The following is a 55,143-nucleotide window of genomic DNA, read 5'->3' on the forward strand; positions in this document are numbered from 1 at the left end:
CGGAGAAGGAGGCGGCGGACGCCCGGCGCAGCCAGGTCCGCACCGTCGACCGCTCCGAGAAGATCCGTACGTACAACTTCCCGGAGAACCGCATCTCGGACCACCGCGTGGGCTTCAAGGCGTACAACTTGGACCAGGTGCTCGACGGCGATCTCGACGCGGTCATCCAGGCCTGCGTCGACGCGGACTCCGCCGCGAAGCTCGCCGCCGCGTAAGGCCCGCTCCCGTACGTATCCGCTCGCATCCGCTCTGAGCCCCGGAGGACCAGCGTGCAGCAACCCCTTGGGGGGCGACCCCCGAACCCCCGCAGCGTGCTGCTCGCGGAAGTGGCCCAGGCCACCCAGCGTCTCGCCGATGCCGGCGTGCCCTCGCCGCGCAACGACGCGGAGGAGCTCGCCGCCTTCGTGCACGGCGTGAAGCGGGGCGAGCTGCACACCGTCAAGGACGCGGACTTCGACGCCCGCTACTGGGAGACCATCGCGCGCCGCGAGGCCCGTGAGCCGCTCCAGCACATCACCGGCCGCGCCTTCTTCCGCTACCTGGAGCTCCAGGTAGGACCCGGCGTCTTCGTGCCCCGCCCCGAGACCGAGTCGGTCGTCGGCTGGGCCATAGACGCCGTCCGCGCGATGGACGTCGTCGAGCCGCTGATCGTCGACCTGTGCACCGGCTCCGGGGCCATCGCCCTCGCCATGGCGCAGGAGGTCCCGCGCTCGCGCGTGCACGCCGTGGAGCTGTCCTCGGACGCGCTGCCGTGGACCCGCAAGAACGTCGAGGGGTCCAGGGTCGACCTGCGCCAGGGCGACGCGCGCGAGGCGTTCCCCGACCTCGACGGCCAGGTCGACCTCGTCATCTCCAACCCCCCGTACATCCCGCTGACGGAATGGGAGTACGTTGCGCCGGAGGCCCGGGACTACGATCCCGAACTCGCCCTGTTCTCCGGCGAGGACGGCCTCGACCTGATCCGCGGCATCGAGCGCACCGCGCACCGGCTGCTGCGGCCCGGCGGGGTCGTCGTGGTGGAGCACGCGGACACCCAGGGCGGCCAAGTGCCGTGGATCTTCACGGAGGAGCGGGGCTGGGCGGACGCCGCCGACCACCCCGACCTGAACAACCGGCCGCGGTTCGCGACCGCCCGCAAGGCGCTGCCGTGACCACCGCGGCGACGAAGAAGACGATGCACGTGATGTACGCCGACGAGACGTACGTGTACGAGGAGGCCAGCTGATGGCACGGCGATACGACACCAACGACGCGACCGACCGTACGACCGGTCTGCGCGAGGCCGCGTCCGCCGTCCGCCGTGGCGAACTGGTCGTGCTGCCCACGGACACCGTGTACGGCATCGGCGCCGACGCCTTCAGCCCCGAGGCGGTCGCCGACCTCCTCGACGCCAAGGGCCGCGGCCGCACCATGCCCACGCCCGTCCTCATCGGCTCACCGAACACGCTGCACGGCCTCGTCACGGACTTCTCCGAGTCCGCCTGGGAGCTCGTCGACGCCTTCTGGCCGGGGGCCCTCACCCTCGTCGCCCGGCAGCAGCCCTCCCTGCAGTGGGACCTCGGCGACACCCGCGGCACCGTCGCCATCCGCATGCCCCTGCACCCCGTCGCCATCGAGCTGCTCACCGACGTCGGCCCGATGGCCGTGTCCTCCGCCAACCTCACCGGGCACCCGGCGCCGGAGGACTGCGACGCCGCCCAGGAGATGCTCGGCGACTCCGTCTCCGTCTACCTCGACGGCGGGCCCACGCCCGGCATCGTGCCCTCCTCCATCGTGGACGTGACCGGCAAGGTGCCCGTCCTGCTGCGGGCCGGTGCGCTCGACGCGGACGAGCTGCGCAAGGTCGTACCCGACCTCGAGGTGGCCAATTGAGGGCCCCTGAGCCGGGGCGTGGCATAGCGGGGCGCAGCGAGCCCACCGAGCACTCGGTGTCCTTCGGTTCCCTCGGGGCCGCGGGCACACCCGGCAGCTTCCGCATCCTCCACGTCAGCACCGGCAACGTCTGCCGCTCGCCCATCACCGAGCGGCTGACCCGGCATGCCCTCGCCGACCGGCTCGGTGACCCGCTCACCGGGGGGCTCGTCGTCGAGAGCGCCGGGACCTGGGGGCACGAGGGGGCGCCCATGGAGACCAACGCCGAGGCCGTCCTCGCGGACTTCGGCGCGGACGCCTCCGGGTTCGTGGGGCGTGAGCTCCTCGACGACCACGTCATCCGGGCCGACCTCGTCCTCACCGCCACCCGGGACCACCGGGCGCAGGTCATCTCCATGGGGCACTCCGCCGGGCTTCGCACCTTCACCCTGAAGGAGTTCACCCGGCTCGTGCGCGCCATAGATCCCGCCACGCTGCCCGACCCCGACGGCACCGACGGCATCGTCGAGCGCGCCCGCGCCCTCGTCCGCGCCGCCGCCGCCCTCCGCGGCTGGCTCCTCGCCCCCTCCGCCGAGGCCGACGAGGTCTACGACCCCTACGGCGCCCCCCTCCCCTTCTTCCGCTCCGTCGGTGGTGAGATCCAGCAGGCCCTGGAGCCGGTGGTGACGGCGCTGACGGGGGTGCCGGCGGCGCGGGCGTAGGTCCCTCGCGGGGGCGCCCCGGTCCCGCCCCTTCTCCGAAACCGGGGGCTGCCGCCCCCTGGACCCCCGCCGAATCGGCGCTCCGCGCCTCGTCCTCAAACGCCGGACGGGCTGGAAGATCCAGCCCCTCCGGCGTTTGAGGAGCGGGGTCTGGGGCGGAGCCCCAGTTTCGGGAAAGGGGCGGGCTTGGGGGCCCGCGGCAGCGCCCACCGAGCACCGCCCCCACCCCCGGCCTACATTGGAGAGATGACGACGGCCGACGCGGGACCCGCCGCCGCTGCGGCGGCGTACGCGGGGCTGCGGCGGCAGGATCCGGAGCTGGCCGACGTGCTGCTCGGCGAGCTGTCGAGGCAGTCGACGAGCCTGCAGCTGATCGCGGCGGAGAACTTCACGTCGGAGGCGGTCCTGACGGCCCTGGGCTCACCGCTGGCGAACAAGTACGCGGAGGGCTACCCGGGGGCCCGCCACCACGGCGGCTGCGAGCTGGTGGACGTGGCGGAGCGCATCGCCACGGACCGCGCGAAGGCCCTGTTCGGCGCCGACCACGCGAACGTACAGCCGCACTCGGGCTCCGCGGCCGTCCTTGCGGCCTACGCGGCCCTGCTGCGCCCGGGCGACACGGTCCTGGCGATGGGCCTGCCGTACGGCGGCCACCTCACGCACGGGTCGCCCGCGAACTTCTCGGGCCGCTGGTTCGACTTCGTGGGGTACGGCCTCGACCCGGAGACGGGCCTGATCGACTACGAGGAAGTGCGGACGCTGGCCCGTACGCACCGGCCGAAGGCCATCGTGTGCGGCTCGATCGCCTACCCGCGGCACATCGACTACGCGGCGTTCCGCGAGGTGGCGGACGACGTGGGTTCCTATTTGATCGCCGACGCGGCCCACCCCGTGGGGTTGGTGGCGGGCGGCGCGGCGCCGAACCCGGTGCCGTACGCGGACGTCGTGTGCGCGACGACGCACAAGGTCCTGCGCGGCCCGCGCGGCGGCATGATCCTGTGCCGGGGGGAGCTGGCGGAGCGGGTGGACCGGGCGGTGTTCCCGTTCACGCAGGGCGGCGCCCAGATGCACACGATCGCCGCCAAGGCGGTCGCGTTCGGCGAGGCGGCGACGCCGGCCTTCACGGCGTACGCGCATCAAGTCGTGGCGAACGCAAAGGTGTTGGCGCAGGCGCTCGCGGGGGAGGGGTTCGCCATCAGCACCGGCGGCACGGACACGCATCTGATCCTGGCGGACCCGGCCCCGCGGGGGGTGACGGCGGCGGTGGCCCGCGGCCGTCTCGCCGCGGCGGGCCTGGTCCTCGACACCTGCGCGCTGCCACGCGGCGGAGCCGCTGATGTCACGGTCGGCGACGGCAGGGGGCTGCGGCTCGGCACGGCGGCCGTCACCACGCAGGGCATGGGCGAGGGTGAAATGGCAAGAATCGCTGCCCTGTTCGCGGGCGCGGTCAACGAGGAGGCCAAAGTCAGGGACACGGTGCGGGAACTGGCGGGCCGATTTCCGCCGTATCCGAGTGCGGGGAGAGGGCGATCGGCACTCGCGTAGCGGACTTGTGCAACGATCGTCGCTACCCAGACGTCCCCAACCTTATGCGCGCGAAGCTAGGGTGTGGTGCTGAGATGGCCAGCGATACCTGTGGGGAAGCCCGTGCGTGAATATCTGCTGACGCTCTGCATCACGGCCGCGGTGACCTATCTGCTGACCGGCCCGGTGCGGAAGTTCGCGATCGTGGCCGGCGCCATGCCGGAGATCCGCGCGCGCGACGTGCACCGGGAACCAACACCCCGGCTCGGCGGAATCGCGATGTTCTTCGGGCTGTGTGCGGGGCTTCTGGTAGCCGACCACCTGCCGAACCTCAATGAGGTCTTCACGAAGTCGAACGAGCCGCGCGCGCTGCTCTCCGGCGCCGCGCTGATCTGGCTCATCGGCGTCCTCGACGACAAGTTCGAGATCGACGCGCTGATCAAGCTCGGCGGCCAGATGATCGCCGCGGGCGTCATGGTCATGCAGGGCCTGACGATCCTCTGGCTGCCCATCCCGGGCGCGGGGACGGTCTCCCTGACCCAGTGGCAGGGCACGCTCCTCACGGTCGCCCTGGTGGTCATCACGATCAACGCGGTGAACTTCGTGGACGGCCTGGACGGCCTGGCGGCGGGCATGGTGTGCATCGCGGCCGCGGCGTTCTTCATGTACGCGTACCGCATCTGGTACGGGTACGGGATCGAGGCCGCCGCCCCCGCCACGCTCTTCGCGGCCATCCTGATGGGCATGTGCCTGGGCTTCCTGCCGCACAACATGCATCCGGCCAGGATCTTCATGGGCGACTCGGGGTCGATGCTCATCGGCCTGGTCCTCGCCGCCGGTGCCATCTCCATCACCGGTCAGGTCGACCCGGACGCGATGAAGCTGAACCTGGGCGGCACCCGGGACGCCACCCACGCGATGCTCCCGGTCTTCATCCCGCTGCTGATGCCGCTGACGATCATCGCGATCCCGTTCGCGGACCTGGTGCTCGCCATCGTGCGCCGCACCTGGAAGGGCCAGTCGCCGTTCGCGGCCGACCGCGGCCATCTGCACCACCGGCTCCTCGAGGTCGGCCACTCGCACAGCCGTGCCGTCCTGATCATGTACTTCTGGTCGGCCCTCATCGCCTTCGGCACCGTCGCCTACTCGGTGCACTCCACGAGCATGTGGATCCTGCTCCTGATCGTCGCCCTCAGCGCGGTCGGCCTCGCCCTGCTCCTGCTGCCCCGCTTCACCCCGCACACCCCCGGCTGGGCGGAGAGCTTCGTGCCGCCGCGGTACCGGCGCAGGCGGGCGGCGCGGGCGGCGGCCGACGAGGCCGCGTACGGGGCGCGGGGCGCCGCTGTGGCCGCCGGTGCCGGTGGGGCCGCCGGGGCCGCGGAGACGGCCGGGGAGGGCGTCGGGGAGTCCACCGGGGCCGACGCGGCCGCGGGCGAGGACGGGGAGTCCCGTCGCCCGGTCGGCGCGGGCGTCAACGGCGCGACAGCGCTCGGCACCCGCCCGCGCTTCCTGGACCGGCGCAAGGCCGGTTCGTCGCGTTGACACGATCGACAAAGCGCCCCATTATCAGACAACTTGCCCGCCCGCGTGCACAGACGCGCGGATTACTTCTCATGTGTGACGGCGGGCACACCTGACAGGTAAAGACCTCATCAAATAGTTTGTGATACCGTTCACGAAACCCGGCGACAGAGCCGAAGGACCGTAGTGCGACGGTCTCTTGGCCCGAGGACCCCACTCGGACCGGGTCTACGCTCGTCCATGACGACACCCTGCCCCCATCTGTAAGCGGAGTTGCCGCCATGCCGTCTCAAGACACCCGGAATCTCCTGCAGTGCGCCGTGCCCACGGCTGCCGTCGGCGCGATCATCGCCGTCGTCAGCGGCGTGGTCTCGGGCGGCAAGGGAGCCATCGGCGCTGTCGTCGGCACCGCGGTCGTCGTCGCCTTCATGGGACTCGGTGTGTACGTCCTGCAGCGGACGGCAAAATCGCTTCCGCAGTTGTTCCAGGCGATGGGCATGATGCTCTACGTCGCCCAGTTGCTGCTGCTTCTCATCTTCATGGGTCTGTTCAAGGACACCACCCTGTTCAACCCGAAGGTCTTCGCGCTCGCGCTCGCCGTCTCGACCGTCGTGTGGATGGCGTCACAGGCCCGTGCGCACATGAAGGCCAAGATCTTCTACGTCGACCCGGAACCCGAACCTTCCTCCGCCAACTCTTCCGAGAAGAGCGAAAAGGCGGAGAAGTCGGGGTCCACGACGTGAGTGGTAGGGCCGGGATAAATGCCCGTTCGAGATGCTGCTATCGTCCGGTGCCAACTGCGGCACTGCAGGCGCGGGCATCTGAGCTGACGCCGGCACCATCGCGAGGCTCGATGCCTGTCCGCCGCTCACACTTCCGAAACACCAGTCCGGTGCCGACCCGCGGCTGCGCGCCGCGCCGACACGACAACGAGGTTGCCGTACCTATGCGTCACGCCGAAGGAGCCCGCGGTGAGTGCTGACCAAACTGAGCTCGCCTTCAACTGGAGCTGTCGGATCATGTCCGACAACGGCTGTGGCTTCCCGGCTCCGGGCCTGCACTCGTTCCTCTTCAAGCCGATCTTCGAGGTCGGTGGGTTCGAGTTCAACAAGGTGATGCTGCTCGCCCTGATCTCGACCGCGCTCGTGGTGACCTTCTTCTACGCCGCTTTCGGCAAGGCGAAGATGGTCCCCGGCAAGGTCCAGATGATCGGCGAGGCCGGCTACGACTTCGTACGCCGCGGGATCGTGTACGAGACCATGGGCAAGAAGGACGGCGAGAAGTACGTCCCCCTGATGGTCTCGCTGTTCTTCTTCATCTGGATCATGAACATCTGGTCGGTGATCCCGCTGGCCCAGTTCCCGGTGTCGTCGGTCATCGCCTACCCGTTCGTCCTCGCGGGCATCGTGTACTTCGTCTGGGTCCCCCTGACGTTCAAGCGGCACGGCTTCGTCGGCGGCTGGAAGAACATCACCGGCTACGACAACTCGCTTGGCCCGATCAAGTGGCTCGTCGCCTTCATCGAGTTCTTCTCGAACCTGCTGGTGCGCCCCTTCACGCACGCGGTGCGACTCTTCGCCAACATGTTCGCCGGTCACCTGATGCTGGTGATGTTCACCGTCGCCTCCTGGTACCTCCTGAACAGCTGGCTGATCCCGGCCGCCGGTGTCTCCTTCGTGATGACCATCGCGATGATCGGCTTCGAACTCTTCGTGCAGGCCGTCCAGGCGTACGTCTTCGTGCTCCTCGCCTGCTCCTACATCCAGGGCGCTCTCGCCGAGCACCACTGAGCACCCTCCCCGCAACCCCCTAAGCGCCCGGTGGCCAACCCCCACCGGTCCAAGAAAGAGAAGGAAGTAACGGCATGTCCGCGACTCTCGAGCTCGCCGCCCTCGAAGGCAACATCAAGGCCCTCGGCTCCATCGGCTACGGCCTCGCGGCCATCGGCCCCGGCATCGGTGTCGGCATCGTGTTCGGCAAGGGCACCGAGGCGCTCGCCCGTCAGCCCGAAGCCGCCGGTCTGATCCGTGCCAACCAGATCCTCGGTTTCGCCTTCTGTGAGGCGCTCGCCCTGATCGGCATCGTCATGCCGTTCGTCTACGGCTCCTGATCGCCGCAGACGAATAGTCCCGTTCGACGAAAGGCACTGATGTGATCGCCAACCTGGTTCAGCTGGCGGCCGAGGAAGAGCAGAACCCGCTCATTCCTCCGGGCCCCGAGCTGCTTGTCGGCGCCATCGCCTTCGCCATCGTTTTCTTCTTCTTCTGGAAGAAGCTCATCCCGAACATCAACAAGGTTCTGGACGAGCGCCGGGAGGCGATCGAAGGCGGTATTGAGAAGGCCGAGGCCGCTCAGACCGAGGCCCAGAGCGTCCTCGAGCAGTACAAGGCTCAGCTCGCCGAGGCCCGCCACGAGGCCGCGCGGCTGCGCCAGGAGGCGCAGGAGCAGGGCGCCCAGCTCATCGCCGAGATGCGGGCCGAGGGCCAGCGGCAGCGCGAGGAGATCGTCGCCGCCGGTCACACCCAGATCGCGGCCGACCGCAAGGCCGCCGCTCAGGCGCTGCGCCAGGACGTGGGCCAGCTGGCCACCGAACTGGCCGGCAAGCTCGTCGGTGAGTCCCTCGAGGAGCACGCCCGGCAGAGCCGCACCATCGACCGCTTCCTCGACGACCTCGACGCGAAGGCCGAGGCCACTCGATGACAGCGCACGGAGCCAGCCGCGAGGCCCTGGCCGCCGCGCGTGAGCGTCTCGACGCGCTGACCGACAACACCTCGGTCGACGCGAAGCAGCTCGCGGACGAGCTGGCCGCGGTCACCGCGATGCTCGACCGCGAGGTCTCGCTGCGCCGGGTCCTCACCGACCCCGCGCAGTCCGGAGAGGCCAAGGCGGAGCTGGCCGGACGCCTGCTCGGCGGCAAGGTCGGCGGCGAGACCGCCGACCTGGTGGCCGGCATGGTGCGCTCCCGCTGGTCGCAGTCGCGCGACCTGGTGGACGGCCTGGAAGAGCTGACCAACCTCGCCGACCTGACCGCCGCGCAGAAGTCGGGCGCGCTGGACAGCGTCGAGGACGAGCTCTTCCGGTTCGGCCGGATCGTCTCCTCCAGCACCGAGCTGCGGTCGGCGCTCACCGACCGGGCCGCGAACGCCACGGCCAAGAGCGGCCTGGTGCACGGCCTGCTCGACCGCCGGGCGGACGTCGTCACGGAGCGTCTGGTCGAGCGTCTTGTGACCGTGCCCCGTGGACGTAGCCTGGAAGAGGGCCTCGAGTCCCTCTCCAAGCTGGCCGCGGACCGCCGGCAGCGCATGGTCGCCGTCGTCACCTCCGCTGTTCCGCTGTCGGACCAGCAGAAGCAGCGGCTCGGCGCGGCGCTCGCGAAGATCTACGGGCGCCAGATGCACCTGAACCTCGACGTGGACCCGACGGTCCTCGGCGGGATCCGGGTGCAGGTGGGCGACGAGGTCATCAACGGCTCCATCGCGGACCGCATCGAGGACGCGCACCGCCGTATGGCGGGCCAGTAACTCAACAAGCAAGATCGACGGCCCTGGTTGGGCCGTGCACAGGATGCAAAGTTTCTGGGGGGAGCCCCCAGATCCCCCAAAGAAACTTCGGGCCCAACAAGGAGAGCAGGGAACCCAGATGGCGGAGCTCACGATCCGGCCGGAGGAGATCCGGGACGCGCTGGAGAACTTTGTCCAGGCGTACAAGCCGGACGCGGCCTCGCGCGAGGAGGTCGGTACGGTCACCCTGGCCGGCGATGGCATCGCGAAGGTCGAGGGCCTGCCCTCGGCCATGGCCAACGAACTGCTGAAGTTCGAGGACGGGACCCTTGGTCTCGCGCTGAACCTGGAAGAGCGCGAGATCGGTTCGATCATCCTCGGTGAGTTCAGCGGCATCGAGGAGGGTCAGTCGGTGCAGCGCACCGGCGAGGTCCTTTCGGTCGCGGTGGGCGAGGGCTACCTCGGCCGCGTCGTCGACCCGCTCGGCAACCCGATCGACGGCCTCGGCGAGATCGAGACGTCCGGCCGCCGCGCCCTTGAACTGCAGGCCCCCACGGTCATGCAGCGCAAGTCGGTGCACGAGCCGATGGAGACCGGCTACAAGGCCGTCGACGCGATGACCCCGATCGGCCGCGGTCAGCGTCAGCTGATCATCGGTGACCGCCAGACCGGCAAGACCGCCCTGGCCGTCGACACGATCATCAACCAGCGCGACAACTGGCGCTCCGGTGACGTGAACAAGCAGGTCCGCTGCATCTACGTCGCCATCGGTCAGAAGGGCTCCACCATCGCCTCCGTGCGCGGTGCCCTGGAAGAGGCCGGCGCCCTGGAGTACACGACTATCGTCGCCGCCCCGGCGTCCGACCCGGCCGGCTTCAAGTACCTGGCGCCGTACACCGGCTCGGCCATCGGCCAGCACTGGATGTACGAGGGCAAGCACGTCCTCATCGTCTTCGACGACCTGTCGAAGCAGGCCGACGCCTACCGCGCCGTGTCCCTGCTGCTCCGCCGCCCGCCGGGGCGCGAGGCCTACCCGGGTGACGTCTTCTACCTGCACTCCCGTCTGCTCGAGCGCTGCGCGAAGCTCTCGGACGAGATGGGCAAGGGCTCGATGACCGGTCTGCCGATCGTCGAGACCAAGGCGAACGACGTCTCGGCGTTCATCCCGACCAACGTCATCTCCATCACCGACGGCCAGTGCTTCCTGGAGTCGGACCTGTTCAACGCCGGTCAGCGTCCCGCGCTGAACGTCGGTATCTCCGTCTCCCGAGTCGGTGGTTCCGCGCAGCACAAGGCGATCCGTCAGGTCTCCGGCCGACTGCGTGTGGACCTCGCCCAGTTCCGTGAGCTGGAGGCGTTCGCCGCCTTCGGTTCCGACCTGGACGCCGCGTCCAAGGCGCAGCTGGAGCGTGGCCAGCGCATGGTCGAGCTGCTCAAGCAGCCGCAGTACCAGCCGATGGCCACCGAGGACCAGGTCATCTCCGTCTGGGCCGGCACCACCGGCAAGATGGACGACGTACCGGTCAATGACATCCGGCGCTTCGAGCGTGAGCTGCTCGACTACCTGCACCGCAAGGAGCAGGGCCTGATGACCTCCATCAAGGAGGGCGCCAAGATGTCGGACGACACGATCACGGCCATCGGTGACGCCGTCGCGGAGTTCAAGAAGCAGTTCGAGACCTCGGACGGGAAGCTTCTCGGCGAGGACGTTCCTGCCGCTGCCGGCAAGTGACGACGGAAGGGACCTGACTCATGGGAGCCCAGCTCCGGGTCTATAAGCGTCGCATCAAATCCGTCACCGCGACCAAGAAGATCACCAAGGCGATGGAGATGATCGCCGCCTCGCGCGTCGTCAAGGCGCAGCGCAAGGTGGCGGCCTCCACGCCGTACGCGACCGAGCTGACGCGCGCGGTCACGGCGGTGGGCACCGGCTCGAACACCAAGCACCCGCTGACGACCGAGCCGGAGACGTCGACGCGTGCCGCGGTGCTGCTCCTCACGAGCGACCGCGGTCTCGCCGGCGCCTTCAACTCCAACGCCATCAAGGCCGCGGAGCAGCTGACGGCACGCCTCGAGGCCGCGGGCAAGGAGGTCGACGTCTATGTCGTCGGCCGCCGCGGTGTGGCCCACTACAACTTCCGCGAGCGCAAGATCGCGAAGCAGTGGACGGGCTTCACCGACCAGCCCGAGTACGCCGACGCCAAGGCTGTCGCGGGCCCGCTGATCGAGGCCATCGAGACGGAGACGGCCGAGGGCGGCGTGGACGAGCTCCACATCGTCTACACCGAGTTCGTGTCGATGATGACGCAGACGGCGGTCGACGGCCGCCTGCTGCCCCTCAGTCTCGACGAGGTGGCCGAGGAGTCCACGGCGAAGGACGAGATCCTGCCGCTGTTCGACTTCGAGCCGTCGGCGGAGGACGTCCTCGACGCCCTGCTGCCGCGCTACGTCGAGAGCCGCATCTACAACGCGCTGCTGCAGTCGGCTGCCTCCAAGCACGCCGCCACGCGCCGCGCGATGAAGTCGGCCACCGATAACGCCGGAGACTTGATCAACAACCTCTCCCGGCTTGCCAACGCGGCCCGCCAGGCCGAAATCACCCAGGAAATCAGCGAGATCGTCGGCGGCACCGCAGCCCTGTCCGACGCGACCGCGGGGAGTGACAAGTAATGACGACCACTGTTGAGACGGCCGTTGCCACGGGCCGCGTCGCCCGGGTCATCGGCCCGGTCGTCGACGTGGAGTTCCCCGTCGACGCGATGCCGGAGATCTACAACGCCCTGCACGTCCAGGTCGACGACCCGTCGACCGAGGGCGCGAAGAAGACGCTGACCCTCGAGGTCGCCCAGCACCTGGGCGACGGCGTGGTCCGCGCGATCTCGATGCAGCCCACCGACGGCCTGGTCCGCCAGGCCCCGGTGACCGACACGGGCGCGGGCATCTCCGTCCCGGTCGGCGACGTGACCAAGGGCCGGGTGTTCAACACCCTCGGCGAGGTCCTGAACGACGACCCGTCCACGGTCGCCGAGGCCGAGCGCTGGACGATCCACCGCAAGGCCCCGGCCTTCGACCAGCTCGAGTCCAAGACCGAGATGTTCGAGACCGGCCTGAAGGTCGTCGACCTTCTCACCCCGTACGTCAAGGGTGGAAAGATCGGTCTGTTCGGTGGTGCCGGTGTCGGCAAGACCGTGCTGATCCAGGAAATGATCGTCCGTGTGGCCAAGCTGCACGACGGTGTCTCCGTCTTCGCCGGTGTCGGCGAGCGCACCCGTGAGGGCAACGACCTCATGGTCGAGATGGAGGAAGCCGGCGTTCTGGACAAGACCGCGCTGGTCTTCGGCCAGATGGACGAGCCGCCGGGCACGCGTCTGCGCGTGGCCCTGGCCGGTCTGACCATGGCGGAGTACTTCCGCGATGTGCAGAAGCAGGACGTGCTGTTCTTCATCGACAACATCTTCCGCTTCACCCAGGCCGGTTCCGAGGTCTCGACCTTGCTCGGCCGCATGCCCTCCGCGGTGGGCTACCAGCCGAACCTGGCCGACGAGATGGGTCTCCTCCAGGAGCGCATCACCTCGACCCGTGGTCACTCGATCACCTCGATGCAGGCGATCTACGTCCCCGCGGACGACCTGACCGACCCGGCCCCGGCCACCACCTTCGCCCACCTCGACGCGACGACGGTGCTCTCCCGTCCGATCTCCGAGAAGGGCATCTACCCGGCCGTGGACCCGCTGGACTCCACGTCCCGCATCCTGGACCCGCGCTACATCGCGCAGGACCACTACGACGCCGCCATGCGCGTCAAGGGAATCCTGCAGAAGTACAAGGACCTCCAGGACATCATCGCGATCCTCGGCATCGACGAGCTCGGCGAAGAGGACAAGCTCGTCGTGTCCCGCGCCCGTCGTGTGGAGCGCTTCCTGTCCCAGAACACCCACGCCGCCAAGCAGTTCACCGGCGTGGACGGTTCGGACGTGTCCCTCGACGAGTCGATCACGGCCTTCAACGCGATCTGCGACGGCGAGTACGACCACTTCCCGGAGCAGGCGTTCTTCATGTGCGGTGGTCTCGAGGACCTGAAGAAGAACGCCAAGGAGCTCGGCGTCTCCTGAGCCCAGTAGCTCATCGGGAGAGGGGCGGGTACACCCCGCGACACGGGGGCGTGTCCGCCCTTCTCCCTACGCCCACTAGAATTTGACCCAACACCCGGCTGAACCGCCGGGTGGTGACCCGAGGAGCCACCCTTGGCTGCTGAGCTGCATGTCGAGCTGGTCGCCGCGGACCGCAGTGTCTGGTCCGGCGAGGCCACCCTGGTCGTCGCGCGCACCACGTCCGGCGACATCGGCGTCATGCCCGGTCACCAGCCGCTGCTCGGTGTGCTGGAGTCGGGCCCGGTGACCATTCGTACGAGCGACGGCGGGACGGTCGTCGCCGCGGTGCACGGCGGATTCATCTCGTTCGCCGACAACAAGCTGTCGCTGCTCGCCGAGATCGCCGAGCTCTCCGACGAGATCGACGTCCAGCGTGCGGAGCGGGCGTTCGAGCGTGCCAAGTCGGAGGCCGACGCCTCCGCCGAGCGGCGCGCCGACGTTCGACTTCGTGCGGTGGCGGCGCGCTGACCCCCGGCGCGCGGCGTAACGTGACTCAGCCGCGGCCAGGACCGGAGCCTTCCGGACCTGGTCGCGGCTGAGGCGATGCGGGTGCGGTTCCGGGTGCGGTTGTTTGGTCCGTTTCGAGAAGTCGTGTTGAGGCGAGGAGGTCGGTGCCGATGATCCTCGTTCTGCTCGTGTGCGGACTTGTGTTGATCGCGCTGGTGTTGCTGGGGCTCTTCGTCTTCGGACTGCGCCGTCGGCTGATCCAGCGCTCCGGCGGCACCTTCGACTGCAGCCTGCGCTGGCACGCCCCCGATCCCGCGGAGGCGTCCGACACCTCCGGCAAGGGCTGGGGGTACGGGGTCGCCCGCTACAACGGAGACCGGGTCGAGTGGTTCCGCGTCTTCTCCTACGCGCCCCGGCCTCGGCGGATCCTTGAGCGGTCCTCGATCGAGGTCGTCGACCGGCGGGCGCCCGATGGGGAGGAGGAGCTCGCGCTTCTCTCCGATGCCGTCGTCCTTGGCTGTCTGCATCGCGGGGTGCGGTTGGAACTCGCCATGAGCGAGGACGCACTCACCGGGTTTCTCGCCTGGTTGGAGGCCGCGCCTCCCGGGCAGCGAGTGAACGTGGCGTAGCCGGGTGCCGGGGCGCGCTCAGAGCGTCGCCTTCACCAAGCCCGATTCGTATGCCGCTATGACCGCCTGGGCGCGGTCTCGCACGCCCAGTTTCGCGAAGACCGCTGTCACGTGGTTCTTGACCGTGGAGTGGCTGATCCCGAGGGCCTCGGCGATCTCTGTGTTGTCGTAGCCCTTGGCCATGAGGGTCCAGACGTCTGTCTCGCGGGTCGTAAGGTCCGGGCGGGTGCCCGGTGGGGCGCTGTGCGGGTGGGGCGTCGGGGCGGTGACGAAAGCCGAGATCAGGCGGGTCAGGAGGCGGGGCGCCACCGCTGCCTCGCCCGCGTTGACGGTGTGGACCGCCGCCACCAGTTCCTCCGGTGAGACGTCCTTGGGCAGGAAGCCCGCTGCGCCCGCGCGCAGCGCCCCGACCACGTACTCGTCCATGTCGAACGTGCTCAGCGCCAGGACCCTGCACTCGGGGAGTTCCCCGGTCAGGACGGCCGTCGCGCCGACGCCGTCCAGGCGGGGCATGCGGATGTCCATGAGGACCACGTCGGGGCGCAGTCGGCGGGCCAGCTCGATGGCTTCCTGGCCGTCGCCCGCCTCGCCCACCACCGTCACGCCGGGGTCGGCGTGGAAGATGAGCGCCAGGCCGCGCCGGACCAGGGGCTGGTCGTCGGCGATCAGGACGGTCAGCGGGGTGTGTGCGGTCGTCACCGGGCAGCGGCTTTCTCTTGGGGCGCGGGGGTGTGCTCGAAGGGCTGGGGCGCCTCGGCGGGCAGGGGCAGGGTCGCGAGGATTCTGAATCCGCCCGCGGGTCCGGCTCCCGCCTCCAGGGTGCCGCCGTGCAGGGCCACACGTTCCCGCATGCCCACCAGGCCGTGTCCTGGCCTGCCCTTGCGTGCCGTTCCGACCGTGCCGGAGGCGTCGTTGCGTACGTCGACGGTGAGCAGGCCGGGGGAGTAGGTGAGCGTTACGGTCGCCCGGGCGCCGCCCGCGTGTTTGCGGACGTTGGTCAGGGCCTCCTGGACGATCCGGAACACGGTGAGGCCCAGGGTGGGGGGCAGTTCACGGTTGCCGAGTTCGGGTTCGCCCTCGACGAGCAGTTCCGTTTCGACGCCCGCCCTGCAGGAGTCCGCGACCACCTGCGGCAGGTCGGCCACGCCCGGTTGGGGTGCGGTCGAGCCGCCCTCGGTGTCGTCGTCCGCGCGCAGGACGTCCAGGAGCTGGCGCATCTCGGCCAGTGCGAGCCGGCCGGAGTCCTCCAGGGACTTCAGCGCGTCCTGGGTCAGGTCCGTGTCGTGGTGCAGGACGCGTCGGGCGCCGCCCGCCATCAGTTGCATGGCGGTGATGTGGTGGGCGACGACGTCGTGCAGTTCGCGGGCGATGCGGCGGCGTTCGGCGGCGACCGCGTGGTCGGCGAGCAGCCTGCGGTGTTCGGCGTCCTGCCGCTGCCAGCGGCGCGCGGCGCAGCCGACGGCGAGGGCGATGCAGACGCCGATCACGTCCGCGAAGATCGCCCGCGCCGGTTCCTCGTGCTCGCTGAGGCCGGGCACCTGGAGGCCGACGAGAGCCACCACGGCCGCGGCGCCGGTGACGCGGGTGGTCCGCAGCCGGGCCACGGAGTACAGGGCGACGACGAGGGAGATGGGCAGACCGTAGGGGACCGAGGTGAGGGGGGTCAGCACGGCCTGCGCGGCCAGGACGGCGATCAGGACGGAGACCGGGAAGCGGCGGTGCCAGAGCAGTGGTGCGGTGGGCAGCAGGTGCAGCGCGAGGACGCCCGGGCTCCCGGGTGCGCCCCCGGGCTCGATGCTCAGGGCGTACCCGGTGACCTCGATCACCAAGGCGCCGAGGGCCACCAGGACGTCCTGCCGGTGTGGCCGGAGGTTCTTGTACCGGTGCGGCCTGAGAGCCGGGCTCTCGGTCCTGGGCGGTCGGCTTGGCGCGTGCATGCCTTCGTACTCCTTCCGCGCGGGTCCGTGATTCATTTCAGCCCGGGGGCGGGGCGTCGGCGTCATCCCCCGGGTGGAGTTCGCGGCTAGGAGCTGGGTCCTGGTCGCGGTGGGGGCCAAGGCCCTGGTCCCGGGGCGGTTTCGTCGCCGCGGGCGACGAGTCGGCGACGTCGCCGGTGATCTTCTGGAGGAGCCCGGTGGGACCGGGCCGGCCACCCCACCGGAGGACACCGTGATCAGATCCCTGACCGCCCTGACCACTCGCCACGCCTGGAAATTCATCCTGCTCTGGACGCTGCTCGCCGCCGGCCTGTCCATTGTCGGTCAGGCGAAGATGCACAGCGTCACCCAGCCCGATGTCAGCAGCTTCCTGCCGAAGTCGTACGACTCGGCGGCCGCCATGGAGACGGCCGAGGACCGGTTCGGCGCGAAGCCCGACGACAACGCCGTCACCGTGCTCGTCGGCCGTGACGACGGCAAGAAGCTCACCGGCGGCGACCGACGGCACATCGACGAGATCGCCCGCGGTCTCGGTGAGCGGCGCCTGAAGATGCCCAACCCCGACGACCTGCCCTCGTTCATGCTGACGGACCACTCGCAGACACCGGTCGTGAAGTCCGGTGCCGCCGCGCCCGACGGCACGTTCCGGCTGCTCTCCGTATCGCTCGAAGGGAACAGGAACGACCCCGCGCTCCAGGACGTCTACCGGGAATTCCGCGACCACGCCGAGGACGAGTTCGCCAGGGCGGACCTGCGCACGGGCTTCACCGGCGGCATCGCGGACCTCGCCGACACCACGGAGGCCCAGGAGGACACCGAGAAGCTGGTCGGGATCCTGACCTTCGGGCTCATCGTGCTCCTGAACGTCCTGGCCTTCCGCAGCGTCCTCGCCGCCATCCTGCCGTTGCTCGCGGTGGTCCTCGTCGGCGGCGCCGCGACCGGCGCGGTGGTCGGCACGGCGCTCCTCTTCGACTTCAAGCTCGACCCGTCGACACCGTCCCTGATCACCGTGGTCCTGCTCGGCATCGGCATCGACTACTTCCTGTTCCTGCTGTTCCGCTTCCGTGAACTGCTGCGCGCCGACCCGAACCCGAAGAAGAACGCCCGCGGCGTCGCGGCGGAGTGCGCGGGCCGCGTCGGGGCGGCCATCACCTCGGCGGCGCTCACCATCGTGGCCGCGTTCGCCACCCTCGGCATCGCGAGCTTCGGCCAGTTCAAGGTGCTCGGCCCGGCCATCGCGGTGTGCGTCCTGGTGATGCTCGTCGCCAGCCTCACCTTCATGCCCGCGCTGCTCGCGGTCTGTGGGCGCAAGATGTTCTGGCCGTCGCGGTCGCTGCGTGAGGAGCCGCGCCCCGGGATGAGCGCGCGCCTCGGGGAGCGCGTCGCCCGGCGCCCGTTCCTCTTCGTGGCCGCCAGCGTCGGGCTCCTGGTCGCGCTGAGCGCCGGTGTGCTCGGCATGAAGATGGACTACGGCACGGGCTCGGGCCCCGACGACACGCCCGCGGGGGCGACGGCCAAGGAGATATCCAAGGCGCTGCCCGGCGGCGTGGACAGCCCGCACACCGTGTACGTCGCGGCCGACGGGGCGAAGAAGGCCACGATCGACCGGGCGGGACTCGAAGGCCTCACCAAGGACCTGAAGGCCGTCAAGGGTGTCGGCCGGGTGGCCGCGCCCGTGCTCAACAAGGAGCACACGGCCGCCAAGGTGGACTTCTACCTGGACATGGACGTGCAGTCGCAGCGGGCCCGTGACGTCGTCTCCGACGAGGTGCGGCCCGTCGTCTCCAAGGCGGCGCCGCCCGGCACCGAGGCCCATGTGTCGGGTCAGGCCGCGATCTTCTCGGACGTCTCCGAGGCGGTGTCGAAGGACCTCAAGGTGGTCTTCCCCGTGGCCGCCGGGCTGATCGCCCTGATCCTGGTGGCCCTGCTGCGCAGCCTGCTCGCGCCGATGGTCCTCATGCTCGCCATCGGGCTCGGCTTCACGGCGACGCTCGGGTCCGGCGTGCTCGTCTTCCAGCACCTGCTCGACCGGCCGGGCGTGTCCTTCACGCTGCCGCTCGTGCTGTTCCTGTTCGTCGTCGCCCTCGGCACCGACTACAACATCCTGATCAGCGACCGCATCCGGGAGGAGATGGGGCGCCCGGGACCGGCCCGCCAGGCGGTGGCCGCCGCGGTGCGGCACACGGCTCCGGCCATTGTCACCGCCGGCGTCGTCCTCGCGGGCTCCTTCGCGAGCCTCGCCGTCAACCCGTCCCCGGGTACCCAGGAGATCGGCCTCGTCACCGCCCTCGGCATCGGCCTGTCCTCGCTGGTCCTCTCGATCGTGCTGGTGCCCGCGGTGGTGGCGATGCTCGGCCGGGCGACGTGGTGGCCCTCGCGGTCGGGCCGCGGACCCGGCGGCGCGCACGGCGGCCGCGGCGGGCACCGCGGTCATGACCACCAGGTCCCCGCGCCCGCGGAGTACGGCACGTACGCAGGTACCTACCAGCGGCAGGAGTACGGATCGCCCTACGGATCGGAGTCGCGCCGCTGACGGGAGGGCGCGAAGAAGCCGGGGAGGCGGGGGGCGTTCCCGCCTCCCCGGCTTCGTATCGGGGACGAGCGGCCGACGGTGCTACTTCAGGCCGTCGTTGATGGCACTGACCAGCTCACCGCCCGCCGTGTCGCCGCTGAACTCCCAGAAGAAGGCGCCGCCGAGGCCCTGCTCCTTGGCCCAGGCCATCTTGGCGCGGATCGTCGCCGGGGTGTCGTACGACCACCAGTTGTTGCCGCAGTGGGCGTAGGCCGTGCCCGCGACCGTGCCGTTGGACGGGCAGGAGTTCTTGAGGATCTTGTAGTCCTCGATGCCCGCCTCGTAGGTGCCCGGCGCGGCCCCGGTGGCCGTGCCTCCTGGCTCCTTCTGGGTGACGCCGGTCCAGCCGCGGCCGTAGAAGCCGATGCCGAGCAGGAGCTTCTTGCCCGGTACGCCCTTGGCCTTCAGCTTGTTGATCGCCGCCGCGGAGTTGAAGCCGCCCTTCGGGATGCCCGGGTAGTCGGTCAGCGGCGAGTGCGGGGCCGTCGGACCCTTGGCGTCCCAGGCGCCGAAGAAGTCGTACGTCATCACGTTGTACCAGTCGGTGTACTGCGCGGCGCCGCCGTAGTCGGCGGAGTCGATTTTGCCGCCCGGGGAGGCGTCGGCGGTGATGGCGGCGGTGACGAGGTTGTTCGCGCCGAACTTGTTCCGGAACGCCTGCATCATCGTCTTCATCACGGCCGGGCCGCTGGTGTCACAGCTGAGGCCGCACGCGTTCGGGTACTCCCAGTCCAGGTCGATGCCGTCGAACACATCCGCCCAGCGCGGGTCCTCGACCAGCTTGTAGCAGGAGTCCGCGAACGCCTCCGGGTTCTTCATGGCGTCGGTGAAGCCGCCGGACCAGGTCCAGCCGCCGAACGACCAGAGGACCTTGATGTGCGGGTACTTGGCCTTCAGCTTGCGCAGCTGGTTGAAGTTGCCGCGCAGCGGCTGGTCCCAGGTGTCGGCGACGCCGTCGACGGACTGGTCGGCGGTGTACGCCTTGTCGTAGTCGGCGTAGGCGTCACCGATGGTGCACTTGCCGCCCTGGACGTTGCCGAACGCGTAGTTGATGTGCGTGATCTTCTCGGCGGAGCCGGAGGACGCGATGTTCTTCACGTGGTAGTTGCGCTGGTAGACGCCCCAGTTGGTGAAGTACCCGAGCTTCACCTTGGCACCGGGGTCGGGGTCGGGGCCGCCGCCCGTGGTGCGCACCTTCACCGAGCCGCTGGCGGGCCCGGTCTGGTCCGCGGTGTCGCGGGCCTGGACGCTGTAGGAGTAGTCGGTGCCCTTGGTGAGCCCGGAGTCGGCGTACGAGGTGCCGGTGACCGTGGCGACCTTCGCGCCGTCGCGCAGCACGTCGTAGTTCTTGACGCCCTTGTCGTCCGTCGCGGCCTTCCAGTCCAGCTTCACCGAGGTGTTGGTGATGTCGGACGCGGTCGGGGTGCCGGGGGCGGAGGGCGGGTTGTCGCCGGGCTGGCCGCCGCCGTCGCAGCTCTCGCCGTTCAGCAGACAGTTGGAGGGGGAGCCGGGTCCGGAGCCGTTGAAGCCGAAGGAGACGGTCGCGCCGGGGGCGAGGGAGCCGTTCCAGCCGAGGTTCTTCGCGGTCCACTTGTTGCCCGAGTTGGTGACCGTCGCGTCCCACGCCGACGCCACCCTCGTGCCGGCGGGGAAGTCCCACTCGACGGTCCAGGAGCTGAGGGCGGTGGTGCCGGTGTTCTTGATGGTCCACTTGCCCTCGAAGCCGGAGCCCCAGTCCTGGGTCTTGGCGTACGTGGCGGTGGCCCCGGCGGCGGCCTTGGGGGCGGCTTGCGCGCTCTTCGGCGCGGTGTCCGGGGCCGCCTCGGCGCTGCCGCCGAGGGCGACCAGGGTGGCGAGCGGGAGCAGCAGAGTGGTGAGCCCGGCTGTCAGCCGATGTCTTGACCTGTGTCTGACGCGCAAGGGGTGCTCCTCGGTCGAGTTCCGGGGGTGGGGGTGAAACCCTGCGACGCCCGTGAGCACGCTGTGCCTGTTCTGTGCCTGTCATGTGCCCACCGCAGTGAGCCGAGAGTAGAAAGGTCTGGACCAACGGTCAAGGGTCTGAACCACTGTCTGGATTGGGGGAGTTCGAGGACGAGGCCGCCAGGCCGATGCCTGAGCGGTCAGACCCCCAGCTCCTGGGCGAGCACGGCCGCCTGCACCCTGCTGCGCAGCTCCAACTTGCCGAGCAGGCGGCTCACATGGGTCTTCACCGTCGCCTCCGCCATGTCCAGGCGGCCTGCGATCTCCGCGTTGGAGAGGCCCTCGCCGAGGCAGGAGAGGACCTCGCGCTCGCGGCGGGTGAGGGTGTCGAGCACCGCCGGATCCACCGTGCTGCCCCGGCGCGGGGTGCGCCGCGGCGTGGCGAACTCGGCGATCAGGCGGCGGGTGACCGCGGGGGCGATCAGGCCCTCGCCGCGGGCGACCGTGCGTACCGCCTCCAGGAGGTCCCTGGCCTCGGTGTTCTTCAGGAGGAAGCCGGACGCGCCCGCGCGCAGCGCCCCGAAGACGTACTCGTCGAGGTCGAACGTGGTCAGCACGAGCACGTCCGCCAGCTGTTCGGCCACCACCTGGCGGGTCGCGGAGACGCCGTCGAGCCGGGGCATCTGCACGTCCATGAGGACCAGGTCCGGCCGCAGCTCCCGGGCCAGGGCCACCGCCTGCTCGCCGTCCGCGGCCTCGCCGACGACCTCCATGTCGGGCGCGCTGCGCAGGATCAGGACCAGGCCCGCCCGCACGGCGGACTGGTCCTCGGCGACGAGCACGCGGATCATTCGGGGACTCCTTGGTCTTTGGGGTCGATGGGCAGACGGGCCTCGACCCGCCACACCTTGGCGCCGGGCACGTCCGGATGCGCCTCGGGGCCGGACTCGAAGGTCCCGCCGAGCAGCGCGGCCCGTTCCTCCATGCCGACAAGACCGGCGCCGGAGCCGGGTGCGCGCGGCCCCCTGACCTCACCGAACGGGCTGCTCACGGACACCCGGAGCCCGTCCGGCTCCCGGTCGAGGGTCACGGTGACCGGGCCGGGCGCGGCGTGCTTGAGGGCGTTGGTGAGGGACTCCTGGACGATGCGGTACGCGGCCAGCTCGACCGGCGCGGGCAGGGGCGGGTCGTCCGGGGTGCGGGTGTCGGCGAGGCGGACGTCGAGGCCGTTGGTGCGGGCGTTCTCGGCGAGCGCGCCGAGGCCGTCCAGGGTGGGCGCGGCGGCCGGTTCCAGGTCGCCGCTGGAGTCGCGCAGGATGCCGATGAGGCGGCGCATCTCGGCGAGGCCCTCCACGCTGTTCTCGCGGATGACGGTGAGCGCGTCCTGCGTCGTGCGCGGGTCGTCCAGGGACAGCGCGGCCGTGGAGTGGATGGCGATGGCCGACAGATGGTTGGCGACCATGTCGTGCAGTTCGCGGGCCATCCGCGCGCGCTCGGCGGTGACGGCCTGCGCGCGGTCCTTCTCGGCGAGCAGCGCGGTCTGCTCGGCGCGCAGCCGGGCCAGGTCGGCGGCCTCCCTGTGGTTGCGGACCAGGACGCCCGTGGTCGCGGGTGCGAACGACACGAGCGCGGTCACAGCACCTACGAGGATCGCGTCCGCCTGCCGGAACCAGGCCAGGAAGCCGACGGTCACCGCGACCGTGATCAGTCCCGTCACCACCGGGATGCGCCGGGCCTGGGCGGGCGTGCCGTACACCACGGCCGCGTACACGAGGTCCGTGAACATCACGACCGTCGCCAGGTTCCCGGTCGTGAACTGATCGGCGATGACCGCGACGGTGCCCACGCCGAGCGCGAGCTGCGGCGCCGTGCGACGGACGAGGACCAGGCCCGCCATGACGAACAGCGGCACCAGCGACCAGGCGGGGCCGAGCGCGCGGGACTGCATCGTGATGCCGAGTGCGTACAGGCCGAGACCGCTGACCAGGCTGACCACACAGATGCGGACGTCGACGACGTCCGGGCGGCGGAGGAACGGCAGCGGCATGACTCCATCCAACACGGCCCGGCGCGCCCTGGCCTCCCTATGCCGGGTGAAGCCCCGGTACATCGAAGGATGCAGCCGCGATTCGTCACTCGCGACGACGATCCGCCCCGCTCCCGGCGGGAGCCTTGAGAGGTGACCACGAGAACCAGGGCCCAGCTTTTCGGCCGGGGGACCGGGGGCTGTACCCCGGGACAGCGCAGTAGGAGGAACGAGCCGTGATCGTCACGTTGATCATCATCTGCGAGGTCGGCTTCTGGGTCATCCTCGCCGCGGGCCTCGGCGCCCGCTACCTGCTGAAGATGCCGCGCCTCGGCCTCGCGATCCTGCTCTGTGAGCCGCTGCTCGAACTGCTCCTGCTGGTCGTCACGGCCATCGACCTGAAGAACGGGGCCGACCCGAGCTGGAAGCACGGCCTGGCCGCGGTCTACATCGGCTACACCGTCGGCCACGGCCACCGCACCGTGAAGTGGCTCGACGGCCACGCCGCGCACCGCTTCAACGGCACCCCGGTGCCGCGCCCGCCGCGCTACGGCTGGCCGCGCGCCCGACACGAGGGCAAGGTCTGGCTGGGCACGGTGCTCGCGGCGGCGGTCGCGTCCGGGCTGCTGCTTCTCGCCAAGTGGTACGTGGACGACCCGGGCCGCACGGGGTCGCTGGACTCGTGGATGCACACCGCGTGGCGCACCGCCGGCATCCACGGCCTGATCGCGCTGAGCTACACGCTGTTCCCCAAGCGGAAGCCGGCGCCGGGACCGGAGGAGCGGGACGAGCGGCCGCACGACCTCACCAAGGTCTGAGCGCCGCCCTCCGCGCCGGTCAGCGCTCCCCGCCGGGCACCCACAGCACGTCTCCGACCTCCTTGTTCGCCGTCCGGGCGAGAATGAAGAGGAGGTCGGAGAGGCGGTTGAGGTAGGTCGCGGTGAGCGCGTTCATGGTGCCGCCCTTCTCGGCGGCGCCGTGCTCGTCGAGCGCCGCCCAGGTGGACCGCTCGGCCCGCCTCACCACCGTGCACGCCTGGTGCAGCAGGGCCGCGCCCGGCGTACCGCCCGGCAGGATGAAGCTGCGCAGCTTCTCCAGGTCCTCGTTGAAGCGGTCGCAGTCCGCCTCCAGCTTGTCGACGTAGGGCTGCTCGACGCGCAGCGGCGGGTACTTCGGGTCCTCGACGACGGGGGTGCACAGGTCGGCGCCCACGTCGAAGAGGTCGTTCTGGACCCGGGTGAGGACCGCCACGACCTCCGGGGCCAGGCCGCCGAGGGCGATGGCGGTGCCGATGGCGGCGTTGGCCTCGTTGGCGTCCGCGTACGCGGAGATCCTGAGGTCGGTCTTGGCGGTCCTGCTCATGTCGCCGAGGGCCGTGGTGCCCTGGTCGCCGGTCCGGGTGTAGATGCGCGTCAGATTGACCATGCGGCCAGAGTAGTTAGGCCCCGGCCGTCCGGAACACGCGTGTGCCGACGATCACGGACAGCGCCGCGAACGCCGCGGCCGTCACCACCCCGTACAGCAGCGCGTGGCTCGCGTAGTCGCCGACGTACGCCGCCCGCACCGCGTCCACGAGATAGCGGAACGGCATGAAGTGCGACAGGACGTCCAGCCAGCCCGGCGCGAGGGCCATCGGCAGCATCAGGCCGGACAGCAGCATGGAGGGCATGCTCACGGCGTTCACCACGGGCCCGAACTCGTGCGGCTTGGAGACCTTCAGGGCCAGGGCGTACGAGAGCGCGGCCAGCGAGAGCGTCAGGACACCCACGAAGGCGAAGCCGATGAGCACGCCCGCGACCGGCGCCCGCAGCCCCATGACCAGCGCCGCGAGGACCAGGAGCACCGCCTGGAACACGAACAGCGCGGCATCCCGAAGCACCCGCCCGAGCAGCAGCGCGAGCCTGCTCACGGGCGTCACCCGCATCCGCTCCACCACCCCGAACTGCTTCTCGATGATGATCGCGAAGCCACTGAACGTCGCCCCGAAGAGGCCGAGCTGGAGCAGCAGCCCCGGCACGAGCACCTGCCAGGAGTCGCCGCGCGAGCCCAGCGGCAGATCGGTGAGCAGCGGCCCGAAGAAGAGCAGATAGAGCAGGGGCGTGAGGACGCCGAAGAGCATCTGGAACTTGGAGCGCAGGGTCTGGCGGGCGTAGCGGCCGAAGACCAGGGCGGTGTCGGAGAGCAGTGCGGGCATGGGGAGTCCTGGGGTCGTAGGGGAGGCGGCTAGACGGCGACGGGCGTCCGGTCGACGGGGGCCGGGCCGCGGCCGGTGATGGCGAGGAACGCGTCCTGGAGGGGTGCGTCGGCCGAGCCCGCGTACTGGAGCTTGAGGGCGCCCGGGGTGCCGTCGGCGACCACGACGCCCTGGTCCACGACGACGATCCGGTCGGCCAGGGCGTCCGCCTCGTCCAGATAGTGCGTGGTCAGGAACACGGTCGTGCCGTGGTCGTCGCGCAGGCGGCGCACCAGGTCCCACAGGTCGGCGCGGGCGCCGGGGTCGAGGCCCGTCGTCGGCTCGTCGAGGAAGAGGATCGCGGGCCGGTGCATCAGGCCCATGGCGATGTCGAGCCGCCGCCGCTGGCCGCCGGAGAGGGCGGCGCACTTGCGGTCGAGCAGGTCGGTCAGGCCGAGGTCGCTGGCCAACTCCTCGGCGCGGGCGACGGCTTCGGCCTTCGGGAGGCGGTAGAGCCGCCCCTGGGTGACCAGTTCCTCGCGCAGCGAGATGTTCAGGTCGACGCCGCCCGACTGGGCCACGTACCCGATCCGGCCGCGTACGGCGGCGGGCTCGCGGGCCAGGTCGAAGCCCGCGACCGTGGCGGCGCCGCCGGTGGGCGGCAGGAGCGTGGTGAGCATGCGCAGCGTGGTCGTCTTGCCCGCGCCGTTCGGGCCGAGGAAGCCGAGGATCTCGCCGGGGGAGACGGTCAGGTCGATGCCGCGCACGGCCTCCACCGGGCCCGCCTTCGTCGTGAACGTCTTGGCCAGTCCGGCCGTGCTGATGATTGCCATGGAGACTACAAAAACAGAGCCTCTTAAATTTTGCAATGCGCCCAAGTTTTTGAGGAGCCCAAGTTTTAATGAAGACCAGCGAAGCTACGATGGGGGCATGACTGAGGGGCTCAGGGAGCGGAAGAAGCGCCAGACCAAGCAGCGGATCTCGGACATCGCGACCGGTCTGTTCGTCGAGCACGGCTTCGTCACCGTGACCGTCGCGGAGATCGCCGACGCCGCCGACGTCTCGGTCAACACGGTCTACAACTACTTCCCGGCCAAGGAGGACCTGTTCCTCGACCGCGGCGTCGAGATGGTCGACCGGCTCTCGCGGTGGGTGCGCGGGCGCCGGGCGGGGGAGTCGGCGGCCGCCGCCGTCCTGCGCGAGCTGCGCGCCCTGGTCGAAGGCGTCTCGCCGACCGTCGGGCTCTTCGCCGGGTACGCCGACTTCATGAAGGTCATCGCCGAGTCGCCCGCCCTGCGCTCCCGCCTGTGGGCCCTGCAGCAGGAGACCCTCAAGGACCTGGAGGCCACCCTGCGCGAGGAGGCGGGCCCCGTCCCCGGCCACCTCCCCGAGCTCGTCGCGGGCCAGCTCGTCTGGGCGTACGGCACCGTCTTCGCCTGGATCGGCGCCGAGATGATGAAGCGCCGGGCGCCCGAGGAGGTCTCCCGCGAGGCCCTCGACCTGCTCGACGAACTGGAGGAGCTGCTCGGCGAGCAGGTCCTCAACTACGGGATCCGCACGGCCACATGACGCCCTGACGGGCCCCCGGGGACCCCTGCCGGTGTGATGTCCGTCAAATGGGACGTGGCGTGCGTCTCTTAGCGGTCCCCTGAGCGGCTGTGAGCGCTAATGTCCGGGCCAGAGCGATACCTAAACAGCGTGTAAGCGCTCAGTCGTCGGTAGTAAGGGGAGTCGTAACGTGGCACGGAAGCTCGCCGTCATCGGAGCCGGACTCATGGGGTCCGGGATCGCCCAGGTATCCGCACAGGCGGGCTGGGACGTCGTCCTGCGCGACGTCACCGACGAGGCGCTGACCCGCGGCACCGACGGCATCAAGGCCTCGTACGAGAAGTTCGTCAGCAAGGGCAAAATGGACGCCGAGGCTGCTCAGTCGGCGCTCGGCCGCATCACGACCACCACCGACCTGGACGCCGCCGCCGACGCGGACATCGTGGTCGAGGCCGTGTTCGAGAGGCTCGACGTCAAGCACGAGATCTTCCGGACGCTCGACAAGATCGTGCGCGACGAGACCGTGCTCGCCTCCAACACCTCCGCCATCCCGATCACCAAGATCGCGGCCGTGACGGACCGTCCGGAGCGCGTCGTCGGCGCCCACTTCTTCTCGCCGGTGCCGATGATGCAGCTGTGCGAACTGGTCCGCGGCCACAAGACGAGCGACGAAACCCTCGCCACCACCCGTGAGTTCGCCGAGTCCGTCGGCAAGACCTGCATCGTCGTCAACCGCGACGTCGCGGGCTTCGTGACCACCCGCCTCATCTCCGCCCTCGTCGTCGAGGCCGCCAAGCTCTACGAGTCGGGCGTCGCCAGCGCCGAGGACATCGACATCGCCTGCAAGCTGGGCTTCGGCCACGCCATGGGCCCGCTCGCCACCGCCGACCTCACCGGCGTCGACATCCTGCTGCACGCCACCGACAACATCTACACGGAGTCCCAGGACGAGAAGTTCGCCCCGCCGGAGCTGATGCGCCGGATGGTTGACGCCGGTGACATCGGGCGCAAGAGCGGGCAGGGCTTCTACAAGCACTGAGCTTCTACAAGCACTGAGCTTCCACGAGCACCGAGCTTCTACGAGCACTGACTGCGGATACCGACGCCTGTACGCCTCCTGGGATCACCCCTCGGGGTGAATTCGGTATCGGTTCGCTTACAGACGGCAACTTCCGTACCCGGGCGGCAGTCAGTTGCTGTGACATACACAGACGCCTCGCGGCACAGGCGCCACATACGACACCGCACTCTTGGGGAGCGCATATGCACATCAGGGGCGACCAGGCCCAGCTGGTCGTCGGGGGACGCCTCGACGTACGCAGCGCGGCGGACGCCCGTACGGTCCTGCACTCGGCCGTCGACGACGGCGCCGGCGACCTGGTGCTCGACCTGTCCGAACTCGACTCGTGGGACGCCACGGGACTCGGCGTCATCATGGGCGCCCACCGGCGCGCCGGACGCTGCGGCCGCCGCCTGGTGCTGCGCGGCGTACCCCCGCAGATGCAGCGCCTCCTCGTCGCCACCCGACTCCACCGCATCCTCGCCATCGAAGGCGGCATCGGGGTCGAATCCCTCCCTCGCGTATAAGCCGCGCGAGGGGGGCGGGAGCGCTCCCTCACGCACAATCCTCACGAGACTGTGACGTCTCGGACCGGGCGGTACCCCGCCTTCCACAGGGATACTGAAGAAGGTTTAGGGTTCGGTCGCCTGCCGATAGACGAACCCGCACGGGGGGCACCGGACCAGAAGCGACAGCGCGGTGTGCTCAAGGCCGGAGGGGGCTTCGCACACGACGCATCTGGGGGGCTGAGACCATGGACCCGACGAACCGGGGACCGGAAGAGTACGGCCACGACGGTGACGGCCGCGACGGCGCGGGGATCGACCGCGAGGGCACGGGGATCGGCCGCGAAGGCACCCACGACGACAGCGCGACGGCACCCGGGCACCAGACGCCGCAGGACGCACCACCGGGCCCGCCCCCGTCGGGCCCGTCGGCCACCGCCGACTTCGGGCCGCCCGCCGTCGCCCGCACTGTCCAGGTCGTGTCCGGCGACTTCCTGCTCACCGTGAACCCCGTCGACGGCAGCGAGATAGAGCCCTGCCCGCCGGGGGAGCGGCCCGGACTTCCGCCCCGGCACTCCGCCGTCGAGCGCGCCGAACGCCGCCGCGCCGCCCAGCCGCCCGTGCCGCCGGGCCCCGCCCTGCCCCGCCTGCCGCTGCTCGAACGGCAGGAGGAGCGCGAGCGCCTGGTGCGCCTCCTCGCCCGCGGCCGCTCCGTGCGCCTCACCGGCCCCGCCGGATCCGGCCGCACGGCGCTGCTCGCCGCCGTCGCCGAGGACTGCGCGGACCTCGCCCCCGACGGCGTGATCCGCCTCAGCGGCTACCACCGCACCGTCGGCGACCTGCTGCACGACCTCTTCGCCGCTGTCCACGACGCGCCCCTGCACCGCCCCGACCCGGCCCTGCTGCGCGAGCTGCTCCGCGACATCGGCGCCGTCGTCGTCCTCGACGACCTGGAGTTCGGCGGCGCCGCCCTCGAAGAGCTCCTGGACGCCACCCCCGAGTGCGCCTTCCTCGTCGCCGCGACGCCCGACATCGCCGCGCCCTCGCCCGAGTCCCACCTCGAAGAGGTCTTCCTCGGCGGCCTCGGCCGCGGCGGCGGCCTGGAACTCCTGGAGCGCGTCGTCGGCCGCGTCCTCACGGACGACGAGGCCAACTGGGCCGGCGACCTGTGGTTCGAGTCCGAGGGCCTGCCGCTGCGCTTCGTCCAGGCCGGAGCCCTGCTGCGCCAGCGCGACCGGCTCCTCGCCGACCCCGGCGCCTTCGACGAGTACGGCCCCGACCAGGGCCCCGGCTACGACGCGCCGTTCGACGCCACCGGGCACGACGTACCGCTGCCCTCCCTCGCCGACGGGGCCGCGCCCGCCGCGCTGCTCGCCTCCCGCCTCAGCGCGTCCGCGCGCGCCGCACTGCGGCTCGCCGTCGCCCTCGGCGGCGAACTGCCGCACCCCGCCCATCTGCCCGCGCTCGTCGGCGACACCCACGCCGACGCCGCGCTCGGCGAGCTGGTCGACTGCGCCCTCGTCACCCCGGTCGGCGGCCACTACCGCCTCGCGGCCGGAGTGCGCACCCAGCTGGAGGGCGCCGGATACGCCGACGACGCCACCGCGAACGCCCAGTCCGCCGCGCGGCACTACGCCTGGTGGTCCGGGCACCCCTCGGTGGCCCCCGAGCGGGTCGCCGCCGAGTCCGACGCGATCCTCGCCGCGCTCACCGCCCTGGTCAACGGCCCCGGCGCCGGGGCCGACAGCGGCGCCGAACCGTCCGCCGCGGTGCTCCTCGCCCGCACGGCCGCGCCCGCCTTCGCCGGGGGGCTGAACTGGGGCGCCTGGGAGCGGGCGCTCAGGTCCGGGCAGGAGGCCTCGCGCACCTCCGGCGAGGTCGCCGAAGAGGCCTACTTCCACCACGAGTTGGGCATCCTCGCGCTCTGCGCCGGACGCCTGGACCGGGCCCGCGCCGAGCTGGAGGCCTCCATCGGCCTGCGCGGCGCCCTCGCCGACAAGCGCGGCATGATCGCAGGCCGCAGGGCGCTCGCCCTGGTCGCCGACCGCTCCGGCGGGATGCTGCCGGACGGCAGGTCGGCGGCGGGCGAGGAGGTGCCCGACGCCCGGTACGAGGAGTCGGCGTCCCCGCCCGGCGGCATTCCCACCGCGTTCGCGCTGCCCGCGCCGCCGCCCCCGGAGGCCGACACCGTCGTCACCCGGCAGGCCGTCCCCGCGACGGGCCCCGGCTCGACCGCGGGCTCCGGGTCCGGGTCCGGTTCGACGCGCCGCTCCATCGTGCGCGGCACCCGGCGCAACCTGGTCGCGGCCGGGGCGGGCGCGCTGCTCGTCGCGGTGCTCGGTACGGTGGTGACGCTCGGCGCGACCTCCGACAAGGACGACGGGACGCCCGACCGGGTGCGCACCGACCAGTCGGCCAGCGCGGATGACGACGGCGGCGGGCTCGGCGCGGACAAGCCGAGCGACGGCTCTTCGGAAGGGCCGGGCGACCCCGGCAAGGACGGGGTGCCCGGCACCTCCGACGACCCGAAGCCCGGCGCGAGCGGCAGGCCGTCGGAGAGCGACGACCCGAAGGACCCGTCGGACAAGCCGAGCGGCAAGCCGACGAAGCCGTCGGGCAAGCCCAGCGACAAGCCGACCAGGCCGACGCACAAGCCCACGAAGCCGACGGACAAGCCGACCAAGCCCACGAAGCCGCCGACGAAGCCCCCCACGACTCCGCCGACGACCCCGCCCACCACTCCGCCGACCACGCCGCCGCCGACCACCCCGTCGTCGCCGCCGTCCTCGCCGGACACCACCACCTCGGCGAGCGGCCCGGAGTCGTCGAGCCCGGCCACCTCCGGCCCGGTGACGGGCGGCACGTCGGGATCCGGCTCGTCGGCGGTGATCTGACGGGCGGCCGCGCCGACGGAGGCGTACGGGGACGACGGAGGCGTACGGACACGACGCGGGCGCGCGGACATGGCGGAGGCGCGCGGACACACAGGGGCGCGCCCATGAGCTGTCGCGCCCCCTGGGGCGGGAACGCGCCACGCGCGAAGGGGCCGGACTCCCTCGGGAGTCCGGCCCCTTCGTACGCGTGGGTCGCCCCGGCGGGGCGGGCGGTTCAGAACAGGCGCAGCTTGTCGTCCTCGATGCCGCGCAGGGCGTCGTAGTCGAGGACGGCGCAGCCGATGCCGCGGTCGGTGGCGAGCACGCGCGCCTGTGGCTTGATCTCCTGGGCGGCGAAGACGCCCTTGACCGGAGCCAGGTGCGGGTCGCGGTTCAACAGCTCCAGATAGCGGGTGAGTTGCTCGACGCCGTCGATCTCGCCGCGGCGCTTGATCTCGACGGCGACCGTCTGCCCCTCGCCGTCGCGGCAGAGGATGTCGACCGGGCCGATCGCGGTCATGTACTCGCGGCGGATCAGCGTATATCCCTCACCGAGTGTCTCGATCCGGTCGGCGAGCAGCTCCTGAAGGTGTGCTTCCACGCCGTCCTTGATGAGTCCCGGGTCGACACCCAGTTCGTGTGAGGAGTCATGGAGGACTTCCTCCATGGTGATGATGAGCTTCTCGCCCGCCTTGTTGATGACGGTCCACACACCGGCGTCGTCGCCGGAGCCCTCCTTCAGGGTGCACGGCGGCGACATCCAGTTGAGGGGCTTGTAGGCCCGGTCGTCAGCGTGAATGGAGACGCTTCCGTCCGCCTTGACGAGGATCAGGCGGGGGGCCGACGGGAGGTGGGCGGTGAGCCGGCCCGCGTAGTCCACGGAGCAGCGGGCGATGACGAGACGCATGGTCGGCAACGCTACTCGACGCGGGGTGGTGCGGCGAATTCCGTGGGTCGCTCCCGACTCGGGGGACCCGTGGACCGCACCACTTGTCCAGCGATGAACCCGTTCGATCCTGGCCGGTTATGCGCCCAATCTCCTGGTGGTCGACCGAGCCGTTGCCTACCGTAGAAGCAGGAGGTCGTCGCACGTGCACGCTGCGTATGCGAGCTCCTTCCCTGTCCGTAAGCCCCTGCTCCCTGGGGGTGCGAGAGGAGAACCCATGTCGCTCGACGTCTCACCGGCACTGTTGGAACAGGCCGAGCGAGGCGAGGTCGACGAAGCAGCATTCGTCGACTGCGTCCGGACCTCCCTGCCTTACGCGTGGGAGATGGTCAGCTCCCTGGTGGCCCAGTTGAAGGTCGACGGCGGCGAGTTCGCCGACAACCAGACGCCGCCGCCGGACGAGCAGGCGCGCGGTCAGTTGCTCCGCGCGCTCGCGAGTGACGCGATTCGGGGCGCCTTGCAGCGCCACTTCGGGGTCCGTCTGGCGTTCCAGAACTGCCACCGTGTGGCGGTGTTCCCGCTGGACGGCTCCGCGGACGACAGGCTGGCCAAGTTCACTTCGATTCGCGGCCAGTTGCTGAATCAGTCGCCCGAGCTTCGCGACTGCTGAGGACAGTTGCTGCCGCTCCGTACGCGGGAGGTGTTTCAGTCCGGGGCGGCAGCATTCTTCTGGCGGGGGCGCCTTTGTGTGGGGTGCCCCTGGGCCCCCTTTTTTTCTTGTCTGCGGGGCTGTGGGGGCTGGGCGCGCAGTTCCCCGCGCCCCTTTGGGGCGCGCCGGGTCCCGTGCGCCTTCGGGGCGCCTGGTCAGGTCAGTTGTGGGAGTACTTCCGTGCCCAGACGGCGTACGTTCTCCTCTGTCGTCGCGAGATCGCCCGAGCCCTCCACGAGCAACGCGAAGCGTGTGATGCCGGTGCGCTCGGAGGTCGCCGCGAGGCGGTCCGCACACACCTGCGGCGTCCCCACGGGGTGGATGCCGCACAGCAGTTCCGTGTAGCCGAGCGGGTCGCGCATGGCGCGAACGCGGCCGTCGACCGTGACATGGGCGTCGAGGCCGTACTTCAGCCAGCCCGGCATCGCCTTCGTGAGGGTCTCGTTGGCCTCCACGCGCCGGTCCGCGATCTGCGCGACCCCGGCCGAGACGTGTGCGGCTCGCGCCACCTCCTCCGGCGTGCGCCCCGCGGCGCGCGCGTGCCTGTTCCACAACGCCACCATTTCGGCCTTCTCCTCGTCGCCCACGTGCATGCCGAGGAGCATCGGCAGGCCGCGGGCGGCGGCCAGGCGGACGCTGGACGGCGAGGTGCAGGCGACGACCACCTCGGGGCCCGCGGCCGGCCCGGCCCGGTCCGGCTCCGGCGGCGCGGGCAGGTCCGGGAACGGGGCCGAGGGCCCGCCGAGGGACTCCGTCGGGCGCGGCACGACCGCGACGTCACGGAAGGCGAACCGGCCGCCGGGGCCCGCCACCCGGCCCGCCCCGCTGAGCCAGCTGAGCAGCAGGTCGAGGGATTCCGGGAACCCCTTCTCGTACGCCTCGATGCCCGAGCCGAAGACTTCCAGGTCCACCCAGGGGCCGCCGCGGCCCACGCCCAGCGAGAAGCGCCCGCCGGAGGTGACGTGCAGCAGTGCGGCCTGCTCGCCGAGGGCCACGGGGTGGACGGTGGGCAGCACGCTGACGGCGGTGCCGACGCGGATGCGGCGGGTGCGGCCGAGCAGCAGGGCCGCGAGCGTGATCGCGGACGGACAGGTGCCGTACGGCACGAAGTGGTGTTCGGCGAGCCAGGCCGATTCGAGGCCCGCTTCCTCGGCGACTTCGACGGACCGCACGGCGCGGTGCAGTGCTTCCCCGTGGCCCTGTCCCGGGAACTGGGCGGCCAGCACAAAACTTCCTAAGCGCATCGAACTTCCTGCCTCCTTGGCACCGACGCAGGCACTCCCCTACCGGCAACAACGCGTGACAAGTGCCAAAGGCACGGCTTCGCGGGCAGATTGGCAGATTTTCTGCGCGGCGCGGAGGGGTCTGTGGGGGTTGGTGGAGGACATGTACCCCTCTGTACGGTGCGTAGGCTGGACATACGCCCGCCCGCTGTCGGCGGCCCGCCCAGCCAAGCCCTCGTCCCTTCGTGAGGTGTCCCGTGTCGCCGCGTCGCAACCGCCCCAAGGGCGCCGGAGATCCCAGTCCGGGCCAAGGTCCCCAGGAGGCGGAGCCGTCCGGTCGCTACGGCGGCTTCCAGCGCGCCGAGAGCTGGCAGGGCGAGGAGTGGAGCGTGCGCCATGTCGCGGGCGCGAGCGCGGCCGGCAAGACCTACCGCTGCCCGGGCTGCGACCAGGAGATCCCCTCCGGGCTCGCGCACGTGGTGGCCTGGCCCGAGCACTCGGGCGTGGACGAGCGCAGGCACTGGCACACGGCGTGCTGGAACGCGAAGGACCGCCGCACCACGAGGGTGCGGCGGTCCCGTAACGCGCCGAGGTACTAGGGCCGCTCCGACGAGGCAGGCCCGCTCCGGTCAGACGTCGCGCTTCTCCAGGAGGGCGAAGGCGCCGACCACGGCGGCGGCCGTGATCACGACGAGCAGCATCAGCTGGGACGTGCCCGTGCTGGTGTTGTCGAGGCCGTCGATCCGGAAGATCTTGGCGAGCGAGTTGATGGCGTTGTAGTCGGCCATCTTGTCGCCGAGCTTCTGGGTGCTGTCCCAGATGCCGAGGAAGCCCGGCAGGATCGCGGGCACGAGGACCACGCCGAGCATCGTCGTGATGGCACCGGCGGAGTGGCGCAGCATGGAGCCGACGGCGAGCGCGAGCACGCCGAGCAGCGAGACGTACAGGGCGCCCTTGACGACCGTGCCGCCCCAGGCGATGTCGCCCGCCTCCGGGCCGCTGTGCGCGCCCGACGCCATCAGGCCCACGAGCAGGATCGAGCCCGCGGACGCCACGAAGGCGATGATGAAGAAGATCAGCGCCTTCGCCGCGAGCACGCGGTGGCGCTGCGGCGAGGCGGTGAACGTGGTGCGGATCATGCCCGTGCCGTACTCGGACGAGGTCACCAGGACGCCCAGCGTGATCAGGCAGATCTGGCCGAGCATCAGGCCGAAGAACGCCGGGACCGTGAACGGCACGTCGCGGTAGTCGTCGGACTGCGTGTTCGCGACGGCGAGCAGACCGATGCCGATGACGAGGATCAGGAAGATGCTCAGCGTCCACACCGTGGAGCGGACCGACTTGATCTTCGTCCACTCGGAGGCGAGGGCGTGCCCGAGGTTGGTCTTCTTGATCGGGATCGGCGAGGTGTAGGCGTTGCTCATCGCCTGCTGCCAGGCCGACGGCGGGGCCGGGGCCGCGGGCGCGGGCGCGGCGGGGGCGCCCGCCATGGCCGGGGCGCCGTGCGGCACCGGGGCCCCGGCGTGCGCGTAGGCCTGCTGGGGCTGCTGCACGGGGGGCTGGGGCTGCTGGGCCGGGGCGGCGTGGGCCGACGGGTCCTGCGGCTGCTGGGGCTGCGCCTGCGGCTGCTGCGGAGTCGGAGGCGTGGTCATCGGGATTCCTCGTTGTCGGTGGCGCTCTTGGTCATGTCGGGCGCGGCGGAGGGGGCCGCGGCCGGGGCCTGGGGGGCCGCGGCGTACGGGTTCGCGTCGGGGGCGGGCGGTGCGGCCTGCGGCGGCGCGCCCTGCGGCATCGCGAAGGGCTGGCCGCCCTGCTGGGGCGGCGGCGGGGCGTACCAGCCGGGCTGGCCCTGGCCGGGCACCGGGAGCTGGGGCTGCTGCGGCTGCGCCATGGCGCCGGGCGGAAGCTGCTGCAGGCCCGCGCGCTGGTCGGCGGTGGAGCGGTAGTCGACGGCGCCCTGCGTCATGCGCATGTACGCCTCTTCGAGCGAGGCCTGGTGCGGCGAGAGCTCCCACAGGCGGACGTCCGCGCCGTGCGCGAGGTCGCTGATGCGGGGCAGCGGCAGGCCGGTGATACGGAGCGCGCCGTCCTGCTCGGGCAGCACCTGGCCGCCGGCCTCGGTGAGCGCGGCGGTGAGCTTCTCGCGCTGCTGCGGGTCGGTGTCCGGGGTGCGCACCCGGGCGAAGTCGGCGGAGTTCGTCGAGATGAAGTCCTTGACGCTCATGTCCGCGAGGAGCTGGCCGCGGCCGATGACGATCAGGTGCTCGGCGGTGAGCGCCATCTCGCTCATCAGGTGCGAGGAGACGAAGACCGTACGTCCCTCCGCGGCGAGCGACTTCATCAGGTTGCGCACCCAGAGGATGCCCTCGGGGTCGAGGCCGTTGACCGGCTCGTCGAAGAGCAGCACCTGCGGGTCGCCGAGCAGCGCCGCGGCGATGCCGAGCCGCTGCCCCATGCCGAGCGAGAAGCCCTTGGACCGCTTCCGCGCCACCTCCTGGAGGCCGACGACGCCGAGCACCTCGTCCACGCGCCGGGCCGGGATGCCGGAGAGCTGCGCGAGGCACAGCAGGTGGTTGCGGGCGTGCCGACCGCCGTGCACCGCCTTGGCGTCGAGCAGGGCGCCGACCTGACGGGGCGCGTTCGGCAGCTTGCGGTACGGGTAGCCGCCGATCGTCACCTGCCCGTGCGAGGGCGCGTCGAGCCCGAGGATCATGCGCATCGTCGTCGACTTGCCGGACCCGTTGGGGCCGAGGAAGCCGGTCACGGTGCCGGGCCGCACCTGGAAGGAAAGGTTGTACACGGCTGTCTTGGCGCCGTAGCGCTTCGTCAGGCCGACTGCCTCGATCATTCTCCGCACCCATCGAATGGTTCAGGACGTCGGGGCACACGCCCCCGTAAGGGTTAGGAGGATATCTGCGGGCTGACGGTTCCAGCCAAGAGCGAGTAAAACTCCGGTCAAACCGAAGGAAGGCCGGGGAGCCGCCCCCCCCGGGTCAGGAAGTCGCCCCCGGTCAGGAAGCCGTCCCGGCGCCCAGGGAGCCGTCCAACGGAGGCAGGTCGTCGTACCGGAGCAGCTCTGCGGACTCGTCGGCATAGGGCAGGAAGTCCGTCTGCGGGAGCACCCAGCCCTCCTCCCCGAAGACGCGCGTGCCCTCTTCGCGTACGGCGCGCTCGGCCCCGGCGCGGGCCACCCAGCTCCCGGGGGCGGGCCCGAGCAGGTCCCGCAGGCGTGGGGAGGCCGTGAGCAGGGCCTGGAGCAGCGTCGCCTGGTCGCCGCCGCCCGGTCGTGGCAGGCCGCCGGCGGGGTCGGTGAGCACGCCGTGCGCGCTGAAGTAGATGTACGCGCCGCCCAGCCGCTCGCCCGACGCCAGCGTCATCGTGAACTGGTCGCCCGGCAGCACCGCCCGCCGGTAGTCCGGGAACTCGGTCTCGTCGACCGCCTTGAGCTGTGCCGAATCCAGCCACGTCAGGACGAGCCGCGTCACCGCCGCGCGCTCCACGTACGGGGTCGCCGCCACGTACCCGGCCGGGCTGATGTGCCCCGAGCAGCCCACGGCGATGCCCTCGACCCGCACCGGCGCCATCGGCACCGCCGCCGGGATGCCGAGTCGGGTGAGCTTGTGCGCGACCTGGCCGGGGGAGGCGTTCGAGCCGACCGCGATGACCGGGTGGCGGTCGCCCGCGGTCGCCTGTCCGAGCTCGGTGAGGACGTCGTCGAGCGGCTGTCCCCCCAGCTCCTCGACGTGCCAGTCGCCGAGCCGGAGCGGGCGCACGTCGAGCTGGAGCAGCTCGTCGCCGGTGAGGAGGCAAGGGCCGGGGATCTGGCGTCCGGGGTAGGTCAGCGGCTGTCTCGCCGGCACGTCGTCCAAGCCGAGCGCGGAGAGGCTTCGGTCCTTTGTCGTCACGGTGACGCCTTTCGGGGTGGTCGCGCGATGCGGAGACGCAGCCTGCCACGCAGATTCCCACCGCACCGGGGCCTGCCCTCGCCTGCCGTGGCGCGATTGGTCGGGACGTTCACTGGGAAAGATGCCAGTCCATTCTAGGTTGTCTCTCCAACTGACCCGAGAACGAGGGGACTTGAGGTTGGTGGTGCTTCGGTCGAGTGGGCAGGGGCGGGGCCCGCATCCGCGGTACCGCAAATCCGTTCGCTGGTGGATCGCCGGTCACTCCGTCCACTCGCTGCTCCTGATGGCGCTGGCCGCGCTCGCGGTCCTCTCCGCCCTGGTCGCGGCGCTGTGGACGCTCGCCGCGACGTCGAAGCGGTCCCTCGCGGAACGCTTCGGCGACCAGGAGCGACTCTTCGACCTCGGCCTCACGGTCCTGCGGGCCTGCGTCGGCACCGACAACCTCGAACCGCAGCGGGACAACACCGCGCAGCAACTCCTCGCGACCGTCGCCTCGATCACCGGCGCGCTCGCCCCCGCGGTGCTGCTCGGCATCGTGCTGATCAAGATGTTCGCGCTGCGGCCCTTCGTCTGGAGGCGGCGCGCGAGCATCTCCCAGGCCCGGACCACGGACTTCCCCGACTACGCGCCGCGCTGCGCGAGCGGCCAGGACGGGATCATCGCCATCCGCTTCTACAACCGCTTCGACAACCTGTCCGTCGTCGACCTCAGGGCCCGGGCGCACCTGCGCTACCTGGAGCCCTCGCCGCACGACGGCAGCCTCGTCATCTACAAGAAGTGGCTGAAGGTCCTGGACGAGAAGGGCGAGCCGGCCGACGAGCGCTACTGGCTCGCCGTGGAGCGCGGGGCGCCCTTCACCGTGTGGATACCGATCGAGGCGCCGGTGCCGACGCTGCCGTTCCGCGAGATCCAGGGCAAGGACCTGTCACGGTCGAGCGGGGTCAAGCTGCTCGTCCGGTTGAGCGCGCGGACGGTGCGTCTGGGCACGGAGGTGGCGGACGAGCGGTGGTTCGACCTGGAGGCCGGGGACTTCGAGCTGGGGCGCTTCGTGCCGCTGGAGCCGGATCTGGGCCGGGACGTGTGGCGGTGGGGCGGCTGGTCGCGGTTCGACGACCTGCTGCCGCCGGGTGACGGGGAGGGGAGCGGCTGAGGCGGGGGTCAGGCGTCGCGTTTCTTCAGGAGGGCGTAGCCGCCGAGGAGAGCGAGGGCCGTCCACGCCACCATGATGCCGAGGCCGCCCCAGGGGCCGTACGGGGTGTCGTCGTCGAAGGGGGACTTGACCTGCATGATCTTGCTGCCGGCCTGGTCGGGGAGGAAGCGGCCGATCTTCTTCGTCGCCGACACATTGCCGAGGATGCTGGAGATCAGGAAGAAGAACGGCATCAGGATGCCGAGGGACAGCATCGGGCTGCGCAGCATCGCGGCGACGCCCATCGAGAACATCGCGATGAGGGTCATGTAGAGCCCGCCGCCGATGACCGCCCGCAGCACGCCCGGGTCGCCGATGTGCGCCTTGTACTCGCCGAGCATGGCCTGGCCGAGGAAGAACGCGACGAAGCTGGTGGCGATGCCGACCACGAAGGCGAGCAGCGCGGCGACCGTGACCTTGCTGAACAGGAACGTGCCGCGCTGCGGGACCGCCGCGAGCGAGGTGCGGATCATGCCGGTGTTGTACTCGTTGGAGACCACAAGGACACCGAAGACGATCATCGCGAGCTGGCCGAGGGACATCCCGGCGAAACTGATGTACGTCGGATCGAAGGTGATCTTGTCCTCGCGGCTGAGGCTGTCGTAGTCGTTCTTGGACAGGATGCTGATCAGCATGCCGAGGGCGATCGTGACGACGACGGCGAGGCCGAGCGTCCAGACGGTCGAGGCGACCGAGCGGATCTTGGTCCACTCCGACCTGAGTACCTGCGTGGCGGCCATGGCTCAGTTCCCCTTCCCCGGCTGCTGCCAGCCCGCGCCCCAGCCCTGCCCCGGGTCCGGGGGAGTCCCGCCGGGAGGTGGCGTCGGGCCGGGGGCCGCGGCGCCGGGACCCTGGTGGTCGGCGTGTGCGTGGTACTCCACCGACTCGGCCGTGAGCTGCATGAACGCTTCCTCCAACGAGGCCTGCTGCGGGCTGAGTTCATGCAGGACGAGCTGGTGCTGCGCGGCCAGCTCACCGAGCCGCTCGGGGCCCGCGCCGTCCACTTCGAGGGTGCCGTTGCCCGCCTCGACGGCGGTGATGCCCGCCTCGTGCAGCACGTCGAGCAGCCGCTCGCGCTGCGGGGAGCGCAGCCGGACGTAGGAGCGCGAGTTCTGCCGGATGAACTCCGACATGGAGGTGTCGGCGAGCAGCCGGCCCTGGCCGATGACGACGAGGTGCTCGGCGGTGAGCGCCATCTCGCTCATCAGGTGCGAGGAGACGAAGACCGTGCGGCCCTGGGCGGCGAGGGACTTCATCAGATTGCGGATCCAGTGGATGCCCTCGGGGTCGAGCCCGTTCACCGGCTCGTCGAACATCAGGATCTCGGGGTCGCCGAGCAGCGCGCCCGCGATGCCCAGGCGCTGGCCCATGCCGAGCGAGAAGCCCTTGGCCTTCTTCCTGGCGACCGCGGTCAGGCCGACGGTGTCCAGGACCTCATGGACCCGGGCGCGCGGGATGCCGTTGGACTGCGCCAGGCACAGCAGGTGGTTGAAGGCGCTGCGGCCGCCGTGCATGGCCTTGGCGTCGAGGAGCGCGCCGATGTACTTCAGCGGGTCCTTCAGCTGGGCGTAGTGCTTGCCGTCGATGCGCACATCGCCCGCGGTCGGGTTGTCGAGCCCCAGCATCATCCGCATCGTCGTCGACTTGCCCGCGCCGTTCGGCCCGAGGAAACCCGTGACGGTGCCCGGGTGGACGGTGAAGGTGAGGTTGTTGACGGCGACCTTCTCGCCGTACCGCTTGGTCAGACCCTCAAGCTCGATCATGCGCACACGCTAAAACGGGACGGAGCCCCCTGCCACTTGGCGTGGCAGGGGGCTCCGTCGTCGTTCACCCCGTGTTGGCGCTCTCCGCGTCAGCGGCTCTGCTGGGCCGGGACCCCCCGCGAGATCGGCTCGTCCTCCGTGGGCGTGCCCGCGGCGGCGACCGCCGCGCCGGTGAGCGTCGCGAGCATCTCGCGGACGTTCGTCAGCTGGGCGTTGATGGAGTCGCGGCGGTTGGTGAGAGCCGCGAGCTCCCGCTCCGATTCGCTGCGGATCCGGTCGGCCTTGGCGTTCGCGTCCGCGACGATGTCCTCGGCCTGGCGCTGTGCCGTCTCGACGGTCTGGCGGGCGCGGCGCTCGGCGTCCGTGCGCAGCTTCTCCGCCTCCAGGCGCAGCTGCTCCGCGCGGTGCTCGATCTCCGCGAGGCGCTTCTCGGCCTTGGCCTGACGCGAGGCCAGGTCCCGCTCGGACTGCTCCCGCCGCTTGGCGAGGTTCGTCTCGAAGTCGGCCGCGGCCTGGGCGGCCTTGGCGCGGGTCTCCTCGAAGAGGGCGTCCGCCTCCTCGCGCTTGGACTGCGCGTCCTTCTGCGCCTCGGCGCGCAGCGCGCTCGCCTCGCCCTTGGCCTTCTCGACGATGCGGACGCCCTCGTCCTCGGCCTTGGACTTGCGCTCGGCGGCGAACGACTCGGCGTCGTTGCGCACCTGCTGGGCGGCGGACTCGGCGAGCTCACGGTGCTGCTCGGCGGCGCGCCGCGCCTCCTCGCGCAGGTCCTTCGCCTCCTCCTCGGCGAGGCGGAGGATCTTCTCGACGCGAGCACCGAGACCGGCGTACGACGGCTCGGCGTCGGCCACCTGAGCCTGGGCGTTCTGCGTCTCGAGGTGGAGTTCCTCGATGCGCTTTTCCAGAGCAGTGATACGGGTGAGAGCGGAGTCTCGGTCGGAGACGAGCTTGGAGATACGTTCGTCCACCTGAGCGCGGTCGTACCCACGCCGCACAAGCTCGAAGCCGTAGGGGGAAGTGTCGCTCATGGGGTTCCTGTCGAATGAGACCGGGTGAGGTGATAGAGGGAATCCTAGGGGGCGTTGCGGCGTGTCATCGAGCGTATGCCCGTTTGATCTGGAGAATGACACCCCTTTTGAGTGGCTAACCGGCAGACTGCTTGCCAGCGACAGTGCCGAAGGTCCTCGCCGAGCACGGAACCGGCTCCGTGGCTAGCCTTCTGACGGCTTGCCACCCGAACGAGTCGCACCCGCAGCGGCCCCCGCCTTGACGCCACCGTCCTTGCCCCCGGTCTGCGGGGCCTCAAAGGATTCCAACGCCTCGAGCACGTCCTGGACACGGGAAATCTCCGCATTGATGTCCGCGCGGCGCCGCACGAGGACCTCGAGCTCCCGCTTGCCCTCGTCGACCATCCGCTCCGCCTCGGTCCGCGCCTCGTCGCGCAGCCGCTCGGCCTCGCGCACCAGCTCGGCCTTCTTCGTCCCGGCCTCCTTGAGCAGGCCCTCGGCCTTCTTCACGGCGGCGATCCGCACCGAACTGGCCTCCGAATTGGCGTCCGCGACCAGCTCCTTGGCCTTCGCCTCGGCCTCCGCCAACTGCTCCTCGGCGGCCTTGACCAGCGCGTCACAGCGCTCGCCCGCGGTCTTCATCGCCTCCGCCGACTCGCGCCGGGCCCGCTCGTGCAGCTCCTCGATCTCCGTCGTGATGCGGTCGCGGTGCTCCTCGGAGCGCTCCCTTATCGCCGTCGCGTCCCTGCGGGCCCCGACGAGCAGCTCATCGGCGTCCGTACGCGCCTTCTCCACCAGCGAGTTGCCCTCGACGGTGGCCTCGGCGACCAGACGCTCGGCCTCCTTGCGGGCCGCGCCCACCATCGTGTCGGCCTGCGCCTCCGCGTCCGTCGCCGACTTGAGCGCCTTCTCCTGGGCGTCCGCCGTCAGCTTCTCCGCCTCGGCCGCGGCCTCCGTGATGAGCGTGTCGACCTGCTCCGCGGCCTCCGTGCGCCGCTTGTTGGCCTCCTTGCGCGCCTCGTCGAGGGTGCGCTCGGCCTCCTCGCGGGCCTGTGCCGTGACCCGCTCGGCCTCGGCGTCGGCCTCCTCCTTGACGCGCGCGGACTCGGCGCGGATCCGCTCGGCCTGCTGCTGCGCCGAGCCCACGTTCTCCGCGGCCTCCGCGCGCAGCCGCTCGGCGTCGCCCGAGGCGTCCGAGATCAGCTGCTCGGCCTTCGCGACGGACTCGGCCCGCACCCGCTCGGCCTCGGTGGCCGTGTCGGCCTTGAGCCGGTCGGTCTCGGCGATCGTCTCCGCCGTGAGCCGCTCGGCCTCGCTGCGCGCCTCGCCGATCAGGGTGTCGGCCTGGCTCGCCGCGTCGTTGCGGATGCGGTTGGCGTCGTCGCGGGCGTCGGCACGCGTGCGGGCGGCGTCCTGCTCGGCCGTCGCGATGGTGTCCGACGCCTCCGTGCGCACCCGCTGGGCGTGCTCGGACGCGTCCGCGCGCATCTGCTCGGACTCCGCGATCGCCTCCGCGACCGTGCGCTCGGCCAGCGCCTTGGCGGCCTCCGCCGCCGTCGCGGCCTCGGCGCGCGTACGACTCGCGTCCTCGCTCGCCCGCTCCCGCTCGGCGTACGCGTCGGCGCGGACGCGGTCCGCCTCCTCCTGCGCCTCGCCGCGGGTGCGCTCCGCGGCGTGCTCGGCCGCCGACCGCAGGCCCGCGATCTCTTCCTGCGCCTGCTCCTGCAGCCCCGCCACCGAGTCCCGGACCGACTGGGCCTTCTGCTCGGCCGCCGACACCAGCTCCGTGGCGCGCGCCTCGGCCTCCTCGACCAGGCGGACCGCCTCGGCCTGGGCCTCCTCCACGCGCTTGCGCGCCGACGCAAGCAGCTCCTCGCTCTGCTCGCGCGCCCGCTCCCGCTCCTGGTCGGCCTCCGTGCGCGCCGCGCCCAGGGTCTCCTCGGCCTCGCGGCGGCGCCGGACCGCCTCGTCCTGCGCGGCCGACAGGGCCTCGGCGGCCTCCGCGGCGACCCGCTCGGCGGCCGCGGCGGCCTCCGCGCGCACCCGGTCCGCGGACTCCTGCGCCTCGGTCTTCAGCCGCTCCGCCTCCGCGGCCGCGTCCGAACGCAGCCGCACCGCGACCGACTCGCCCTCGGCGCGCGCCTTCGAGGCGTCCGCCGCGGCCTCCGTGCGCAGCCGCTCGGCCTCCGTCTCCGCCTGCGACTGCAGCGCCCGGATCCGCTCGGCGGCCTCCGTGCGCAGCCGCTCCGTCTCCTCGGCGGCCTCGCGCCGGATCCGCTCGGACTCGGCGCGGGCGTCGCTCAGCGACTGCTCGGCCGCGGCCAGGCGCTCCTCGGCCTCCGTGTGCAGCCGGGCCAGCTCGGTGTCGGCCTCGGCCTTGCGGGCCGCGACCGCGCGCTCGGTCTCCTCGCGCAGCGACCGCGCCGCGGTCTGCGCCTCCGCCTTGACCGTCTCGGCCTGCTCGGCGGCCTCCGTGCGGTGCCGCTCGGCCTCCGCGCGGGTGCGCTCCAGGGTCTCCTCGGCCTGCTTGCGCAGGGACGTGGCCCGCTCGATGGCCTCCGAGCGGACCCGCTCGGCCTCGGTGGTCGCGGCCTGCCGGGCCTCCTCCGCGTCGGCCTTGGCCTTGCCGAGCAGCTCCTCGGCGGAGCGCGCCGCCTCCTCGATCTGCTGGACGGCCTCGCGCCGGGCCTCGCCGCGGATCTTCTCGCCCTCGGCGACCGCGTCGGCCCGCAGCTGCTCGGCCTCGCCGCGCAGCCGCCGCGCCTCCTCCTGGAGCTCGACCGTCTTGGCGCGGTACTCCTTGGTGTCGTCCTTCGCCGCGCCCTTCAGCTGCTCGGCGATGTCGTGCGCCTCGCCGCGCAGCCGGTCGGCCTCGGCCTCCGCCTCGGCGCGGACCCGCTCGGCCTCCTCGGCGGCGGCGCGCGTGGTCGCCTTCGCCTCCTCGGACGCCTTGTCCAGGACCTCCTCGGCGGTCCGCGCGGCCTTCGCGATCTCCGACGCCGTCTCCTCGGCGGTGATCGAACGGGCCTTCTCCGCGGCGTCCGCGATCAGCTTCTCGGCCTCGGCGCGGGCGTCCTGGACCTTCTGCTCGGCGGCCTCCTTCGCGGCCTCGGCCTCCTTGGTGGCCTCGCCGACGAGCCGGGCGACCTGCTCCTTGGCCGTGCGCGTGCGCTGCTCGCCCGCGGCCTCGGCGGACGCCAGCTGCTTGGCCGCCGCCTCCTTGGCCTCGGCGACGACCTTGTCGGCCTCAGCGCGGGCCTCGCGCAGCGCCGTCTCGGCCTCCGCCATGCGCTGCTCGGCGCCCCGGCTCAGCTCGGCGGTCTTGCGGCGGGCCTGCTCGGACTCGGTGGCGGTGGACGAGCGCAGCGCCTCGGCGTGCTCGGTGGCCTCCTGGGCCTGGGTGGAGGCGGCGTTGAGCAGGCGCTCGGCGTCGGTGCGGGCCCGGCGCAGGATCGCTTCGGCTTCCGCGCGGGCGCTCTCGGCGTCGGCGGTGAGCCGCTGGCGGGCCTGTTCGGCGACGCGCTCGGCCTCGGCGCGGGCGGCGGCGAGGGCCTGGTCGGCCTCGGCGCGCGACTCGTCGAGGAGGCGGCGGGCCTGCTGCTCGGTGCGGGCGCGCAGCTGCTCGGCCCACGCCACGTTCTCGTTGACGTGCGACTCGACGGTCTGGCGGCGCTCGTTCAGCTCCTGGTCGAGCTGCTGGCGCCGGGACACGGCCTCCGAGTGCAGCTCCGACTGCAGGCGGGCCTGCTGCTCGGCGTGCTCCTGGAGGATGCGCTGCGTCTGGGCGCGGGCCTCGCGCAGTTCGCGCTCGGCGTCGGCGCGCAGCTGCTCGGCCTGCACCTGCGCGTTCCGCAGGAGCTGCTCGGCCTGATAGCCGATGTCGGCGCTGTCGTAGGCAGGCCGGGACGCGAGGTTGCGGCGCGCCTCGTGCAGCTTGGCGCGCAACACCTCGACCTGGTAGCCGAGGTCCTCGGCGTGCTGGACGGCCTTCTCCCGCTCGGTCTTCAGCCGGTCCATCTCGGCTTCGAACCGTGAGAGATGGTCGGCCTCAGCCGGTCGTCGGCTGTCCTGGCTCTCGTAGCCCCGCACTGCGCGGTCCCATCCTTCCCCAAGCTCTCGGCTTCGCTCGAGCAGGGGAGACCCGACTCCTGGTCTCATGTCCCTGACGTACGAGCCCCGTCCATCCGCCGAACGGGGCCCCCGGAGAATGGTGTCAGATCAACAGTGGAGCTCGGGCTGCTGCCCCGATGCTCGTCCCCCGAAACCCGGACCCCGGCAAGCGACCGCCCAAGGTTCGGACGGCCGCCCCCAACCCTACCGGCCCGGATATGTGGGGGTCAGTGCTCCGTCTGTTCGGCGGGTGCGGAAGTGACGAGTTCGGTGAGGACCCCGTGGCAGTCCTTGGGGTGCAGGAAGGTGATCCGGGAGCCCATGGAGCCGATGCGCGGCTGGTCGTACAGCACGCGTACGCCCTTGTCCCTGATGGCCGCGGCGTCGCCGTCGACGTCGGCCGTGCCGAAGGCGATGTGGTGCACGCCCTCGCCGTTCTTGGCCAGCCACTTGCCGACGGCGGAGTCCTCCCGCGTGGGTTCGAGGAGCTGGAGGTAGGAGGCACCGCCGTCCGAGGTCTCGTTGATCTTCAGCATGGCCTCGCGCACGCCCTGCTCTTCGTTGACCTCGGTGTGGAACACCTCGAAACCGTACGTAGCACGATAGAACTCGACGGTCTCGTCGAGGTTCCGGCAGGCGATCCCGATGTGGTCGATTCGCGTCAGCATGCCTCAAGTGCAGCGCCCCCGACCGTGATTACGCAACGTGCGCGCGATCACACCGGCTGGCCGGTGACGTGCGCCGTACCGCTCAGTACATTCGAGTAAACCCTCGTTCACTCTCCTCAGCTCCCCAGCTGGAAGGGGCCGTGCCACATGTCTGGAACGACCGGAACCACCTCAGTGATCGTCGCGGGCGCGCGCACGCCCATGGGGCGTCTGCTCGGCTCGCTCAAGTCCTTCTCCGGCGCGGACCTCGGCGGCTTCGCGATCAAGGCGGCGCTCGACCGGGCGGGCATCGGCGGCGACCAGGTGCAGTACGTGATCATGGGGCAGGTCCTGCAGGCCGGGGCGGGGCAGATCCCGGCGCGCCAGGCCGCCGTCAAGGCGGGCATCCCCATGAACGTCCCCGCGCTCACCGTCAACAAGGTGTGCCTCTCCGGCCTCGACGCCATCGCCCTCGCCGACCAGCTGATCCGCGCCGGTGAGTTCGACATCGTGGTCGCCGGCGGCCAGGAGTCCATGACCAACGCCCCGCACCTGCTCCCCAAGTCCCGCGAGGGCTACAAGTACGGCGCCATCGAGATGCTCGACGCGATGGCCCACGACGGCCTCACCGACCCCTTCGAGAACATCGCCATGGGCGAGTCCACGGAGAAGCACAACACCCGCCTCGGCATCGCCCGCCCCGCGCAGGACGAGATCGGTGCCCTCTCCCACCAGCGCGCCGCCGCAGCCCAGAAGAACGGCCTCTTCGACGCCGAGATCACCCCCGTCGAGGTCCCGCAGCGCAAGGGCGACCCGGTCCTCTTCTCCCGCGACGAGGGCATCCGCGCCGAGACCACCGCCGAGTCCCTCGGCAAGCTGCGCCCCGCCTTCGCCAAGGACGGCACCATCACCGCGGGCACCGCCTCGCAGATCTCCGACGGCGCCGCCGCCGTCGTCGTGATGAGCAAGGCCAAGGCCCAGGAGCTCGGCCTCGCCTGGATCGCGGAGATCGGCGCGCACGGCAACGTCGCGGGCCCCGACAACTCCCTCCAGTCGCAGCCGTCGAACGCCATCCAGCACGCCCTGAAGAAGGAGGGCCTGACCGTCGACGACCTCGACCTCATCGAGATCAACGAGGCCTTCGCCGCCGTCGCGGTCCAGTCAATGAAGGACCTCGGGGTGTCCACGGAAAAGGTGAACGTCAACGGCGGGGCCATTGCCCTCGGCCACCCGATCGGGATGTCCGGCGCCCGCCTGGTCCTGCACCTGGCCCTGGAGCTGAAGCGGCGCGGCGGCGGCGTCGGCGCGGCGGCGCTGTGCGGCGGCGGTGGCCAGGGCGACGCGCTCATCCTGAAGGTGGCCAAGAGCTGACGCCGGTCCTTCGGTACCGCTGACGCCTTCTCGCAGACGTATACGTACGCACGGAACGGAGCCGCAATGCAGGACGTCCCCTCCCTGGTGGCGCAGGCCCGCGAGGGCAGGCCGCGGGCCGTGGCCCGGCTCATCTCGCTGGTCGAGGGGGCGTCGCCGCAGCTGCGCGAGGTGATGGCGGCGCTGGCTCCGCTGGCCGGGCACGCGTACGTCGTCGGGCTCACCGGATCGCCCGGCGTCGGCAAGTCGACGTCCACGTCGGCGCTGGTCAGCGCGTACCGGCGGGCCGGGAAGCGGGTCGGGGTGCTCGCCGTCGACCCGTCGTCGCCGTTCTCCGGCGGCGCGCTGCTCGGCGACCGCGTCCGGATGTCGGAGCACGCCTCCGACCCCGGCGTCTACATCCGCTCCATGGCCACCCGCGGTCACCTCGGCGGGCTCGCCTGGGCCGCTCCCCAGGCCATCCGCGTGCTCGACGCGGCCGGCTGCGACGTGATCCTCGTGGAGACGGTCGGCGTCGGGCAGTCCGAGGTCGAGATCGCCGCGCAGGCCGACACGTCGGTGGTCCTGCTCGCGCCCGGCATGGGTGACGGGATCCAGGCGGCGAAGGCCGGAATCCTGGAGATCGGCGATGTGTACGTGGTCAACAAGGCCGACCGCGACGGCGCGGACGCGACCGCGCGCGAGCTGAACCACATGCTGGGCCTCGGCGAATCCCGCTCCCCCGGGGACTGGCGGCCCCCCATCGTCAAGACGGTCGCCGCCCGGGGCGAGGGCACCGACGAGCTGGTCGAGGCGCTGGAGAAGCACCGGGCGTGGATGGAGGAGCGGGGCGTCCTCGCATCCCGCCGAGCGGCCCGCGCTGCGGGCGAGGTCGAGGCGATCGCCGTCACCGCCCTGCGGGAGCGGATCGCCGACCTGCACGGCGATGTGCGCCTGGGGGCGCTGGCCGAGCGGATCGTGGCGGGCGAGCTGGATCCCTATGCGGCGGCGGATTCGCTGGTGGAGGGGCTGACCTCGGGCTGAGGCCGCGTTGGCCGGGGGCCGCGCAGGGGTAGCCCCCGCCACCGGGGGGCTGTGGCGGGGGCTGGCTCAGTGGGGGTGCGGCTCAGGCGGGACAGGTCAGTCGTCGTAGCGGTCGGCGGTGACCTTGCCGGTGCTCAGGTCGACGTTCCAGTGGGACTCGGTGCCGTTGGCCGACGTGGTCTCGACGTCCCAGACGTTCACCCGGGCCCCGTCGTCCTCGATGTCCACGGAGGTCACCTTGCCCTTGGCGGCGGCGGCCTTCGCGGCCTCGCCCGCGGTGACCGAGGAGCCCTTGAGGGCGGCGGCGATCCGCGAGGCCTCCGCGGCGTCGTCCCCGGCGCCCCCGTCATCGTCTCGCTCGACGTGCGAGCCGAGGACCTTGCCCGTACCCGGGTCGACCTGGACGCTGTGCCAGGTGCGCCCGTCCTTGCCGAGGACGTCGACGTCCCAGATCAGGCCGCCGTTCTCGTCGTCGAGGTCGACGGAGACGGCAGTGCCGGGCGTCTTCTTCAGCGCGGCGGCGGCGGCCTCGGCGGCGTCGACCTTCGCGCCCTTCGCCTCGGCGGCGTTCTCGGCCTTGTCGCCCTGCGCCTCGCGGGCGTCCTCACGGGCGTCGTCCAGGTCGTCGCGGTCGTCGCGGTCGTCGTCACGAGCGTCGTCGCGGTCGTCGTCCCGGTCGTCCCGAGCGTCGTCCCGGCGGTCCTGGGCGTCGTCCGCGCGGTCCTCGGCGTCGTCGGCGGCGTCGTCGGCGTCGTCCCGGTCGTCGTTCACCCGGCTGTCGTCGTGCTTCAGCTGCACACTGGACTTGCCGGCCGCGGACGACTCGTCGTCGCCGCCCAGCGCGAAGGCTGTCGCGGTGCCGCCCCCGACGAGCGTGGCGGCGACGACGGTGGCGATGACGATGTTGCGCTTCATGAGGGTTCCTCCCGAGTGGTTGGCCCCGTCGTGGGGCCGTCCGTTCCGACGAGAACCAAGTTGCCTGAACGTTCCTGAAGCCCTCCTGAAGGAGCCTGAAGAACTCTTCAGGTTGGCTCAGGCATCCTGAACGCATGCGCCTGTTGATCGTGGAAGACGAGAAGCGCCTTGCCCTCTCCCTGGCCAAGGGCCTGACGGCCGAGGGCTACGCGGTCGACGTCGTCCACGACGGCGTGGACGGCCTGCACCGCGCCACCGAAGGCTCGTACGACCTGCTGATCCTGGACATCATGCTCCCGGGCATGAACGGCTACCGGGTCTGCTCGACCCTGCGCGCCGCCGGCCACGACGTACCGATCCTGATGCTCACGGCGAAGGACGGCGAGTACGACGAGGCCGAGGGCCTGGACACCGGCGCCGACGACTACCTGACCAAGCCGTTCTCGTACGTCGTCCTCGTCGCCCGCGTGAAGGCCCTGTTGCGCCGCCGCGCCGCGTCCCCCTCACCCGTCCACGTCCTGGGCGACCTGCGGATCGACACCGCCGCCCGGCGCGTCGTGCGCGGCGCCGGAGAGGGCGAGCCCGGCACGGAGATCACCCTCACCACGAAGGAGTTCGCCGTCCTGGAGCAGCTGGTGGTGCGCGCCGGCCAGGTGGTGTCCAAGGCCGACATCCTGGAGCACGTCTGGGACTTCGCGTACGAGGGCGACCCCAACATCGTCGAGGTGTACGTGAGCACGCTGCGCCGCAAGCTCGGCGCCCCGCTCATCAAGACCGTCCGTGGCGCCGGATACCGACTGGAGGCCCCCCGATGAGGAGGCTGTTCGGCTCCGTGCGCGCCCGCGCGACCGTGGGCGCGACCCTCGTCGTGGCGCTCGCCCTCGTCGCCGCGGGCGCCGCCGTGCTCCTGTCGCTGCGCGCGAGCCTCGTCGACCAGGCCGACGCGCAGGCCGAGTCGGCCGCCCGCAAGGTGGCGGCGCAGCTAGCCGTCGGCAGCTTCGGCAAGCTGGAGCTCCCGGACGGTGAGGACAACCCCGTCCAGGTCGTGGACGAGAAGGACCGCCTCCTCGCGGCCAGCGAAGAGCTGGAGTCCGTGAAGGGCACGGGAGTGAGCGCCGTACGTCCCGAACCGGGGCTGCGCAAGCCCGAGCCCAGCTCCAAGCCCTCCACGAAGCCCAGCGCGAAGCCCACTCCGAAGCCCACTCCCAAGCCCACGGACACCGGCGACGACGCCGACGACAGCGACGACAGCGACGACGAGAGCGATGCGAGCGAAGCCGCGGAGGACCGTCGGGAGGCCGCCGAGGAAGCCGCCGAGGACGCGGCGGAGGACGCCGCCGAGGACGACGACTCCCGCGTGGCCGGTGCCATCTCCGACAAGACCCGCACCAGCGAGGGCTGGGCGCGGGTCGACGGCGAGACCCAGGACTACCGCTTCGCCGCGGTGCGCGTGGACACCGAGTCGAAGGGTGAGCTGACGGTCCACGCGGGCGCCCCCCTGACCGCGGAACAGAACGCCGTGAACACCGCGTTGACCGCGATGCTGATCGGCTTCCCGGCGCTGCTCGCCGTGATCGCGGGCGTGACCTGGCTGGTCACGCGCCGCGCGCTCAGGCCCGTGGACGCGATCCGCGCCGAGATGGCCGCCATCACCGCGTCCGAGGACCTGGCGCGCCGGGTGCCCGAGCCGGACACGCACGACGAGATCGCGCGCCTGGCCCGGACCACGAACGAGACCCTGGCGGCCCTCCAGACCTCGGTGGAGCGCCAGCGCCGTTTCGTCGCCGACGCCTCCCACGAACTGCGCAGCCCCATCGCCTCGCTGCGCACCCAACTGGAGGTGGGCGCCGCCCACCCGGACCTCCTCGACGTGCCCGGCGCCGTCGAGGACACCGTGCGCCTCCAGGAGCTCGCCGCCGACCTGCTGCTGCTCGCCCGCCTCGACGCCGGTGAGAAGCCGGGCCAGGGCCGGGTGGATCTGGCGGCCCTGGCCCGGGAGGAGCTGTCGCAGCGCACGGGGGACCGGGTGGCTGTGACGGCGGACCTGAAGAGCGTCGAAGTGGCCGGTTCCCGCGGTCAGTTGGCGCGGGTGCTCGGCAACCTCGTGACCAACGCGCAGCGGCACACCCGCTCCCGGGTCACGGTCACCACCCGGGCCGACGGGGTCTGGGCCGTGCTTGAGGTGGCGGACGACGGCGACGGAGTGCCGCAGGGGGAGCGGGAACGGATCTTTGAGCGGTTCGTACGGCTCGACGACGCGCGCAGCCGTGATGAGGGAGGCGCGGGTCTCGGTCTCGCCATCGCCCGCGATGTGGCCACGCGCCATGGCGGGACGCTCACGGTCGACGGCGCCCCGGGCGGGGGAGCACGCTTCGTCCTGCGCCTGCCGGTCGCTGAGCCTCGCGGTACGTGAGCGCCCCGAAGGGGCGCGGGGAACTGCGCGCCCAGCCGCTGGCGGCCCGCAGCCTGGTAGTGCGCCTCCGCCGAAGCGGTGAAGCGGCGGGGTTCGCCCGCCCTGCCCCCGCTACGGCACAGCGACAGCGTTAAGGCTTGCCGCGCAGTCCGCGCAGGTGTTCCGCGATCGGCGTCAGCGCCTTGTGGAGGTCGCTGAGCGCCTCGGGTGAGATCAGGTCGACGAAGTGCTGCCGCACGGAGGCGACATGGTGCGGTGCGACGCGCTTCATGGTGTCCATGCCCTCGTCGGTGAGCACGGTGAAGAGGCCGCGCCGGTCGGACTCGCAGTTCTCCCGGCGGACCAGGCCCGCGTTCTCCATGCGGGTGATCTGGTGGGAGAGCCGGCTCTTGGACTGCAGGGTGGCGGCCGCGAGGTCGCTCATACGCATCCTGTGGTCTTCGGACTCGGAGAGATGTACGAGGATGTCGTAGTCGTTCATGGTGAGGTTGAACGGCTGGAGATCCTTCTCCAGCTGGTACGTCAGCATCCTGTTGACCTCCACGTGGGTGCGCCAGGCGCACTGTTCCTCGTCGGTCAGCCACTGCGGGGCCGTCTCGGTCTCCATGGAATCGATTCTACCTAAGAAGTTGAATGGTGAACGAGTGTCGGGGTGTGACACGCCTCGCACCCCCCGGATTTCGAGGGGCACAGGCGTTCGCCGTCACACTCCGCAGACTACCGCTCACAGGCCGAAGCGACGCTGGAGGTCCCCTAGTTGTCCGGGAAGGCGCGGTCCCTGCGGCTGCTGTCCACGTTGGCCATGTTGCCCGCGCTGCCCCGATGAGCCCTGAGAGCCCTGGCCGCCCCCTCCGCCCGGCACCCCGTCCTGCTGCGGCACCGCACCCGTCGCCGTCTCCGCCATCAGCGCCTCCGAGGACTGCAGCAGCACCGTGCCCGCGCCCACGAACTCGAACTGGTGCTCCTCGCCGGAGGTGCCGCCGATCCCGGTGAGGGCCCGCAGTCCGCCGATCACGCCGGTCATGTACTGGTGGTCGTAGTGATGGCAGGGCGAGGGGCAGTCCGCCCAGCCGACCAGGGCCTGCGGGTCCACCCGGATCGGCGGCTCCATGAACACCACCGGACCGCTCGACACCGCCACGAACTTGCCGGTCCCGATCAGGGTGAGAAAACCGGGGACAATGGACTGCTTCAGCGCGAGAGTTGGCTGAAAAGCGAGGAGGTTGCCCGCGCGGATGGTGAGGTTGCCGTCCTCGAGGTCGTACGAGTTCACATCGAAGGCGCGGTCGGCGAGCAGCATCTTGCCCTCGCCCTCGGCCACCACCCAGTCGCTGGCGTGCAGCGGCGAGTGGAAGGACGTCCGCACCAGGCGGTCGAGGCGGCCGTGCCCGATGCCGTTGAAGTCGATGCGCCCGTAGTAGGCGATCATCTTCCCCTTCTGCAGGAACCACTGGCTGCCCGTCAGCTCCACGCAGAAGGTGTACGCGTTGACGTTGTCGTCGCTCGGCAGCGTCATCGGGTCGAAGATCACGGGCGTGCTCACAGCTTCTCCTCCGATGCCTGGACGTACACCACGCCGTTGCCGCTGAGCTCCAGCTGGAAGCCCTCGCCCGAGCCGCGGCCCACCATGTCGCGCCAGCTGAGCGCCGTGGACAGCTTGTTGCGCACGTCGCCGTGGTGCGCCACGTACGACTGGGGGTCGACGTGCACCGGGCGCTGGGGCGTGATCGGCAGCTCCACGACGCCGCCGTGCGCCATCACGGCGACCGCGCCATGGCCCTTCAGGGTCGTCGTGAACAGCCCCTGACCCGAGACCTGGCCGCGCACCATGCCGAGGACGCCGCCCTGCGAGCCGAGGAACATCGTGCCCTGCTGGAGGGTGCCGTCGAAGGCGAGCAGACGGTCCGCCTCCACGTACATCGTGTCGCCGGTCAGGCTGATCACATGCACATGGTGGCCGCCGTGCCCGAACATGACCGTGCCGCTGCCCTCCACCGTCATCAGCGGGACCGACTCGTTGGCGAGCCTGCGCCCGATCATGGACATCAGGCCGCCCTGCCCGCCGCCCACGTTGGGTGTGAAGGAGACGTCGCCCTTGTAGGCGAGCATGGCGCCGCGCTGGCTGAACATCTTGGTGCCCGGCTGGACGGTCGCCTCGACCATCTTCGCGTTGACCTCACGGAACGGCATCACACGTCTCCCGCGATCGTGTTGCGCTCACTGGCCTGGACGTAGACGAGGCCCTCGCCCTCGAAGCGGATCTGGAAGGCCTCGCCGCCGCCCTCTCCCATGAGCGTGCGGAAGGTCACGCCGGACTGGAAGCTCTGCTTGAGATTGCCCTGGTGGGCCACATACGCCCCCGGGTCCACATGGAGGGGGTACTGCTTCGTGACCCGCAGGAGCACCGCCGGGCCGTCCGAGATCAGGGCCGCCTGGCCCGTGCCCTCGACCGTGGTGGTGAAGATGCCGTTGCCCTGCGTCGCGCCGCGCAGGCCCGTGAACGTCGTGCCCGTGCGCAGGCTCGCCTCGGTGCACAGGAGATTGCTCGACTCCACATAGAGCTTGTCGCCCTGGAGCCCGACCAGGCTGATCTCCGTCGCGTGGTCGGCGAACCAGCACGTGCCGTGCCCCTTCACCTCCATCACTGTCATCTGCTCATTGGTGAGGCGCCGCGTCACCATGCCGCGGATGCCCTCACCGCCCCCCGTCAGCTTCTTGAAGATCATCGTGCCGTCGTAGGCGACCATCGAGCCGTTCTTTGCCTTGACGGCGTCGCCTGTCATGTCGACGGCGAGCATTCTGCTGCCTTGCAATCGGAACGTAGCCACGAAGGCGAAGGTATCCGCAGCGCGGGCCACGGCGACAGGGTCACCGACCCTGACCGCACCCCGGAAAATCCCCGAGGAGTCCCTGATGCCACAATGGGGGCGCTTGTGCATCCGTTCACAAGATCGACGCCGCCCCCGCCCCGAAGGTGACCCGTGGACATCAAGACCGCCTCCGCACTCCGCCGCCTCCGCCTGGT

The 55,143-nt window shown here is 71.2% G+C and carries 52 protein-coding genes and 1 pseudogene (2 of these 53 only partly in view); 30 read left to right on the plus strand and 23 right to left on the minus strand.

All coding sequences use genetic code 11. The features are described from left to right. The 16 genes from prfA to ACZ6AA_RS04850 all read left to right on the plus strand — a co-directional run. Nucleotides 1-215 carry the end of a peptide chain release factor 1 gene (gene prfA, locus ACZ6AA_RS04775; RefSeq protein WP_030361198.1) on the plus strand. 862 nt of this gene lie to the left of the window's left edge, so only the last 215 of its 1,077 coding nucleotides appear in the window; the start codon falls outside the window, past its left edge; its stop codon occupies nt 213-215. Between the two features lie 96 nt (nt 216-311). Next, nucleotides 312-1,151 (plus strand): peptide chain release factor N(5)-glutamine methyltransferase, encoded by an 840-nt coding sequence (gene prmC / locus ACZ6AA_RS04780; RefSeq protein ID WP_468452450.1) that lies wholly within the window; start codon nt 312-314, stop codon nt 1,149-1,151. 73 nt (nt 1,152-1,224) lie between these two features. Continuing rightward, nucleotides 1,225-1,872 carry an L-threonylcarbamoyladenylate synthase gene (locus ACZ6AA_RS04785; RefSeq protein WP_468452448.1) on the plus strand — a complete coding sequence of 216 codons (648 nt, stop codon included), beginning with the start codon at nt 1,225-1,227 and terminating at the stop codon, nt 1,870-1,872. Next, complete coding sequence (locus tag ACZ6AA_RS04790; protein ID WP_468452446.1) at nt 1,869-2,573, plus strand: arsenate reductase/protein-tyrosine-phosphatase family protein; 705 nt, start codon at nt 1,869-1,871, stop codon at nt 2,571-2,573. The genes ACZ6AA_RS04785 and ACZ6AA_RS04790 overlap by 4 nt, the downstream gene beginning before the upstream one ends. A gap of 246 nt (nt 2,574-2,819) precedes the next feature. Next, nucleotides 2,820-4,118 (plus strand): serine hydroxymethyltransferase, encoded by a 1,299-nt coding sequence (locus ACZ6AA_RS04795; protein ID WP_471456265.1) that lies wholly within the window; start codon nt 2,820-2,822, stop codon nt 4,116-4,118. 102 nt (nt 4,119-4,220) lie between these two features. Then, a complete protein-coding gene (locus ACZ6AA_RS04800) occupies nt 4,221-5,639 on the plus strand; it encodes an MraY family glycosyltransferase (protein ID WP_471456267.1) in 1,419 nt (472 codons plus the stop codon). A 260-nt stretch (nt 5,640-5,899) separates the two neighbouring features. Continuing rightward, nucleotides 5,900-6,361, plus strand: a complete 462-nt coding sequence (locus ACZ6AA_RS04805) for a hypothetical protein (protein ID WP_380847844.1) — start codon at nt 5,900-5,902, stop codon at nt 6,359-6,361. A gap of 276 nt (nt 6,362-6,637) precedes the next feature. After that, entirely contained in the window at nt 6,638-7,408 is a 771-nt protein-coding gene (gene atpB, locus ACZ6AA_RS04810; RefSeq protein WP_033264375.1) for a F0F1 ATP synthase subunit A, read from the plus strand. A gap of 74 nt (nt 7,409-7,482) precedes the next feature. Next, complete coding sequence (atpE, locus tag ACZ6AA_RS04815; RefSeq protein ID WP_030361206.1) at nt 7,483-7,728, plus strand: ATP synthase F0 subunit C; 246 nt, start codon at nt 7,483-7,485, stop codon at nt 7,726-7,728. A 41-nt stretch (nt 7,729-7,769) separates the two neighbouring features. Next, nucleotides 7,770-8,318 (plus strand): F0F1 ATP synthase subunit B, encoded by a 549-nt coding sequence (locus tag ACZ6AA_RS04820; protein WP_030361207.1) that lies wholly within the window; start codon nt 7,770-7,772, stop codon nt 8,316-8,318. Next, the gene (locus ACZ6AA_RS04825) at nt 8,315-9,139 is read left to right on the plus strand and encodes a F0F1 ATP synthase subunit delta (RefSeq protein ID WP_468452439.1); all 825 of its coding nucleotides are present in this window, start codon (nt 8,315-8,317) and stop codon (nt 9,137-9,139) included. Before ACZ6AA_RS04820 ends, ACZ6AA_RS04825 begins: the two co-directional genes overlap by 4 nt. A gap of 118 nt (nt 9,140-9,257) precedes the next feature. Beyond that, nucleotides 9,258-10,850: a F0F1 ATP synthase subunit alpha gene (atpA, locus tag ACZ6AA_RS04830; RefSeq protein ID WP_030361209.1), complete on the plus strand. Its 1,593-nt coding sequence runs from the start codon at nt 9,258-9,260 to the stop codon at nt 10,848-10,850. Between the two features lie 20 nt (nt 10,851-10,870). Further along, entirely contained in the window at nt 10,871-11,788 is a 918-nt protein-coding gene (locus ACZ6AA_RS04835; RefSeq protein WP_385712196.1) for a F0F1 ATP synthase subunit gamma, read from the plus strand. Continuing rightward, on the plus strand, nt 11,788-13,230 hold the full coding sequence (gene atpD, locus ACZ6AA_RS04840; protein ID WP_468452435.1) for a F0F1 ATP synthase subunit beta: 1,443 nt from the start codon (nt 11,788-11,790) through the stop codon (nt 13,228-13,230). The genes ACZ6AA_RS04835 and atpD overlap by 1 nt, the downstream gene beginning before the upstream one ends. A 132-nt stretch (nt 13,231-13,362) precedes the next feature. Then, nucleotides 13,363-13,737, plus strand: coding sequence for a F0F1 ATP synthase subunit epsilon (locus ACZ6AA_RS04845; protein ID WP_030361212.1), 375 nt, complete (start codon nt 13,363-13,365; stop codon nt 13,735-13,737). Nucleotides 13,738-13,886: 149 nt separating this feature from the next. Beyond that, nucleotides 13,887-14,345 (plus strand): DUF2550 domain-containing protein, encoded by a 459-nt coding sequence (locus ACZ6AA_RS04850; protein WP_468452433.1) that lies wholly within the window; start codon nt 13,887-13,889, stop codon nt 14,343-14,345. 18 nt (nt 14,346-14,363) lie between these two features. On the opposite strand, the gene ACZ6AA_RS04855 is transcribed toward ACZ6AA_RS04850, so the two are convergent. Then, nucleotides 14,364-15,044 carry a response regulator gene (locus ACZ6AA_RS04855; protein ID WP_468452432.1) on the minus strand — a complete coding sequence of 227 codons (681 nt, stop codon included), beginning with the start codon at nt 15,042-15,044 and terminating at the stop codon, nt 14,364-14,366. After that, nucleotides 15,041-16,282, minus strand: a complete 1,242-nt coding sequence (locus tag ACZ6AA_RS04860) for a sensor histidine kinase (protein WP_471456275.1) — start codon at nt 16,280-16,282, stop codon at nt 15,041-15,043. Before ACZ6AA_RS04860 ends, ACZ6AA_RS04855 begins: the two co-directional genes overlap by 4 nt. A gap of 232 nt (nt 16,283-16,514) precedes the next feature. Between ACZ6AA_RS04860 and ACZ6AA_RS04865 the strand changes: the two genes are divergently transcribed. After that, nucleotides 16,515-18,815: an MMPL family transporter gene (locus ACZ6AA_RS04865; protein ID WP_468452429.1), complete on the plus strand. Its 2,301-nt coding sequence runs from the start codon at nt 16,515-16,517 to the stop codon at nt 18,813-18,815. An 81-nt stretch (nt 18,816-18,896) separates the two neighbouring features. On the opposite strand, the gene ACZ6AA_RS04870 is transcribed toward ACZ6AA_RS04865, so the two are convergent. From ACZ6AA_RS04870 to ACZ6AA_RS04880, 3 genes are all read right to left on the minus strand, one after another. Then, nucleotides 18,897-20,774, minus strand: coding sequence for a glycosyl hydrolase family 18 protein (locus ACZ6AA_RS04870; protein WP_468481185.1), 1,878 nt, complete (start codon nt 20,772-20,774; stop codon nt 18,897-18,899). Between the two features lie 200 nt (nt 20,775-20,974). Further along, the gene (locus ACZ6AA_RS04875; protein WP_468452425.1) at nt 20,975-21,625 is read right to left on the minus strand and encodes a response regulator; all 651 of its coding nucleotides are present in this window, start codon (nt 21,623-21,625) and stop codon (nt 20,975-20,977) included. Beyond that, a complete protein-coding gene (locus tag ACZ6AA_RS04880) occupies nt 21,622-22,821 on the minus strand; it encodes a sensor histidine kinase (protein ID WP_468452423.1) in 1,200 nt (399 codons plus the stop codon). The genes ACZ6AA_RS04875 and ACZ6AA_RS04880 overlap by 4 nt, the downstream gene beginning before the upstream one ends. 215 nt (nt 22,822-23,036) lie before the next feature. Between ACZ6AA_RS04880 and ACZ6AA_RS04885 the strand changes: the two genes are divergently transcribed. Then, the gene (locus ACZ6AA_RS04885; protein WP_468452422.1) at nt 23,037-23,618 is read left to right on the plus strand and encodes a hypothetical protein; all 582 of its coding nucleotides are present in this window, start codon (nt 23,037-23,039) and stop codon (nt 23,616-23,618) included. A gap of 19 nt (nt 23,619-23,637) precedes the next feature. Here the strand turns inward: ACZ6AA_RS04885 and ACZ6AA_RS04890 are convergent, their stop codons facing one another. The 3 genes from ACZ6AA_RS04890 to ACZ6AA_RS04900 are packed head-to-tail and all read right to left on the minus strand — an operon-like array spanning nt 23,638 to nt 25,806. Continuing rightward, entirely contained in the window at nt 23,638-24,225 is a 588-nt protein-coding gene (locus tag ACZ6AA_RS04890) for a cob(I)yrinic acid a,c-diamide adenosyltransferase (RefSeq protein ID WP_468452421.1), read from the minus strand. 13 nt (nt 24,226-24,238) lie between these two features. Continuing rightward, nucleotides 24,239-24,994 (minus strand): ABC transporter permease, encoded by a 756-nt coding sequence (locus ACZ6AA_RS04895; protein WP_471456281.1) that lies wholly within the window; start codon nt 24,992-24,994, stop codon nt 24,239-24,241. A gap of 29 nt (nt 24,995-25,023) precedes the next feature. Beyond that, nucleotides 25,024-25,806: an ABC transporter ATP-binding protein gene (locus ACZ6AA_RS04900; RefSeq protein ID WP_468481182.1), complete on the minus strand. Its 783-nt coding sequence runs from the start codon at nt 25,804-25,806 to the stop codon at nt 25,024-25,026. Nucleotides 25,807-25,903: 97 nt separating this feature from the next. Between ACZ6AA_RS04900 and ACZ6AA_RS04905 the strand changes: the two genes are divergently transcribed. The 4 genes from ACZ6AA_RS04905 (at nt 25,904) to ACZ6AA_RS04920 (ending at nt 30,981) form a co-directional block, all read left to right on the plus strand. Further along, nucleotides 25,904-26,542, plus strand: a complete 639-nt coding sequence (locus ACZ6AA_RS04905) for a TetR/AcrR family transcriptional regulator (RefSeq protein WP_468452416.1) — start codon at nt 25,904-25,906, stop codon at nt 26,540-26,542. Nucleotides 26,543-26,711: 169 nt separating this feature from the next. After that, nucleotides 26,712-27,560: a 3-hydroxyacyl-CoA dehydrogenase family protein gene (locus tag ACZ6AA_RS04910; protein ID WP_468452414.1), complete on the plus strand. Its 849-nt coding sequence runs from the start codon at nt 26,712-26,714 to the stop codon at nt 27,558-27,560. Between the two features lie 224 nt (nt 27,561-27,784). Beyond that, nucleotides 27,785-28,108, plus strand: a complete 324-nt coding sequence (locus tag ACZ6AA_RS04915) for an STAS domain-containing protein (protein WP_030361223.1) — start codon at nt 27,785-27,787, stop codon at nt 28,106-28,108. A 227-nt stretch (nt 28,109-28,335) separates the two neighbouring features. Then, nucleotides 28,336-30,981 (plus strand): ATP-binding protein, encoded by a 2,646-nt coding sequence (locus tag ACZ6AA_RS04920; RefSeq protein ID WP_471456286.1) that lies wholly within the window; start codon nt 28,336-28,338, stop codon nt 30,979-30,981. A 214-nt stretch (nt 30,982-31,195) separates the two neighbouring features. Here the strand turns inward: ACZ6AA_RS04920 and nucS are convergent, their stop codons facing one another. Then, on the minus strand, nt 31,196-31,867 hold the full coding sequence (nucS, locus tag ACZ6AA_RS04925) for an endonuclease NucS (protein ID WP_471456289.1): 672 nt from the start codon (nt 31,865-31,867) through the stop codon (nt 31,196-31,198). Between the two features lie 256 nt (nt 31,868-32,123). Here nucS and ACZ6AA_RS04930 point away from each other — a divergent pair, with 256 nt between their 5' ends. Further along, complete coding sequence (locus ACZ6AA_RS04930; RefSeq protein WP_016643275.1) at nt 32,124-32,516, plus strand: SCO5389 family protein; 393 nt, start codon at nt 32,124-32,126, stop codon at nt 32,514-32,516. 194 nt (nt 32,517-32,710) lie between these two features. On the opposite strand, the gene ACZ6AA_RS04935 is transcribed toward ACZ6AA_RS04930, so the two are convergent. Beyond that, nucleotides 32,711-33,799, minus strand: coding sequence for an LLM class flavin-dependent oxidoreductase (locus ACZ6AA_RS04935; RefSeq protein WP_468452408.1), 1,089 nt, complete (start codon nt 33,797-33,799; stop codon nt 32,711-32,713). A gap of 236 nt (nt 33,800-34,035) precedes the next feature. On the opposite strand from ACZ6AA_RS04935, the gene ACZ6AA_RS04940 reads away from it, so the two are divergent. After that, nucleotides 34,036-34,377 carry an ATP/GTP-binding protein gene (locus tag ACZ6AA_RS04940; protein WP_468452406.1) on the plus strand — a complete coding sequence of 114 codons (342 nt, stop codon included), beginning with the start codon at nt 34,036-34,038 and terminating at the stop codon, nt 34,375-34,377. Nucleotides 34,378-34,407: 30 nt separating this feature from the next. On the opposite strand, the gene ACZ6AA_RS04945 is transcribed toward ACZ6AA_RS04940, so the two are convergent. The 3 genes from ACZ6AA_RS04945 to ACZ6AA_RS04955 all read right to left on the minus strand — a co-directional run bounded on the left by ACZ6AA_RS04945 (nt 34,408) and on the right by ACZ6AA_RS04955 (nt 37,683). After that, nucleotides 34,408-35,268, minus strand: a complete 861-nt coding sequence (locus ACZ6AA_RS04945; RefSeq protein WP_468452637.1) for an ABC transporter permease — start codon at nt 35,266-35,268, stop codon at nt 34,408-34,410. A gap of 158 nt (nt 35,269-35,426) precedes the next feature. Continuing rightward, entirely contained in the window at nt 35,427-36,626 is a 1,200-nt protein-coding gene (locus tag ACZ6AA_RS04950) for an ATP-binding cassette domain-containing protein (RefSeq protein ID WP_471456292.1), read from the minus strand. 163 nt (nt 36,627-36,789) lie between these two features. Then, a complete protein-coding gene (locus ACZ6AA_RS04955; protein WP_471456294.1) occupies nt 36,790-37,683 on the minus strand; it encodes a hypothetical protein in 894 nt (297 codons plus the stop codon). 283 nt (nt 37,684-37,966) lie between these two features. Between ACZ6AA_RS04955 and ACZ6AA_RS04960 the strand changes: the two genes are divergently transcribed. Beyond that, nucleotides 37,967-38,833: a hypothetical protein gene (locus ACZ6AA_RS04960; RefSeq protein ID WP_471456296.1), complete on the plus strand. Its 867-nt coding sequence runs from the start codon at nt 37,967-37,969 to the stop codon at nt 38,831-38,833. Nucleotides 38,834-38,841: 8 nt separating this feature from the next. Here ACZ6AA_RS04960 and ACZ6AA_RS04965 read toward each other — a convergent pair whose 3' ends face one another. The 5 genes from ACZ6AA_RS04965 to mce form a co-directional block, all read right to left on the minus strand. Then, nucleotides 38,842-39,612, minus strand: coding sequence for an ABC transporter permease (locus tag ACZ6AA_RS04965; RefSeq protein WP_468452400.1), 771 nt, complete (start codon nt 39,610-39,612; stop codon nt 38,842-38,844). A 3-nt stretch (nt 39,613-39,615) separates the two neighbouring features. Then, entirely contained in the window at nt 39,616-40,635 is a 1,020-nt protein-coding gene (locus ACZ6AA_RS04970; RefSeq protein WP_468452398.1) for an ABC transporter ATP-binding protein, read from the minus strand. Between the two features lie 89 nt (nt 40,636-40,724). Continuing rightward, nucleotides 40,725-41,660 carry a cellulose-binding protein gene (locus ACZ6AA_RS04975; RefSeq protein ID WP_468452396.1) on the minus strand — a complete coding sequence of 312 codons (936 nt, stop codon included), beginning with the start codon at nt 41,658-41,660 and terminating at the stop codon, nt 40,725-40,727. Nucleotides 41,661-41,843: 183 nt separating this feature from the next. Further along, nucleotides 41,844-45,728, minus strand: a complete 3,885-nt coding sequence (scy, locus tag ACZ6AA_RS04980; RefSeq protein WP_468481176.1) for a polarized growth protein Scy — start codon at nt 45,726-45,728, stop codon at nt 41,844-41,846. Nucleotides 45,729-45,976: 248 nt separating this feature from the next. Continuing rightward, nucleotides 45,977-46,417 (minus strand): methylmalonyl-CoA epimerase, encoded by a 441-nt coding sequence (mce, locus tag ACZ6AA_RS04985; RefSeq protein WP_030361237.1) that lies wholly within the window; start codon nt 46,415-46,417, stop codon nt 45,977-45,979. Nucleotides 46,418-46,564: 147 nt separating this feature from the next. On the opposite strand from mce, the gene ACZ6AA_RS04990 reads away from it, so the two are divergent. Both ACZ6AA_RS04990 and meaB read left to right on the plus strand, forming a co-directional pair. After that, on the plus strand, nt 46,565-47,767 hold the full coding sequence (locus ACZ6AA_RS04990) for an acetyl-CoA C-acetyltransferase (protein WP_468452392.1): 1,203 nt from the start codon (nt 46,565-46,567) through the stop codon (nt 47,765-47,767). A gap of 66 nt (nt 47,768-47,833) precedes the next feature. After that, nucleotides 47,834-48,790: a methylmalonyl Co-A mutase-associated GTPase MeaB gene (gene meaB, locus ACZ6AA_RS04995; protein WP_468481175.1), complete on the plus strand. Its 957-nt coding sequence runs from the start codon at nt 47,834-47,836 to the stop codon at nt 48,788-48,790. Nucleotides 48,791-48,886: 96 nt separating this feature from the next. Here the strand turns inward: meaB and ACZ6AA_RS05000 are convergent, their stop codons facing one another. Beyond that, nucleotides 48,887-49,705 carry a PepSY domain-containing protein gene (locus ACZ6AA_RS05000; protein ID WP_471456300.1) on the minus strand — a complete coding sequence of 273 codons (819 nt, stop codon included), beginning with the start codon at nt 49,703-49,705 and terminating at the stop codon, nt 48,887-48,889. A gap of 134 nt (nt 49,706-49,839) precedes the next feature. On the opposite strand from ACZ6AA_RS05000, the gene ACZ6AA_RS05005 reads away from it, so the two are divergent. Together ACZ6AA_RS05005 and ACZ6AA_RS05010 are read left to right on the plus strand one after the other, a co-directional pair. Further along, complete coding sequence (locus tag ACZ6AA_RS05005) at nt 49,840-50,520, plus strand: response regulator transcription factor (RefSeq protein ID WP_468452386.1); 681 nt, start codon at nt 49,840-49,842, stop codon at nt 50,518-50,520. A 116-nt stretch (nt 50,521-50,636) separates the two neighbouring features. Then, nucleotides 50,637-52,118, plus strand: a pseudogene (locus ACZ6AA_RS05010) (sensor histidine kinase); the annotation flags it as partial. Between the two features lie 130 nt (nt 52,119-52,248). On the opposite strand, the gene ACZ6AA_RS05015 reads toward ACZ6AA_RS05010, so the two are convergent. The 4 genes from ACZ6AA_RS05015 to ACZ6AA_RS05030 all read right to left on the minus strand — a co-directional run bounded on the left by ACZ6AA_RS05015 (nt 52,249) and on the right by ACZ6AA_RS05030 (nt 54,946). After that, on the minus strand, nt 52,249-52,725 hold the full coding sequence (locus tag ACZ6AA_RS05015) for a MarR family winged helix-turn-helix transcriptional regulator (RefSeq protein ID WP_190114301.1): 477 nt from the start codon (nt 52,723-52,725) through the stop codon (nt 52,249-52,251). Between the two features lie 117 nt (nt 52,726-52,842). Continuing rightward, the gene (locus tag ACZ6AA_RS05020) at nt 52,843-53,661 is read right to left on the minus strand and encodes an AIM24 family protein (protein ID WP_468452384.1); all 819 of its coding nucleotides are present in this window, start codon (nt 53,659-53,661) and stop codon (nt 52,843-52,845) included. Further along, nucleotides 53,658-54,308 (minus strand): AIM24 family protein, encoded by a 651-nt coding sequence (locus tag ACZ6AA_RS05025; protein ID WP_468452382.1) that lies wholly within the window; start codon nt 54,306-54,308, stop codon nt 53,658-53,660. The genes ACZ6AA_RS05020 and ACZ6AA_RS05025 overlap by 4 nt, the downstream gene beginning before the upstream one ends. Then, nucleotides 54,308-54,946 (minus strand): AIM24 family protein, encoded by a 639-nt coding sequence (locus ACZ6AA_RS05030; RefSeq protein WP_468452380.1) that lies wholly within the window; start codon nt 54,944-54,946, stop codon nt 54,308-54,310. The genes ACZ6AA_RS05025 and ACZ6AA_RS05030 overlap by 1 nt, the downstream gene beginning before the upstream one ends. A 153-nt stretch (nt 54,947-55,099) precedes the next feature. On the opposite strand from ACZ6AA_RS05030, the gene ACZ6AA_RS05035 reads away from it, so the two are divergent. Continuing rightward, nucleotides 55,100-55,143: the 5' end (the start) of a DUF3817 domain-containing protein gene (locus ACZ6AA_RS05035; RefSeq protein ID WP_468452378.1), read on the plus strand. Its footprint extends 301 nt past the window's final position; only the first 44 of its 345 coding nucleotides appear in the window; its start codon is at nt 55,100-55,102; its stop codon lies off the right edge, out of view.

The organism is Streptomyces sp. NPDC040610, from assembly GCF_055594065.1.

Bases quoted from the DNA above. Each gene is read 5' to 3' on its own strand.
- ACZ6AA_RS04785 (WP_468452448.1), top strand. From the start codon at position 1,225: ATGGCACGGCGATACGACACCAACGACGCGACCGACCGTACGACCGGT.
- ACZ6AA_RS04795 (WP_471456265.1), top strand. From the start codon at position 2,820: ATGACGACGGCCGACGCGGGACCCGCCGCCGCTGCGGCGGCGTACGCG.
- ACZ6AA_RS04805 (WP_380847844.1), top strand. From the start codon at position 5,900: ATGCCGTCTCAAGACACCCGGAATCTCCTGCAGTGCGCCGTGCCCACG.
- atpB (WP_033264375.1), top strand. From the start codon at position 6,638: ATGTCCGACAACGGCTGTGGCTTCCCGGCTCCGGGCCTGCACTCGTTC.
- atpE (WP_030361206.1), top strand. From the start codon at position 7,483: ATGTCCGCGACTCTCGAGCTCGCCGCCCTCGAAGGCAACATCAAGGCC.
- ACZ6AA_RS04825 (WP_468452439.1), top strand. From the start codon at position 8,315: ATGACAGCGCACGGAGCCAGCCGCGAGGCCCTGGCCGCCGCGCGTGAG.
- atpA (WP_030361209.1), top strand. From the start codon at position 9,258: ATGGCGGAGCTCACGATCCGGCCGGAGGAGATCCGGGACGCGCTGGAG.
- ACZ6AA_RS04835 (WP_385712196.1), top strand. From the start codon at position 10,871: ATGGGAGCCCAGCTCCGGGTCTATAAGCGTCGCATCAAATCCGTCACC.
- atpD (WP_468452435.1), top strand. From the start codon at position 11,788: ATGACGACCACTGTTGAGACGGCCGTTGCCACGGGCCGCGTCGCCCGG.
- ACZ6AA_RS04850 (WP_468452433.1), top strand. From the start codon at position 13,887: ATGATCCTCGTTCTGCTCGTGTGCGGACTTGTGTTGATCGCGCTGGTG.
- ACZ6AA_RS04860 (WP_471456275.1), bottom strand. From the start codon at position 16,282: ATGCACGCGCCAAGCCGACCGCCCAGGACCGAGAGCCCGGCTCTCAGG.
- ACZ6AA_RS04875 (WP_468452425.1), bottom strand. From the start codon at position 21,625: ATGATCCGCGTGCTCGTCGCCGAGGACCAGTCCGCCGTGCGGGCGGGC.
- ACZ6AA_RS04880 (WP_468452423.1), bottom strand. From the start codon at position 22,821: ATGCCGCTGCCGTTCCTCCGCCGCCCGGACGTCGTCGACGTCCGCATC.
- ACZ6AA_RS04890 (WP_468452421.1), bottom strand. From the start codon at position 24,225: ATGGTCAATCTGACGCGCATCTACACCCGGACCGGCGACCAGGGCACC.
- ACZ6AA_RS04895 (WP_471456281.1), bottom strand. From the start codon at position 24,994: ATGCCCGCACTGCTCTCCGACACCGCCCTGGTCTTCGGCCGCTACGCC.
- ACZ6AA_RS04900 (WP_468481182.1), bottom strand. From the start codon at position 25,806: ATGGCAATCATCAGCACGGCCGGACTGGCCAAGACGTTCACGACGAAG.
- ACZ6AA_RS04905 (WP_468452416.1), top strand. From the start codon at position 25,904: ATGACTGAGGGGCTCAGGGAGCGGAAGAAGCGCCAGACCAAGCAGCGG.
- ACZ6AA_RS04915 (WP_030361223.1), top strand. From the start codon at position 27,785: ATGCACATCAGGGGCGACCAGGCCCAGCTGGTCGTCGGGGGACGCCTC.
- ACZ6AA_RS04920 (WP_471456286.1), top strand. From the start codon at position 28,336: ATGGACCCGACGAACCGGGGACCGGAAGAGTACGGCCACGACGGTGAC.
- nucS (WP_471456289.1), bottom strand. From the start codon at position 31,867: ATGCGTCTCGTCATCGCCCGCTGCTCCGTGGACTACGCGGGCCGGCTC.
- ACZ6AA_RS04930 (WP_016643275.1), top strand. From the start codon at position 32,124: ATGTCGCTCGACGTCTCACCGGCACTGTTGGAACAGGCCGAGCGAGGC.
- ACZ6AA_RS04935 (WP_468452408.1), bottom strand. From the start codon at position 33,799: ATGCGCTTAGGAAGTTTTGTGCTGGCCGCCCAGTTCCCGGGACAGGGC.
- ACZ6AA_RS04945 (WP_468452637.1), bottom strand. From the start codon at position 35,268: ATGGCGGGCGCCCCCGCCGCGCCCGCGCCCGCGGCCCCGGCCCCGCCG.
- ACZ6AA_RS04950 (WP_471456292.1), bottom strand. From the start codon at position 36,626: ATGATCGAGGCAGTCGGCCTGACGAAGCGCTACGGCGCCAAGACAGCC.
- ACZ6AA_RS04960 (WP_471456296.1), top strand. From the start codon at position 37,967: ATGGCGCTGGCCGCGCTCGCGGTCCTCTCCGCCCTGGTCGCGGCGCTG.
- ACZ6AA_RS04965 (WP_468452400.1), bottom strand. From the start codon at position 39,612: ATGGCCGCCACGCAGGTACTCAGGTCGGAGTGGACCAAGATCCGCTCG.
- ACZ6AA_RS04970 (WP_468452398.1), bottom strand. From the start codon at position 40,635: ATGATCGAGCTTGAGGGTCTGACCAAGCGGTACGGCGAGAAGGTCGCC.
- ACZ6AA_RS04975 (WP_468452396.1), bottom strand. From the start codon at position 41,660: ATGAGCGACACTTCCCCCTACGGCTTCGAGCTTGTGCGGCGTGGGTAC.
- mce (WP_030361237.1), bottom strand. From the start codon at position 46,417: ATGCTGACGCGAATCGACCACATCGGGATCGCCTGCCGGAACCTCGAC.
- ACZ6AA_RS04990 (WP_468452392.1), top strand. From the start codon at position 46,565: ATGTCTGGAACGACCGGAACCACCTCAGTGATCGTCGCGGGCGCGCGC.
- meaB (WP_468481175.1), top strand. From the start codon at position 47,834: ATGCAGGACGTCCCCTCCCTGGTGGCGCAGGCCCGCGAGGGCAGGCCG.
- ACZ6AA_RS05000 (WP_471456300.1), bottom strand. From the start codon at position 49,705: ATGAAGCGCAACATCGTCATCGCCACCGTCGTCGCCGCCACGCTCGTC.
- ACZ6AA_RS05005 (WP_468452386.1), top strand. From the start codon at position 49,840: ATGCGCCTGTTGATCGTGGAAGACGAGAAGCGCCTTGCCCTCTCCCTG.
- ACZ6AA_RS05015 (WP_190114301.1), bottom strand. From the start codon at position 52,725: ATGGAGACCGAGACGGCCCCGCAGTGGCTGACCGACGAGGAACAGTGC.
- ACZ6AA_RS05025 (WP_468452382.1), bottom strand. From the start codon at position 54,308: ATGCCGTTCCGTGAGGTCAACGCGAAGATGGTCGAGGCGACCGTCCAG.